A 57671-nucleotide genomic window follows, 5' to 3' on the forward strand; every position below is an offset into this window, starting at 1 on the left:
ATGGTCATGATTCGGGTTCTGCAAGTGTCTCCGTGGCTCATAAGACCGTTGTGATGACCTATTCCTGCTTTCCTGCTCAACGGCTTGCTCCCTTTCCCCATCCTGATCCCATGCTCCCTTGATTCTGCACCTGGACCTATTTATCCCGCCGGTATCAGTCCTGAGTGAGGTTAAACTCTCTTTTGCCCCTGCTTTGTGATGACTCGGTACTGACCACGCCGATGAGGCGTCGCGCGAAGAGTCTGGCGTGAAACGCGAAAGGGCTGCCATGCGGTGGATAAGCCTGCTGATGTCCGCCACCATTCAGACCCAACCCAACCCAACCTCAGACCCAGACGCGGCTACGCCGCGCCCGGTCAGGTCTGCGCTACGTTTTATAATGCTGGCCTGTAAGGTATCTACCGTTGATGCTTGCCGGGGTGATGAGATCGCGGGAGCAAGCCACCGATCGCTAATCACGCTGCCTTCATTCCTGTACATTATGTCTCCCGTGGCCTCTGCGATCCCTGACTTCATCGTTCACACACAAGCTCAAGTTCTTCCCGCCGATCTCTGGTGCCTCCACAGATCGGTAGTGGCCGGTCACTCGATAACTGAGGGACAGCGCATCAGGTGTTTTGGTTCATGGTCACGGATACGGTGATGTGCCATCACTCCCCTTCATCTACCGGTGTGGTATTAACAGGATTATGCGTCTGCTTTATCCACAGAGAATTCAAGGCTATCCACTAGATGAAACCAGACTTCGCTCGCTGGGCGTATGACAAAAAGCGGTTCACATCGCGAGTAGAGACAAGGAATCAACGTGGTGATTGAGCGGAGATTGCATGATCGATAAAACGAGGCTCATGCGCTGAATGAGCCTCCGTAAGAGACTTAATGCAGAATCTGCGCCAGGAAAGCCTGCGTACGTTCTGAGCGGGGATTGGAGAAGAAGATATCCGGTGGCGCCTGTTCGACGATCTCCCCCTGATCCATAAAGATCACTCGGTTGGCCACTGTACGAGCAAATCCCATCTCATGAGTAACGCACAGCATGGTCATACCGTCTTCGGCTAAACCCAGCATGGTATCCAGCACCTCTTTAACCATTTCGGGATCTAACGCCGAAGTCGGCTCATCAAACAGCATGATCTTAGGTCTCATACACAGCGAACGCGCGATGGCGACACGCTGCTGCTGACCTCCGGACAATTGCCCCGGATATTTATGCGCATGGGCCGCAATGCGAACGCGTTCCAGATAATGCATCGCCAGTGCATCGGCCTCTTTCTTCGGCATGCGATGCACCCAGCTAGGCGCCAGCGTACAGTTCTGCAAAACCGTGAGATGCGGAAAAAGATTGAAATGTTGAAACACCATGCCGACTTCCGTTCTGATTTTCTCAATGTTGCGGCTGTCGCTGTTCAGCTCGATGCCATCGACAACAATACGTCCTTTCTGATGTTCTTCCAGATGGTTGATACAGCGGATCGTCGTTGATTTTCCTGAGCCCGATGGGCCACAGAGGACAATACGCTCACCTTGTTTTACCTGAAGGTTAATGTCTTTCAGTACGTGAAACTGACCGTACCACTTATTCACGTTTTCCAGCGTGATCATGTTGTCAGCGGATTGTGTTAACGCATTCTGATTCATGGATGACCTCAATGAGACTGATGTCCGGTATCAAACCGTCTTTCTAAATGTTGGCTATAACGCGACATGCTGAAACAGAAGATCCAGTAGATCAGCGCGGCGAAGACGTAGCCTTCGGTAGACATTCCCAGCCAGGCGGGATCGACCGTGGCTTGCTGGATGCTGCTGAACAGATCGAACAGCCCAATGATGATCACCAGACTGGTATCTTTAAATAGCGAGATAATGGTGTTGACCAGTCCGGGGATAACCATTTTTAGCGCCTGAGGCAGGATGACCAGACACTGCATCCGCCAATAGCCCAACGCCAGCGACTGCGAGGCTTCATACTGCCCTTTCGGCAATGCTTGAAGGCCGCCGCGCACCACTTCCGCGACGTAGGCTGACTGGAACAGAATGACCCCTACCAAGGCGCGCAACAGTTTGTCTATGTTGGTTCCTTCCGTCAGGAACAGCGGCAGCATCACGGATGACATGAATAGAACGGTGATCAGCGGTACGCCGCGCCAGAATTCGATAAATCCAATGCATAGCATACGGACGACGGGCATTTCCGATCGCCGACCAAGTGCCAGTAAGATCCCGAGCGGCAAAGCGCCCGCAATTCCCACGGCGGCGATAATCAGGGTGAGCGTGAGCCCGCCCCATTGGCGCGTTTCTACGTGGGGCATACCGCCAAATCCCCCGGACAGCAGGCCCCAGGCGATGAACGGATACACCACGCACCATCCCGTGATATAACGACCGCGATGCGGCATCGCTTTCCAGAACATGGGGAAAATGCTCAACAGCGCCAGCACCAGCGCGAAATTGATGCGCCAAATCTCTTCGGTGGGGTAGAGGCCATACATAAAGTGGCCGAAGCGAGCGTGGATAAACACCCAGCAGGCGCCTTCACGCGTACAGTCATTACGGGTCGCGCCTAACCAGTTGGCGTCGAAGATCGCCCAGTTCAACAGCGGGGGAAGCCCTTTCCACAGCAGCCACAGACAGAGCAGGGTCAGCAGGCTGTTGGGAAGGCTGGAAAACAAATTACGTCGAGTCCAAGCGATAGCGCTGCTCATCGGCGTTGGGCGATTTGGCGTATGTGAAATCATGGGCACCCAGCTCCTCTAGCGCTCAATTAAGGCGATTTTACGGTTATAGATATTCATCAGCAGCGAAATCAGCAGGCTGATAATCAGGTAGACCGACATCGTCATGGCGATGGTCTCAATCGCCTGACCCGTCTGATTTAAAACCGTACCGGCAAATAGCGACACCATATCCGGATAGCCAATCGCGGCGGCGAGGGACGAGTTCTTCACAATGTTCAGGTACTGGCTGGTCAGGGGAGGGATGATGACGCGCATTGCCTGCGGCAGAATGACTTTGCGCAGGGTGATCGCTTTTGGCAGCCCTAGCGAAAGCGCCGCTTCATGCTGGCCGTGCGCAACCGATTGAATACCGGAACGGATGATTTCGGCGATGAAGGATGAGGTATAGACCGAAAGCGCCAGCGCCAGTGCGGCGAGTTCGGGGATCATGACCAGACCGCCGTTGAAGTTGAACCCACTTAATACCGGAAGTTCCCAGCTCAATGCACGACCGAAGGTGATGTGCGCCAAACCCAGTAGTAACGTAAGGACCAACACTGGCCACGGCCAGTTTCGGCGATAGATGCCGGTTTCACGGTGATGGCGCAAGTTTCTGCGGACGATGATGACGGTCACGATTACCGTAACAACCACAGCGAGAAAGGCCGGGAGGGCGCCGGGGCCGAAATCCGCCGCCGGAATATATAATCCACGGTTACTCAAAAACACCGCATCCAGGGCGCTCACCGCCTGGCGTGGTCCCGGCAGATTGCGCAGTACCGCAAAGTACCAAAAGAAGATCTGCAGCAGCGGCGGAATATTGCGGAACGTTTCAATATAGAAGGTTGATAGCTTGCGCAGCAGCCAGTTGTCAGACAGTCGGGCCAGGCCGACCATAAATCCTAACAGGGAGGCGCAGATAATACAGATGGCTGACACCAACAACGTATTCAGCAAGCCGACGATGAAAACGCGCGCGTAAGTGTCGCCCTGCTGATAGTCGATGAGATGCTGGACAATACCGAACCCAGCGGCGTTATCCAGAAAAGCAAAGCCGGAAGTAATTCCGCGCTGCGCCAGATTGGTGATGGTGTTGTGTAATAGATAGGCGGCGAAAGCCAGTACAGCGACGACCGCGATGATTTGGTAAAGCCAGGCGCGCACCGCAGGATTCGTCAGTGATAAATCACCTTTTACGGTTGGGCGTTGCAGCATGATGAAGCCTCGATAGCGTCAAACGAGAGCACGGCGGTAAAGCCGTGCCCGGTTTACTGGGAAGATTAACGAACGACCGGCGCGTATTGGATACCGCCTTTGGTCCACAATTCATTCAGCCCGCGTTTGATTTTCAACTCGCTGCCCATACCCACGTTGCGTTCAAAGACTTCGCCGTAGTTACCGACCTGCTTAATGATTTTATAAGCCCAATCGGCGGGTAATTTGAGATCTTTGCCGTAATTTCCCTCTTTACCGAGCAGGTGCGCCATATCCGGCGTTGTCGGTTTAGCCTGCATCTGATCGACGTTCTGAGAGGTGATGCCCATCTCTTCCGCATTCAGCATAGCGAACAGGCTCCAGCGTACGATGGAGAACCACTCTTCGTCGCCACGGCGAACGACCGGTCCCAGCGGCTCCTTGGAGATGACTTCAGGCAGCACGATGTATTCGTTGGGATTGGCTAATTTGATGCGCAGCGCGTACAGCTGTGACTGGTCGGAAGAGAGCGTATCGCAGCGGCCGGACTCCAGCGCTTTGGCGCTTTCATCAGAGCGATCGAAGGTCACCGGCGTGTACTTCATGCCGTGAGTTTTGAAGTAGTCTGCGACGTTGAGTTCGGTATCGGTGCCTGCCTGAATACAGACGGTAGCGCCATCCAGCTCTGTCGCGCTTTTCAGCCCGGCTTTGTTGTGAGTCAGGAACCCGATGCCGTCGTAGTAGGCGACGCCAGTGAACAGCATGCCCATACCCGCGTCACGCGAAGAGGTCCATGTCGTATTACGAGACAGCACATCCACTTCGCCTGACTGCAGCGCTGTGAAACGTTCTTTGGCGGTCAGCGGGGTAAATTTCACCTTATTGGCATCGCCGAAGACGGCCGCCGCGACGCCTCTGCAAACATCCACATCAATACCGGCATATTTTCCGCTGCCATCGGCATAGGAAAAACCCGGCAAACCATCGCTGATACCGCATTGGACGAAGCCTTTTTTCTGGATGGCATCCAGCGTAGCGCCAGCATGGGCCTGTTGAATCGCCGCCAAGAGAGAAGCGCCCGCGACCAGCGTAGACATGATCAATTTTTTTATCATCTTATGTGCCTAATGAGTTATGTGCTGTGGTAATGGACGCAGCGTTGCATCCGCCCTGTCTGCCGGCGCCGTCATAGGACATTGTGCCGTGGCGTGATTAAGCAAAACTAATGCCAATCCGTGACAGTCTCTTTCGGGCATAGCGGCGGGATGTTTTGTGAGGCAGCACACAAAATTTAAACTGCATTGCACCAATATAATCACGGTAATAAAAAGTTTGCCTGCTTTTGGTGCGAGACGCCGTGATCGGCGGATTCTGCTGAGTCTCGCGATCTTAATCAGTGCATGGATAGCGGGTTTGTTGTCTTTTTTAGTGCAACTTGTTATTGAATTGCTAGAGGATTTGGCGGAGTGAGGGGAGAAAGACGGTCACGTATAAGGTGGAAAGAAGACTTAAAGATTAAGGGAATGAATGCGTTATTTGGCCCACCGCATCGCGGAAGGCCGGGCGTTAAACGAGCAACTATCGAACGTTATGCCGTTGATAGAAGCTTTCCAGCCGTGTCTGAACTTTGCTCAAAATGGTACAGAACAGCAGGTAAATCATCGCGGCTTCAACGTACATGATGAGCGGTTCATAGGTGACTGAGACGATGCGCTGAGCGGCGAGAAACATCTCCGGCACGGTGATGACGGCCGCCAACGACGTATCTTTGATCAGCGAGATAAAGGTATTCGAGAGCGGGGGCAAGGACACAAATACAGATTGTGGAAAAATGACCCACCGAATGGCCTGAGTGCCTTTCATTCCCAGCGAATAGGCCGCGTTCCACTGCCCCTGAGGTACGGACAGTATGGCTCCGCGGACGATCTCCGAGCTATAGGCCCCGACATTGAGGGTAAAACCGATCAGCGCGGCAGGAAACGCATCCAGGGTGATACCGGCGCTGGGCAGCCCGTAAAAAATCAGAAACAGTTGCACCAGCAGTGGCGTGCCGCGAATTACCCAGACATAAAAATCGGCAATCCATTTCAGCGGACGCGGGCCATACAGCCGGATCAAGGCAACGATAATCCCGACGGCAAGTCCAAGAATGAAAGAGATAATAGCCAGAGGAACGGTGAACTTCAGTCCAGCAGAAAGCAGACTCCAGAAGGAGTCTGCCATGAGTTGTAGCCAGGGTGGCATCTAAAAAACTCCGATATCTTTGCAGTTACTGGGAAACATCTTCCCCGAAGTATCGCACAGAAATCGTTTTATACGTGCCATCCGCTTTGATCTGGTCCAGCGCGTGGTTGATGGCCTCGACCAGCGGGGCTTGTCCCTTACGCACCAGAATGGCGGAAGGATCGCCGCTTTCCGCGGTGGCGGCGACTTTCACTTTGGCATCCGGCTTCTGTTTTTTGAAGTCGAGGAACGACAGATTATCGTTCAGCGTCGCATCGGCGCGGCCGCTCAGCACGAGATCCAGCGACTGGTTAAACCCGTCGGTAGGCACGATGTCGGCGCCATAACGCGTCGCCAGCTTCGAGTAATTGCTGGTCAGGCTCTGTGCGGATTTGTGGCCTTTAAGATCGGCAAACGTCTTGATGGTGGTGTTGTCGTTGCGGACAACCAGCACAGACTTAGCATCGATATAGGGTTTGGAGAAATCGAATTTCACCTGGCGTTCGGGAGTGATGCCGACCTGGTTAACGACGGCATCATAGCGGCCTGCGCTTAGCCCGGCGATCAATCCATCCCAACGTCCTTCAACAAACTCGGCCTTAACGCCGATTTTTTCGGCTACCGCTCGGCCAATTTCCACATCAAAACCGACCAATTTTCCCGATTTATCGTGATAGGTGTAAGGCGCATAGGTCCCTTCCGTGCCGAATTTGATGACGCCCGCAGCCTTGATGGTGCTGAGATCGTCCTGCGCCTGTACCAGAGCACTGGTGACAAGTAACGCGCCAGTCAGTAATGCAACGCTGATTTTTTTCATCGTGGTTCCTACAAAAACGGGGGAGACAACAACCTACATGTTGATGAGGCCGAGCGGCGAGAATCTACGTGATATCACCACGCATTGCTAATCACATAAGGTGATGGTTTATAGCAACAAAGCATAAATATAGTGTGCTGTGGCGGTTTTTTCCACAATGGGGGGCGGTGTCGGTGCGTAGAGCGGGGAAACAAAGAAAAAGGGACGGACAACTCCGTCCCTGTGATCTGGGTGTGATGGCGATGACTGCCCGTTAACCCCAGACGGCGTCAGCGATCTCTTTGACCAACGCGATTTTCGCCCACTGCTGTGCTTCGGTGATCTCGTTGCCTTCTTCTGTTGAGGCGAAACCGCACTGAGTGCTGAGACACAGGCGCTCCAGCGGTAAGAATTGGGCGGCTTCCTTGATGCGATCAATCACCGCCTGCTTGTCTTCCAGTTCGCCGAACTTGGAGGAGATCAGTCCCAGAACAACCTGCTTATCGCCTGATACCTGAGCCAGCGGAGAGAAGTCACCGGCGCGTTCGGTATCAAACTCCAGATAGTAAGCAGCGACATTTTCACGGCCGAACAGCACGCTTGCGACTGGCTGGTAACCACCGCTGGCGGCCCACGAAGAGGCATAGTTGCCACGGCATACGTGCGTCGTCAGCACCAGGTCTTCCGGCGCGCCTTCCACGCTTGCGTTATTGACCTTCAAATACAGCTCGGCCAGCGTGTGGACTTTGCTGCCTTCAACCGGTTCTGCGTGATGACCACAGCCGCAGCCCGTAGAGTTTGGCGTATCGGCACCGCCGCCGCCCGCAAATTTCGGGTCGACCAGCATGCCCCAGGTGCAGTCATCCAACTGTAGATTGCGACAACCTGCGGCATACAGCTCTTTGATAAAGGTCTGGTAGGCGTTAGCGATATCCTGCACCAGCGCCTCTTCAGTCGGGTAAAACTCCAGCGTCTTGGCTTTGTTGTCGGGACGCTGCAGCTCGGCCAGGAACTGTGCGGCGGACGGAACGGTCAGTCGCGGGGTGATACCGGGTTCTGCGAATTGAAGCAGGAATTTGAAATGTTCGATGAACGGATGGTTCTCACCGGAGATCTTCCCGGAAAGGCGCGCCGTTTCCGGACGGGTTTCTTTGTCCGCAAACGCGTAGCCCTTGGCGATGATGGTTTTTTCCACGCCGTTCAGGCCCCACATGAAGTCGAGGTGCCACCAGCTGCGACGAAACTCACCGTCGGTAATCACCTGCAAACCGGCCGCTTTCTGTTTTTCGACCAGTTCTGTGATGGCTTTGTCTTCAACGGCCTGCAGCTCTTCGGCGGAAAGGTTACCCTGGGTAAATTGTGCTCTGGCATCATGCAGATACTGAGGACGAAGATAGCTCCCTACTACGTCGGCACGGAATGGGGCGCGTTGCGTCTGAATGGTTGTCATGAATATAAAATCCCTTCTTAATTATTCTAGTCGACAGAGATTATCATGGAACTAATCCTCCTATTAGATGAAATTCCCTCAACATAATTGAGGGAATTTCATGTTAGCCAACGGGCGGATCTCGCACGAAATCTTCATCGACTACACTGTCTGTATGAACTTTGAGCGGTAAGAAAGGGCGAAAATGACGCGTGGATGTACTGATGTGTTAAGAATTCGCTAAACAGGGTAAAACTAGTTAAGAAAGCACGAATTAAGACATTTCGTTATTCAAGACTGCCGTAGTGTGGACGATAGTGCTGTGTAATCTGCTTACTATAAGGCAGGACCATTCGAGGAAGTCAGTTATGAAAAAAATTACGTTGGCAATGGTAATGACGGTATTTACCGCAAGTAGCCTGCTCTCATCCGTCTCTTTTGCAGCAGGTCCGGATCATCAGGACGGGAAGCAATGGCAGCAGGGGCCGGGAAGCCAACAGCATGGCGGACGCGATGATCATGCTGGCGGTCAGCCTAACCGTGGCGGCCACGGCGAACCGGGTCGGCAGCAGGCTCACGTACAACGTGGCGGCGACCGTGACCACTTCGTTTCCAATGGTCACGATTTCAGAAGGGGCAAACCGGCTCCGAGTCGTTACCGCGGCAACGACTATCGTGTCAACGACTGGCGTGCTCGCGGTTTGAGACAGCCGCCGTCAGGCCAGCATTGGGCCTATATCGATGGCAACTACGTGCTGATTGCAGCCGCTACAGGCGTAATTACCTCGATTATTCTCAACAGCGCCTGCAGCATTAATGCTGACGCGTGCCGGAGAGCATCTCCGGCACGCCTTACCCCGCCTGGTTTCTTCCCGCGTATCGTGAATCTAACTCACTCGGTGCTGATGCTCAGTCGAACCAATCGGCGAGTTTATCGCGTGCCTGCTGTTTGACCTCATCGTTGATATACAGGCTGACGGTGCCTAGCGCGCCGGCTAAAACACCCAGATCGTCGGTAAATCCCACCACCGGCAGCGCATCCGGAATGGCGTCTACAGGCAGCACGAAATACGCCAAAGCAGCGTAGATGGTGGTTTTGGCCCAAACGGGCGTATCAGGCCGTTGCGCTGCGAAGTAGAGCCATAGCGCTTTCTCAATGACCTCGCTCCCGGCTTTTTTGGCGTAGCCGACGATCTTGGTCCAAAAGCGCGTTTCGTTAAAGTCGCCTGCCTGAGTGAACTTGTTTTCCATCGGTATGTCGCTCCCGGTCAGTTGGTTGCCTTGTTCATAGCATGTTGTGGCATCTCATCTTCAACCTGTCGGTCAACGTTTAGCGCCACGCAGATGACGTCATTATGGCAAAGCGCAGGGCAGTCCGGCGGAAAACAGACACAAAAAAGGCGTTGATGATCGCTCATCAACGCCTTGTGAAACACGGATGCTGAACGTAATCAGTTCATGCCGTATTTTTTCAGTTTCTTACGCAAAGTGCCGCGGTTGATACCCATCATCAGTGCTGCACGGGTCTGGTTACCGCGAGTGTATTGCATCACCATGTCCAACAGTGGTTGCTCAACTTCAGCTAGTACCAGCTCATACAAGTCATTCACATCCTGACCGTTCAGTTGAGCAAAATAGTTCTTCAGTGCCTGTTTAACCGAGTCGCGCAGGGGTTTTTGGGTTACCTGAGCCTGAGAGTTTACGGTGGAAACGGTCAGTACGTCAGAATTCACGCGTTGTTCGAACATAGTTCTGTCAGCTCTTTTTCTGTTTACGCAAGATTTTCAAAATATGCCTCCAACGCCTCCAGCTGTTCGCTGGCATCCTCAATGGCGTTGAATGTGCGCCTAAACTGGTCGTCCGGGGCATGTTCCTGGAGATACCAGGAAACGTGCTTACGAGCGATACGGAATCCCTTGCCTTGACCATAAAAGTCATGCAATTCCCGTATGTGCCCGATCAGCAAGCGCTTAACCTCTGCCAGTGGCAAGGGTGGCAGCAGCTCCCCTGTGTCCAGATAATGCTGGATTTCCCGAAAGATCCAGGGTCTTCCCTGAGCGGCCCGTCCTATCATCAGGCATCGGCCCCGGTGTAATCAAGAACCGCTCTGGCTTTATGCGGGTCAGTAATGTCGCCATTCGCAATGATGGGAATGCCGACGGCCTGCTTAACTGTCCGAATGCTGTCGTACTCGGCTTCGCCATTGAACAAGCACGTACGTGTTCGTCCATGGATGGTGAGAGCTGGATACCACAATCTTCAGCCAATCTGGCAATTTGTACACAGTTGCGGTGCTCTGGAGACCAGCCCGTACGAATTTTCAGTGTCACCGGTACGTCTACCGCTTCCACTACCGCCGTCAGGATCTGTTTCACCAGATCAGGATGCTGCAGTAATGCAGACCCCGCCATCTTGCGGTTCACTTTCTTGGCTGGACATCCCATATTGATGTCGATGATCTGCGCGCCGAACTCAGCATTGATGCTGGCGGCCGCGGCCATCTCCCCCGGATCGCTGCCGGCAATCTGCACGGCTCTGATACCAGGTTCATCGCTATGCACCATGCGCAAGCGGGACTTATCCGAACGCCACACTTCCGGATTGGAAGAGAGCATTTCGGACACCGTCATTCCAGCGCCCATCATGTGACAGAGTGCTCTGAATGGGCGATCGCTAATACCAGCCATCGGGGCGGCTATCAAACGATTGGGAAGCTGAAATTGTCCAATGTGCATAGACAAAGAGTGACCATACTGTGTCTGCAAGGGCGCGTATATTACGCATTTTTCACGCGATAGGAAAGGCCAAACTTTGAGCAATTACGCGTAACAGATCAATAAAATGATATTTCGTCAAAAGAATATTTCATTTTACCTATACATATCATGTTGTTATGTCATTTCGTTACCGGTGGACCACACTGTCGACAAAGGTCGATTAGAAGTGAAAAGAACGCGATAGGGCGATGTCAGGGAGCGATTCGTGGGGTAATGAAGGCAATTGGTAGTGAAAAATGCACCATATTCAGCCTAAAGAGGAGCAATCTATCGGTCTGACGACGGCAATAGCGTGCTCCTGATTTCTGTCATCGCAGTAGCGGCTGGTTCCTATTCTTGGTCGGTTTCGTCTATCGCCGCGTCAATTTCCCGGCTGATATGTTCGATGTCAGCGGGGGAAAATTCGATGTGCGGCCGCACCCCGGTATCGTGCAGAATTTTTTGGGCAATGAGACGCGTGACCGGCAGGATGATAGAAAAGTGGTCGCCGCGCGGCACGCTATAGGCATGAAAGGGAACGCCCGCGTTTTGCGCATCCTTCTCCATCTGGGGCAATGAATATTCCCAGTAATTATCGCTGCCTTCGAAATAGTAAGTTGGCGATTTGAGGTGCGTGATAAAAGTGCGAGGCGAGCGCAGGTAAAACTCTCGCGGGTTTTGGGTGTTGAAGGAAGGGCCGACGGCGGTGGGGCCGCGACTCAATCTCAATGCTAAATCAGGCACGCCCCCAAGTGAAAACGCTGCGCGGAAACCATGTTGATACTCGTTTCCCAAAAGCGTCATCGTCCCGCCAGTGCTGTGGCCGACGAGATAGATGCGGTTGGGATCAACGTAAGGAAGTTTAGCCAGATAGTCTCTCGCGGCATGTAAATCGTCAATCTCGCCGTAAAACATCTCGAACTTGCCGGGATTGTCATTTTCCCCGCGCCAGCTTGGCATCATCGTAACGATGCCGGCCTCTGGGAATGCGCGCCCACTTTGATCGTTGTCGGCGTCCTGAGGTTCCCAAAGGAAGCTTCCTATACCGCCATAACCCCCGTGGGCCCACACCACGGCCGGATGCCGCTTGCCATCTTTGGGGTCGGGCGTCAGATAGGCGACCAGTTCGCCCACGGGCGACGGATAATGTATGGTCTTAAACAGCTCCACTGGCGGCGTCTCAGCCTCGCCGTCGCGTTCCAGCGTATCTTTGACGAGCTCGGTCTGAAAACCGGCTCGTGCCTGAGAGAGATCGATATCGCTCAATGGATAGTGCGCGCTAACGGCGAATGTCCCGGCGGCGAAAAGCCCCGCCGCCAGCAGAATGGGTTTCAAGTTGCGATGAATCACTGCAATATTCCTTTTGTCATCAAATAGCCTGACTAACGCTGCGTCATGCGGCGTGTGGTTAAACGGTGGGGAGAGAGGGGTGATAAAGAGGCGGAACGCACGGAATGGCGCCCCGCCAAGGATTCAGGCGCGTTTAGTGCGCCTTTCTGATACCAGTGATCCGGCACCACTCCTCTTTTTCCGCCACAGGATCAAGCTCGAACTTCTCCTGATAGGCTTCAGATACATTGGCGGCCTGTGTCGCCAGCACGCCGGAGAGTCCAAGATGACCACCCGCTTTGGGTAAGTCGCCGATCAGGGGCGCTAATTCTCGCAGAGGACCTGCCAGAATGTTGGCGACGACCACGTCGGCGGATAGCGCTTCCGGCTGGTCTTTCGGCAGATACAGTTCCAGACGCTCAGACACGCCGTTGCGCTGGGCATTATCGCGGCTGGCCTGAATGGCCTGCGGGTCGATATCAATGCCGATAGCGCGGGCGGCGCCCAGCTTCAGCGCGGCGATAGCCAGAATGCCGGAGCCACAGCCGAAGTCGATGACGGTTTTACCTTGCAGGTCGAGACCGTCCAGCCACTGCAAGCACAGCGCGGTAGTGGGGTGGGTGCCGGTGCCGAAGGCCAGACCGGGGTCCAACATCACGTTGACCGCATCCGGATCGGGGATATCGCGCCAGCTGGGGCAAATCCACAACCGTTCGCCGAACTGCATGGGATGGAAGTTATCCATCCATTCACGCTCCCAGTCTTTATCTTCCAACTGCTCGATTTTGTGTTTGAAACCCGTGCCCAGCAGCGGTTCCTGTTCCAGGATCGCGACGACGACCTTCATGTCGGTCTCGGCATCGTACAGGCCGATCACGTCCGTATCGCCCCACAGGCGGGTTTCGCCCGGCAGCGGCTCAAACACTGGCGTATCGTGGGTGTCCTGAAACGTGACAGATACCGCGCCGCTTTCGACCAGCGCGTCTCCCAGGGGTTCGGCATGTGCGCCGGAAGTATTAATTTTGAGTTGAATCCACGGCATAACGGCCTCTTACTTAACGTCGGATGAAGTAACGGCGGCGGGCGCAGCGTGCCCGAACCGGTTACCAATAATAAATGCCAGCAGGCTTAACGCCAGAGCGGGGACGATCGGATGGAATCCGCCCGATTGAATTTTGAAACTGGCCAGCAGGGTATAACAGATCGCGCCCCCTAGCATGGCGCTGAGCGCGCCCGTCGCGTTGGCGCGCTCCCAATACAGTCCGAGCACCAGTGGCCACAGGAATACGGCCTCCAGCCCGCCGAACGCCAGCAGATTAAGCCAGATGATCATTTCAGGCGGACGCCAGGAGGCCAGTACGACCAACAGTCCCAGCACCAGCGTGGTCAGGCTGGACAGGTGTTTAATGTACCTTTCGTCGGCGGCCCGCTGGGGGCGAACGCTGAGATATAAATCTTTTACGATGGTTGCAGACGCCTGTAGCAGATGCGCATTGATGTTGGACATAATCGCCGCCATCGGCGCCGCCAGAAAAATACCGGCGGCCAGCGGAGGCAGCACGGCGATCATCAGCTCAGGCAAAACCTGGTCGGGGATAGTGAGGTTGGGCAGAATCGCTCTCCCCAGCGCTCCGGCCAGATGCATGCCGAGCATCAGCAGGGTAATGACGATGGTGCCGATGATGATGCCGCGGTGCAGCGCTTTGCTATCCCGATAGGAGATACAGCGCACCGCCGTGTTCGGCAGACCGATGACGCCGAAGCACACCAGTAGCCAGAACGAGGTCATGAACGGCCCGGAAAGCACATCGCCGGGACCGTGCGGGGAGACCAGCGCCGGATCGATGTGGCGCAGTTTTTCCACGGCAACGGGCAGGCCGCCCGCGGTATAAATCACGCCGACCACTAACAGTAACGTGCCTACCAGCATCACGATGCCCTGCATGGCGTCGTTGAGTACGCTGGCCCGAAAGCCGCCAAAGGCGGTATACAGCGCGATGGTCACGCCGAAAATCAGCAGTCCGGTGTCGTAGGGAATACCGACCGCCGTTTCGAGCAGACGGCTCCGCCGATAAACTGCACGGCCATGGCGCCGATGAACGCGACCAGCAGACTGAGGCTGGCGAACCAAACTAGCAGCCGGCTGCCGTAACGGGCGTACAACATGTCGTTGAGCGTGATCGCGTTATAACGTCGCGCCAAAATCGCGAACTTTTTCCCCAGAATACTGAGTGAAAGCAGCATGGTCGGCACTTGAATCATCGCCAGCAGCACCCAGCCCAGACCATATTTATACGCGGCGCCGGGACCGCCGATGAAAGAGCTGGCGCTCACATAGGTGCCAATCAAGGTCATGGCCAGAACGAAGCCGCCCATAGACCGGTTGCCGAGAAAATATTCGCGCAGGAAATTGCCCTGCTGGCGGCGGGTATAGGCGTAAACGGACAGCCCGAACACCAGCAGCAGGTAGGCGATGAGGGGAATGACGATCTGGCTATGCATCCTCATCCTCCAGCGAAATATCGCGGAACAGATGGCGGACCATCAGCCAGCAGAGAATGATAAAGACCAGCGGCAGCAGCAGGCACGACATCTCGAACCAGTGCGGCAGTCCCGTGATGCCGGCGTCGTTACCCGGCAGATACGCGGCGGCAATCCACAGCAGTAGGTAACCCAGCGTCAGGCTCAGCGCCCAGCGCGCTTCCCGGTGTGCCTGAAGAAAACGTTTATCCATCTTGTTATACAACCCAATCGGTATTCATCAGTATGGCGTGTGCAAAACAGGGGATTTTACGGGATGTGAGCGCATTGCCTAGCAGGAATTCGCGTCTACGTATGCATGGTGGGGGATAAACAGGCGCGTTTCTGAGTAGAGGAATAGGGAATACGGAGCAGTAATTAGCTGAATAATCGTTATTTTTCTGTTGGCTCGGTGAACTAAAGAACGAGGCCGATCGACTGCCTGAAAGCGGTCGATCGGCCTTTTCTCTCGTCTGCGGGGAATTACTGCAGGCCGAGTTTTTTCTCCAGATAGTGGATGTTAGTGCCACCATGCTGGAAGTTTTCGTCGTTCAGGATCTTCAACTGCAGTTCGATGTTCGTCTTGATGCCGTCGATGATCAGTTCCGCCAGCGCATTACGCATACGGGAGATCGCCACGTCGCGGCTTTCGCCATAGGTAATCAGCTTGCCGATCATGGAATCGTAATACGGCGGCACGGTATAGCCCGCGTAGATGTGCGATTCCCAACGAACGCCAAAGCCGCCCGGCGCGTGGAAACGCGTGATTTTACCCGGGCTAGGCAGGAAGGTGTTTGGATCTTCCGCATTAATACGACACTCGATCGCATGGCCGCGGACATGAACTTCTTCCTGTTTGATCGACAGCGGCAGACCGGCGGCGACGCGCAGCTGCTCTTTGATCAGGTCTACGCCAGTGACCATTTCGGTGACCGGATGTTCTACCTGAATACGGGTGTTCATTTCGATGAAATAGAACTCGCCGTTTTCATACAGGAATTCGAACGTACCGGCACCGCGGTAGTTGATGTCCACGCAGGCCTTCGCGCAGCGTTCGCCGATGTAACGACGCAGTTCGCTGGTGATGCCCGGCGCTGGCGCTTCTTCCAGCACTTTCTGGTGACGGCGCTGCATAGAGCAGTCACGTTCAGCCAGATAGATCGCCTGGCCCTGACCGTCCGCCAGTACCTGGATTTCCACGTGGCGTGGGTTTTCCAGGTATTTTTCCATGTAGACCATATCGTTGTTAAACGCGGCCTTGGCTTCCGCCTTGGTCATGGAAATGGACTGTTCCAGCTCTTTATCGCTGCGTACGACGCGCATACCGCGTCCGCCGCCGCCGCCGGAGGCTTTGATAATCACCGGGTAACCGATGCGTTTAGCAAAGGCGCGGTTCTTTTCCATATCATCGCCCAGAGGACCGTCGGAACCTGGGACGCAAGGAACCCCCGCTTTTTTCATCGCGCTGATCGCGGACACTTTGTCGCCCATCAGGCGAATGGTGTCGGCGCGCGGGCCGATGAAAATAAAGCCGGAACGCTCAACCTGTTCGGCGAAGTCGGCGTTTTCGGACAAGAAGCCGTAACCGGGGTGGATAGCCACCGCGCCGGTGATTTCAGCGGCTGAGATCAGCGCGGGAATGTTCAGATAACTTTTGGTGGACGGCGCAGGGCCGATACACACGGTTTCGTCAGCCAACAATACGTGTTTCAGGTCACGATCCGCCGTGGAGTGCACGGCTACGGTTTTGATGCCCAGCTCTTTGCAGGCACGCAAAATACGCAGCGCGATCTCACCACGGTTAGCGATAACAATTTTATCTAGCATGGTACGCCCCGTTATTCGATGACAACCAGCGGCTCGTCAAATTCAACCGGTTGACCGCTTTCCAACAGAATGGCTTTCACCACGCCTGCTTTATCTGCTTCGATTTGGTTCATCATTTTCATGGCTTCGACGATGCACAGCGTATCGCCGACGTTAACCTGCTGGCCGACTTCCACAAAAGCTTTCGCTTCCGGGCTTGGCGTACGGTAGAAGGTTCCTACCATTGGCGAACGTACGATATGACCGCTGACAGCGGCAGGTGCTGCGGCGACTTCGGCTACCGGCGCTTCGGCCACGGTAGCGGTCAGTGCAGGCTGAGGCTGCATCGGCGCATAGGCCTGTTGCATCATCGGGTAAGCCGGTGCGGCAGGGGAACGGCTGATACGTACTGACTCTTCACCTTCGGAAATTTCCAGTTCGGCGATGCCGGATTCTTCAACCAGTTCAATCAGTTTCTTGATTTTACGAATATCCATGAATGGGGTTCCGTACTCTTGTTAATTGGAGATTGACAGGCGTTTCACCGCCGTCTGTAAAGCGTAGCTATAACCATCTGCCCCCAGGCCACAAATGACCCCGACTGCCACATCGGACAGATAGGAGTGGTGGCGGAAGGGTTCACGTGCGTGCACGTTGGACAGATGAATTTCGATAAAGGGGATGGCGACCGCCAGCAGCGCATCCCGCAGCGCAACGCTGGTATGGGTGTACGCCGCTGGGTTGATCAGAATGAAGTCGGTGTTGCCTCTGGCCTGATGAATGCGGTCGATCAGCGTGTGCTCCGCGTTGGACTGCAGATGCGACAGCTGAACGTTCAGCGCCAGCGCTTCTTGTTCCAATCCGTTAACGATTTCCGTCAACGTGGTATGGCCATACTTCTCAGGCTCGCGGGTGCCCAGAAGATTCAGGTTCGGACCGTTCAAAAGCAAAATGTTGAATTTATCGACCATTATGCTGCTATCTCCCGCGATTCGCTTCGTGCTGCACAAAATAGCGCGAAGCTATTCGTTTGTCACCTTTCTCGGTGCAAATTGTCCGATGCCTAAAAACAAAGTCGGGCATTATAACCATTTCGTTGCAATTAGCAGCCAAATAGTGGCCTTATCTGCGGAGATGATCATCGCGGCTCCGGCGGCGCCTGTACCGGCGCTTTTATCACGCCGTGGTGCCACGTGGCTTCAGCGCCACCACTGGCGAAATTTTTTATAACGCATCAGTAACAAAATGAGGGCCAGAAGAGTATAGAAAATAGGTTGCGGAGACAACGTTTTAACCGACCAAATGTAGTGGATGGGGGCTAGAATAGCGACCAGATAAAGCGCGTTGTGTAATTTTTGCCAGCGGGATCCCAACTTACGCATCATCGCTTGCGTAGACGTCAGCGCCAGTGCCAGCAGGATGATCCAGCTGACGATGCCGAGTGTGAGGTAGGGCCGGGAGAACAGCTCGCTGACCAGCAGCGAAAGATGACTCAGTCCTAATTCCAGCAGCGCATAGCTTGTCAGATGCAGCGTTGCCCAGGCGAAGCACCACAGGCCGACGGGGCGTCGGCAGCGCATCAGCAGCGGCTGTTTGCCGTAGCGGGCCAGCGGCGCTATCGCCAGTGTGGCCAAGAGCCATTTCAGCGCGGTTCTGCCGGTAAAATGCTGGATATCCTTCGCCGGATCGGCGCTCAGCCATCCCTGACTTACGGTCAGAAACAGCCACAGTAACGGCAAAATTCCCGCCAGATGAATCAGCACTTTGATCCAAAACAGATGTTGGGGTTTCAAACGCATTCGACGCTGACTCCACGTGTTGGGCACGATCGTGCTCGTATCATTCAGAAGTTCGCCCGCAAATCCAGACCTCGGTACAGCGAGGCCACCTGGTCGGCATATCCATTGAATAGCAGGGTCGGTTGCCGCTGTACATCGAGAATACCGCCCGCGCCGATCACACGTTCCGTCGCCTGTGACCAGCGCGGGTGGTCGACGTGCGGATTCACGTTAGCGTAAAAACCGTACTCGTTCGGCGCCGATAAGTTCCAGGTGGAGGGGGGACGATCGTGAGTAAAACGGATTTTCACAATGGATTTGATGTTTTTGAAGCCGTACTTCCACGGCGCCATCAGCCTCAGCGGCGCGCCGTTCTGCGGCGGCAGCGTTTTGCCGTAAACGCCGACGGCGATCAACGTCAGCGGATTCATCGCCTCATCCATCCGCAGCCCTTCGACGTAGGGGTAGTTCAACCCCCCGCCGATAAAGCTGTCCTTCTGCCCTGGCATCTGTTCGGGATCGTAGAGCGTCTGAAAAGCGACATAGCGTGCGTTGCCGGTCGGATTGGCGAAGGCGATCAGTTGGGAGAGAGGGAAACCAATCCACGGGACGACCATCGACCAGGCTTCGACGCAGCGGAAGCGATAAATGCGCTCTTCCAGCGTGAAGCGCCTGAGAATATCATCCATATCCAGCGTGATGGGTTTGGCGACTTCGCCGTCGATCTCGATTTTCCAACCTTCTGTTTTCAGGCCGCCCGCGTTGGCCGCCGGGTCCGCTTTATCCAGTCCGAACTCGTAAAAGTTGTTGTATCCGGTGACTTTGTCTTCCGGCGTCAACGGCAGATTCAAGCGCCAGTCCGGCGGCTGATTGAAGGTGAGCGGCTTGCCGGGAGACGCCTTGGGCCGTTGGTCACCTTTGATCCAGGACAGCAGGTCTGCCTGCGCGGACATCGGCAACGAGAGGCTTGCGGTCGTGATGCCCAGAAATTTCAGTAGCCGGCGGCGCTGGTGGAATAGGGTTTCCGGTGTGACATCAGCTTCGGTCGGCGTGCGATTTTTTTTCATGGTCTTCCGCCTTTATGCCAGTGTAGTGACTTGACGCGCGGCGCACAGAACGTGTGCCGCATGATGACTGAGATCCATCTCCGCGGGTGTTGGAACGTCGTGTGTGAGTAAAACGAGGCGAGCGCCGTGAGTAAACGGGTCCTCCCCAATGTTTCTAAGCCGTTTCCCACGGCTCCGCGTCACAAGGATAGGTCGCACGCTCCCAATAACGCGGTTCTTAATGTATAGATGATTCTGCCGCGCAGAGATTCGGCGTTAACAAGAAAATTTTTTCGGGGTCTGCGCGCTATAAGCAAAGACCACCCGGGATAGGGTGGTCTGCAGAGAAGGGGCTTCGGGCGAATTTAACGCAGTTTCACCAGTGTCCGACCGGTTACGCGGTTAGCGATGAGATCGGCCGCGGCGGCGGGAACCTCTGCCAATGAGATCTCTTTGGCGATCTGTTCATAGAATGACGCGGGCAGCAGTTCGGCCAACCGTTTCCAGGCTTCTTGACGGCGCGGCGGCGGCGCCATGACAGAGTCCACCCCCTGTAACCGTACGTTGCGCAGAATGAACGGCATGACGGTGGTTGGCAGCGCGATACCGCCAGCCAGACCGCAGGCGGCGACCGTCGCGCCGTAATTCATCTGCGCGAGCAGCGTCGCCAGCACGTTATCGCCCACGGTATCGATAGCGCCGGCCCAACGCTGCTTCTCCAGCGGACGCGGCGCGGCGGTGAATTCCTGTCGGTCAAGCACCTGCTCTGCGCCCAACTGCCGCAGATAATCGGCGTTTTCCGCTCGACCGCTCAGTGCGGACACCTGATACCCCAGCGCGTGGAGCAGGGCTATCGCGGTGCTGCCCACGCCGCCGCTGGCGCCGGTGACGATAATCTCGCCGTCCGCAGGCGTGACGCCGCCATCTTCCAATGCCATGACGCACAGCATGGCGGTAAATCCTGCGGTGCCTATGATCATGGCCTGACGTGCCGAAAGTCCTTCGGGCAGCGCAACCAGCCAGTCGCTATTCACTCGAGCCGACTGCGCCAGTCCGCCCCAATGATTTTCGCCAACGCCCCAGCCGGTCAGAATGACAGGCTGACCGACGGCGAAGGCGGCATCGTCGCTGTTGAGCACGGTGCCCGCGAAGTCAATGCCGGGCACCATCGGAAACTGGCGGATGATTTTGCCTTGGCCTGTGATAGCCAGTGCATCTTTATAGTTGATGCTCGACCAGGATACATCGACAGTCACGTTCCCTTCCGGCAGTTGCGTCGGGTCGATGGTACGGACTTCAGACACCGTTTTACCCTGGTGCTGTTCGAGAATCAGAGCCTGCATAGCATTACCTCCTTTTGGGGAGCGAACAAATAGGTAGAGGGAAATCAGGTAATGACTATATTGGTAATAGACATGACATGCACTGATAAACCGCAAGGGACAGGCGCCTGTCCCGGTGCCGCATTAATCCGGTTATAGCCGTAGGAGTGAAAGACCCAAGGATGAGATTGACCACCAAACTTTCGATGCTGATGACGACGCTGACCCTATTGGCCATCGTACTGATGTTCGTCAGCAGCATCTCCAGCTTCGTTTACTACGGTCAGAAACGCATGGAGCATCAACTTAAAGCGGTGGCGACCAGCGTCGATCAGGCGCTGCTGTTGAACTCGCCCAGCGAGATCATCGCATGGCTGCCGCCGGTGATGAGGAGCCTGGGGATTGTCGAGCTGGAAATCCAGCAGGGGTTGGACAGCAGCGATGTCGTCAGCCTGCCGGAAGACAAGCCCGATGACCGGACGATTATGTATCGCCGGGCGCAAATGTCGCTCATGCAGCATCCCAATATCTCGCTGAAAATAATCTACGTCGATCCGCTGATGGGCTCCCCGCGTTATCTGTTCTCGTTTCTGTCCGTTATGGTGGTGATGCTGGTGATGTCGGTCGCCATCTTTTATGCCGTGCGCTGGCTGCGGCGGCAGATGGCAGGGCAGGAGCGGCTTGAAGAGCGCGCGCAGCGTATTCTCTACGGCGACAGCGAAGTGGTGCCGCACGGCTCCGGCCGCGAATGGCCGGTCAGCGCCAGCGGCGCGCTCGACAAGTTGTTGGGCGATTTAATGGAGGCCCGGGAAGCCAAGGGACGGGTGGATACGCTAATCCGCGCCTTTGCCGCACAGGACGCGGAGACCGGTTTGAATAACCGGTTTTTCTTCGATAATCAACTGGCGACGCAGCTGGAGGATCCGGAGTCCGTCGGCACGCACGGCGTGGTGATGATGGTCCGACTGCCGGATTTCGAGACCCTGCAAGGCACTCACGGTTATGACAGTTCGCTGGCGGAGTACTGCGCGGCGCTGATTAATCAGCTCGCGTTGTTCGTTCGGCGCTATCCGGCCGCACTGTTGGCCCGCTATCACCAGAGCGACCTCGCCGTGCTGCTGCCGCATCGTACGTTAAAAGAAGCGGACGGCATCGCCGCACAGATGGTGCGGGACGCTGAACGCCTGCCCGCGCCGTCTTGCATCGATAAAGACGATATTTTACATATCGGCATCTGTGCCTACCGTAGCGGTCAGCGAGTGGATCAGGTTATCGAAAACGTGGAGGACGCCACTCGCCATGCGGTATTGCAAGGCGGCAGCGGCTGGTGCGTCTTCGATCGTCGAGTGCCGGAAAAAGGGCGAGGGAGCGTAAAGTGGCGGACGCTACTGGAAGAGACGCTGTCCCGCGGCGGCCCGCGTCTCTACCAAAAACCGGCGATAACCTGCGAAGGTTGGGTGCATCACTACGAGCTCAGCAGCCGTATCGATGACGGCACGCAGGAACTGCTGGAGGCGGAATATATGCCGCTGGTGCGTCAGCTCGGCCTCACCGCCAGCTATGAACGGCTGTTGGTCACCCGTACGCTGGCGCTGCTAGCGGATGATGCCGACGTCACGCTGGCGATCCCCATCACCGTGGATTCCTTGTTGCAACCTTCATTCTTGCGCTGGCTGTGCGAAACGCTGCAACAGAATACTCCGGAGCAGCGTCGCCGTTTGCTGCTGGAACTGGCTGAGGCCGACGTCTGTCAGTACCTCGGACGTCTTCGCCCGGTGATTGCCGAGCTGACCGGATTGGGTTGTCGACTGGTGGTGGCGCAGGCCGGTCTGACGCTGGTGAGCAGCGCCTATATCAAGTCGCTCCCAGTCGAAGTGATTAAGCTGCATCCGGGACTGGTGCGCGGCGTCGATCAGCATCCAGAGAATCAACTTTTTATCCACAGTCTGACCGAAGCCTGTGTGGGGACAAAGACGCGCGTTTGCGCCGTCAGTGTTCGTACTCGGGAAGAGTGGCTGACGTTATTGGATAAGGGCGTTCGTGGCGGTCAGGGCGCATTGTTTGCCAACTCGGCACCCGCTGGGAATACGCTGAAAAAATATTCACAGCAGTTCCACGTTTAATGTGAATGTCCGGCCCGATTTAGCGTAGAATGAGCGCGCCGTGGAGAGCATGTCGTTACTGCTGATATCACCGCGAAAATGTTAGATTTTATGTCCGTTGTCGGCGCAAATTTTCGGGATTGTGCGCGGCCAGTCTAGATGCCGCCTGAGGGTACCCCCCTCCATGAGTGACATGCCTAACCCAAATTTGTGCGACATACGTCTTTTTCACCGTAGCAGAGCCTGTTCGCGCCTTGTCGCTGCTGCGTGTGGTTGGTAAAGTAGGCGGATTTTATTTATTTCCGCCCCCAGCTTGCAGGATTATCCTTTAGTTATGTTTAAGAAATTTCGTGGCATGTTTTCCAACGACTTGTCCATCGACCTGGGTACCGCCAATACCCTGATTTATGTAAAAGGACAGGGCATTGTACTGAACGAACCTTCCGTGGTGGCGATTCGCCAGGACCGCGCCGGTTCTCCGAAAAGTGTTGCCGCAGTAGGCCATGACGCCAAACAGATGTTGGGTCGTACGCCGGGCAATATCGCGGCTATCCGTCCGATGAAGGATGGGGTGATTGCCGATTTCTTCGTGACTGAGAAAATGCTGCAGCACTTCATCAAACAGGTGCATAGCAACAGCTTCATGCGCCCCAGCCCGCGCGTGTTGGTCTGCGTTCCCGTCGGAGCGACCCAGGTTGAGCGTCGCGCCATCCGTGAATCCGCACAGGGTGCGGGCGCGCGCGAAGTGTTCCTGATCGAAGAGCCTATGGCGGCGGCTATCGGCGCGGGACTGCCGGTGTCTGAAGCCACCGGCTCCATGGTGGTGGATATCGGCGGCGGTACAACGGAAGTGGCGGTGATCTCCCTGAATGGCGTGGTCTACTCCTCTTCAGTCCGCATCGGCGGCGACCGCTTCGACGAAGCAATTATTAATTACGTTCGCCGCAACTACGGCTCGCTGATCGGCGAAGCGACGGCGGAACGCATCAAGCACGAAATCGGCTCCGCCTACCCGGGCGATGAAGTCCGTGAAATCGAAGTGCGTGGTCGTAATCTGGCTGAAGGCGTGCCGCGTGGTTTCACGCTGAACTCTAACGAAATCCTTGAAGCTCTGCAGGAGCCGCTGACCGGTATCGTCAGTGCGGTCATGGTCGCGCTGGAACAGTGTCCGCCAGAGTTGGCGTCCGACATTTCTGAACGCGGCATGGTGCTGACCGGCGGTGGCGCACTGCTGCGCAACCTGGATCGTCTGCTGATGGAAGAAACCGGCATTCCTGTGGTTGTCGCTGAAGATCCGCTGACCTGCGTTGCGCGTGGCGGTGGTAAAGCGTTGGAAATGATCGACATGCATGGCGGCGATTTGTTCAGCGAAGAATAATCCGGCCTGCCAGAAATAAAGAAGGGGGAAACCGTATGGATGAAGGTTTTTTGAGTTCATCCCGTCTGGTGGCCCCCTTTTTCTTTGTCGAGGAATACGCCATTTTATGAAGCCGATTTTTAGCAGGGGACCCTCCCTGCAACTGCGACTTTTTCTTACCGTCATCACCGCGATTGTCATCATTGTTGCTGACAGCCGGCTCGGTACGTTTGTCAAAATCCGCACCTATATGGATACCGCCGTCAGCCCGTTCTATTTTCTGGCGAACGGCCCGCGCGCGGCGTTGGACAACGTGTCGGCCAAGCTGACCTCCCGGGAGCAGCTGGAGCGCGAGAATACGGCGCTGCGTCAGGAACTGCTGTTGAAGAACAGCGACCTGTTGCTGCAAGGACAGCTCAAGCAGGAGAACGCGCGGCTGCGCGAACTGCTGGGCTCCCCGCTGCGTCAGGACGAACACAAGATGGTGACGCAGGTTCTTTCCGCCGGGATTGACCCCTATAGCGATCAGGTGGTGATCGACAAAGGCGCCGTCAACGGCGTGTATGAAGGCCAGCCGGTCATCAGCGATAAAGGCGTCGTCGGACAGGTGATCGCCGTTGGGCAACTGACCAGCCGCGTACTGCTGATTTGCGATGCCTCGCATGCGCTGCCGATTCAGGTGCTGCGTAACGACATCCGCGTGATTGCCGCAGGTAACGGTTGCACGGAAGATTTGCAGCTGGAGCACTTGCCGAACAATACCGATATTCGCGTCGGAGATGTGCTGGTCACGTCTGGTCTGGGGGGACGCTTCCCCGAAGGCTATCCCGTGGGCGTCATTTCTTCGGTAAAAGTCGACACTCAGCGTGCCTATACTGTCATTCAGGCGCATCCCACGGCGGGACTGCAGCGTTTGCGCTATCTTCTCCTATTGTGGGGAGGGGATAACGACGCCCACGCGGCAATCTCACCTCAGGAAGTGCAACGGGTGGCGAACGAGCGCCTGATGCAGATGATGCCGCATGTGCTGCCGTCGCCTGACTCGATGGGACCGCCAGCGCCCCCGGCAAATGCCGCTCCTTCGACGGACAGCGCCCCCGCGGGCGGTCGTGCGCCGGGAGGCGAGCAATGAACCGTTATCGTCGCAACGGCAACTGGATTATCTGGCTGTCGTTCCTGATAGCGCTGGTGCTGCAAATTATGCCGTGGCCGGATGAGATCTATATGTTCCGTCCCTCCTGGCTGACGTTGCTGCTGATTTACTGGGTGATGGCGCTGCCGCACCGGGTGAATGTAGGAACCGGCTTCATTCTGGGGATCATCACCGATTTGATTCTCGGCGCGACGCTGGGCGTGCGCGCACTGGGGCTAAGCATCGTGGCCTATCTGGTGGCGTTTCGCTTCCAGCTCTTCCGCAATATGGCGCTGTGGCAGCAGGCGCTAATCGTGATGCTGCTGTCGCTGTTGCTGGATCTGTTGATCTTCTGGGCCGAGTTTCTGGTTCACGATGTGGCGTTCCGCCCGGAAGTGCTGTGGAACTGCGTGGTTGATGGCGCGCTGTGGCCGTGGCTGTTTCTACTGATGCGGAAAATCCGTCGTCAGTTCACCGTACAATAGAGGTCGTGCATGACAGCACTGTATTTGGCGTCAACGTCTCCCCGGCGTAAGACCCTTCTGGGGATGCTGGAGATCCCGTTCGTGACGCTGACGGCTGAAGTGGAAGAGCAGAGACGGCCTGACGAAACGCCGGAGCATTACGTGAGCCGTCTGGCGCAGGATAAAGCGGCGGCCGGTGTGGCCGTGGCGCCGGAAGATCTTCCTGTGCTCGGTGCGGACACCATCGTGGTGCTGGAAGGCGACGTGCTGGAAAAACCGCGCGATGAGGCGCATGCCGCCGAGATGCTGCGGGCGTTGTCCGGCCGTCGGCATCAGGTGATGACGGCCATCGCACTGGCCGATAAAGAGAAAACATTAAGTCAACGTGTGGTCACCGAAGTGGTTTTTCGGCGGCTCTCAGAACAGGATATCGTTAGCTATATTGCCAGCGGTGAACCCATGGATAAAGCCGGCGCCTATGGTATCCAGGGCAAAGGCGGGTGCTTCGTGAAATCCATCGCCGGGAGTTACCACGCCGTTGTGGGACTGCCGCTGGTGGAAACCCTTGACTTGTTCAGCCGATTTGCCGAACTGCGTACAGCAAGAGGAACCCATGACAGCTGAGTTACTGGTAAACATTACACCGTCAGAAACGCGCGTCGCTTACATTGATAACGGCACGATGCAGGAAATTCACATCGAGCGTGAAGCCAAGCGCGGCATCGTCGGCAACATCTATAAAGGGCGGGTCAGCCGCGTGCTGCCCGGCATGCAGGCGGCGTTTGTCGATATTGGTCTGGATAAGGCCGCTTTTCTGCACGCTTCCGATATCATGCCGCACACCGAATGCGTGGCGGGCGATGAACAGAAAAATTTCCACGTTCGCGACATCGCTGAGCTGGTGCGTCAGGGGCAGGATCTCATGGTGCAGGTGGTCAAAGACCCCTTGGGCACCAAAGGCGCGCGCCTGACGACGGATATCACGCTGCCTTCGCGCTATCTGGTATTTATGCCGGGCGCCTCGCATGTCGGTGTCTCCCAGCGTATCGAAAGCGAAACCGAGCGCGAGCGACTCAAGCATATCGTGTCCGCCTACTGCGATGAACAGGGCGGCTTCATTATTCGTACCGCCGCTGAAGGCGTGGGCGAACAGGAGCTGACGGAAGATGCGGCGTTCCTGAAGCGCCTGTGGGGCAAGGTGATGGAGCGTAAGAAACGCAATAAAACCCGCTGCCAGCTGTATGGCGAACTGGCGTTGGCCCAGCGTATCCTGAGGGATTTCGCCGGCGCGGAGCTGGATCGCATTCGCGTCGACTCCAAGCTGACCTTTGATTCGCTGGTAGAATTCACCTCGGAATACATTCCCGAGATGGCCAGCAAACTGGAGCTTCATGCGGGTAAACAGCCGATTTTCGATCTGTACGACGTGGAAAACGAAATACAGCGCGCGCTGGATCGCAAGGTGGAACTGAAGTCGGGCGGCTATCTGATCATCGATCAGACCGAGGCGATGACCACGATTGATATCAACACCGGCGCTTTCGTCGGGCATCGCAATCTGGACGAAACCATCTTCAATACCAATATCGAAGCGACGCAGGCGATTGCCCGCCAGCTGCGACTGCGTAATCTGGGCGGCATCATCATCATCGACTTCATCGATATGAGCAACGAAGACCACCGTCGGCGCGTGCTGCATTCGCTGGAGCAGGCGCTCAGTAAAGATCGGGTAAAAACCAGTATTAGCGGCTTCTCTCAACTAGGATTAGTGGAGATGACCCGTAAACGTACCCGTGAGAGTATTGAGCACGTATTGTGCAGCGGCTGTCCTACCTGCCATGGTCGCGGTACGGTGAAAACGGTTGAGACCGTCTGCTACGAAATCCTGCGCGAAATTGTGCGCGTTCATCACGCCTACGATTCAGACCGCTTCCTGGTTTATGCCTCGCCGCGCGTCGGCGAAGCGCTGAAAGGCGAAGAGTCCCATGCGCTGGCCGAGGTGGAAGTGTTTGTCGCAAAACAGGTCAAAGTCCAGATCGAACCCCTGTACAGTCAGGAGCAGTTCGACGTGGTGATGATGTAATACAGACGGCGTGTGGATGCCGGCGGCAAGCGATAGTAGAAAACGGATAGTCGATGTGATGTGGATATGGCGCTTCCGCCCGCTCTGCAGCCGGTGACAAAAAACAAGGAGACATGCGTGAGGCGACTGCCCGGAATAGTACTTGCGACGGGAGCCACCCTTATTGTACTGGTTGCGCTGGCGGTCAGTGGGCTGAGGCTCGTCATGCCGCATCTGGACGAATTCAGGCCACGCTTGGTGGCCTGGGCGCAGTCTGTTTCCGGGATTCCGATAGAGGTTGCCGGCCTTAACGGCACTTGGGAGCCGTTCGGCCCTACGCTGGAAATTAACCACATCCGCATTCAGCATCCGGATGCCGACTGGCAGTCGGAACGCGTCACGCTGGCGCTGGATGTATGGCAATCGTTGCTTCACCTGCGCTGGCAGTTCCGCGATCTCACCTTCTATCAGATGCGGCTGGACATCAAACATCCCCTGCAATTTTCGCAAAAAAACAACGACAGCGGTTGGCAGGCGAACCAGGTGACCGACCTGTTTCTGCGTCAGCTCGACCACTTTGATCTGCGCGACAGCCACATTACCTTTCTGACGCCCTCCGGCCCGCGCGCCGAACTGTTTATTCCCCAACTGACCTGGCTGAACGGCCACAACCGCCATCGCGCCGAAGGCCAAATCAGCTTGTCGAGTTTTAACGGACAGCACGGCGTCGTGCAAATGCGCATGGACTTGCAGGATGATCAGGGATGGCTGAATGACGGCACCCTCTATCTGCAAGCCGATGATATCGATATGAAGCCCTGGCTGAGCCGCTGGTTGCGCAACAACACCGGTCTGGAGAACGCGGACTTCAGTCTGGCGACCTGGCTGCATGTGCGTAACGGCGAGATCGCCGGGGGCGATATTCTGCTCAATGAAGGCACGGCGGGCTGGCGCGATGGCAAAGAGACCCACCGCATCAGCGTCGACAACATGATGTTGCAGGCCAACCGGCAGGATAACGGCTGGCAGCTGACTATCCCGGCGTTGAAGGTCGCGACGGACGGGCAGGCCTGGCCACAGGCGGCGATCTCTGCGCTGTGGTTGCCGGCCGATAAGCCGGTTGAGGGCGAAGCGTTACAGGGCGAACTGCGCGTGCGCAGCGGCAATCTGGCGCTGGAGCGCTTTACGCCGCTGCTGCCCTTGCTCTCTTCCGCCATGCCTGAGCTGAAAACACGCTGGCAGGCGTTGCAGCCGAAGGGCCAGTTGACGACGCTGGCGCTGGATATTCCGCTGGCGACGCCGCAGGACAGCCGCTTTCAGGTCGGTTGGCAGGATGTCAGCTGGCAGCCCTGGCAGATGCTGCCGGGCGTTGACCACTTTTCCGGCACGGTCAGCGGGAGCGTGGGAAGCGGTGAGGTGCATCTTCAGTTGCATCAGAGCACGTTGCCCTATCCGGGCATGTTCCGCGCGCCGCTGGAAATGGAGAAAGTGGAAGGGAACCTGCACTGGCGAAGCGACGATCAAGGCTGGTCGCTGTGGTCGAAAGGCTTGGACGTGCAGGCCAAATCGCTGTGGGTCAACGGCGATTTTGACTACCACCATCCCGCCAAGGGCGAGCCGCAGTTAAATATTCTCGCCGGGCTGCGTTTAAGCGATGGCGCGGAGGCATGGCGCTACTATCCCGAACACTTTATGGGAAAAAGTCTGGTCAATTACCTCAGCCAGGCGGTGCAGGGGGGCTCGGTAGACAACGGCACCCTGATTTTTGCGGGGAACCCCTCGAACTTCCCCTTTACGCATCATGACGGACAATTTCAGGTATGGGTGCCGCTGAAAAACGCCAAATTCGGTTTCCAACCCGGCTGGCCTGCGCTAAACAGTGACAATATCACTCTGAACTTCCTGAATAACGGTCTGTGGATGAATGCGCCGCTGGCGCGGCTCGGCAACGTCGAAGGCCGCAACATAAACGCCGCGATCCCCAACTATCAGCAGGAGCTGTTGCTCATCGACGGCGACCTGAGCGGCAGCGGCAAAGATGTGAGTGATTACTTCATGCAGACGCCGCTGAAATCCACATTGGGGACCGCGCTCCAGCAGTTACAGGTCGGCGGCAACGTGGCCAGCACACTGCATCTGTCCATCCCGCTGAACGGTAAGCTGGTACGGGCGAGCGGCGAGGTGACGATGAACAACAACAGCCTGCTCATCAAACCGCTGGGCGCCACGCTGCGCCAGCTCACCGGCCGCTTTAGCTACGACAATGGCAATTTGAAGAGTGAACCGTTGCAGGCCACCGTGTTCGGGCAACCGCTGACCGCCAGTTTCACCACGGAAGAGCAGGCAAACGCATTCAAGATTAACGTGGACCTGCATGGGAACGTACAGCCGGCTCGGCTACCCGGTTTGCCTGCTGACGTCGTGAGCGCGCTGGGCGGCAACGCGTCCTGGAAAACCCAGGTGGGCGTCACGTTGCCGCACAAGGGCGGCGCAACCTATGACGTGAGCGCACAGGCCGACCTAAAAGAAGTAAGCAGTCACTTACCTTCACCGCTTAACAAGGCGGCGGGCAAGGCGCTGCCGGTACAGCTGAACGCCAAAGGCGACCTGCGCGGCTTTACCGTTCAGGCGTGCTCGCCAAAAGTCAGCGATTCAACAGTCGCTGGTTGCTGAAAAGACACTCGGTGGTCCTGGCTCAGGCGGTCTGGCAGGACGGCGGTAAGAATGCCCCTGCGTTGACCGGCGAAGACGGCGTCACGCTACATCTGCCAGCGCTTGACGGCGAACGCTGGCTGGGCCTGCTGTCCGGTGCGAAGTCCGCGATGGGATCGGGGGGGAGTGGATTCTCGTTGCCAGAGCGTATCACCGTGACGACGCCGCAGTTGACGCTGGCGGGCCAGCAGTGGCGCGATCTGGCGTTGAGCGCGTATCCCACGGCGGGCGGCACAGCGGTGACGGCGCGCGGCCGCGAGATCGACGGACGCCTGGAGATCCCGCGTACCGGCGTATGGCGAAGCGACATTCGCTATCTTTACTACAATCCTCAATGGTCCGGGAGCGCGTCTCCTTCGACGTCGGGCAAAGCCGCAGCGCCCTTTACCCTCACCAATGAAACCTTTGCCGGATGGCCGACGTTACAGGTGAACTGCAACGAATGTTGGGCGATGGGACAGAATCTGGGCCGGATTCAGGCGTTAGTCGTACCGGAGAGAAACAAGATTTCGATTCGTGGCGGGCTGGTGGATGACGGCAAGGCGCGTTTGACCCTCAACGGCACCTGGCAACAGGCTGAGGGCGGAAGCCGCACCTCGCTGAAAGGCGTGCTGTCGGGCGATAGCCTGACGGAAAGCGCCGAGTGGCTGGGTATTTCCACGCCGCTGCGGGGTGAGTCCTTCAACATCGATTATGACCTCTACTGGCGTGGCGAACCGTGGTCTCCGGACCTGCCCACGCTGAGCGGCATTTTGCAGACCCGCCTGGGCAAAGGGGAAATCACCAGCGCGAGCAGCGGGTCGGCCGGGCAGCTGCTGCGCTTGATCAGCTTCGATGCGCTGCTGCGCAAATTGCAGTTCGATTTCAGCGATACCTTTAACAAAGGCTTCTACTTCGACAGTATCCGCAGCTCGGCCTGGATTAAGTCCGGCGTGCTGCATACGGACAATCTGCTGGTCGATGGACTGGAGGCGGACATCGCCATGAGCGGCGATGTCGATCTGGTGAAACGGCAGATCAACATGGAAGCCACGATCGCGCCGGAGCTTTCCGGTACGGTCGGGGTGGCGGCGGCTTTTGTGGTGAATCCGGTCGTTGGCGCGGCGGTGTTCGCCGCCAGCAAAGTGTTGGCGCCGTTGTGGAATAAATTTTCCCTGATTCGTTACCACATTTCCGGTAGTGTGGATCAACCGAAGATTCAGGAAGTTCTGCGCGAAAAGCAGAAAGCCCGCGCGGCGACATCCGGCCAGTAAGGGCGGCATGTTTATCTGATTACCTTGACATGAAGAGTGACATTCTATGAGTCTGACGTTAGTCAGTGAGCAATTACTCACAGCCAACAAGCTGAGCCTGAACGATTTAAATACGATTCTGGAGACGCTGAATGAGCGTCGTCTGGACTATGCCGATCTCTATTTCCAATCCAGCTACCATGAGTCCTGGGTATTGGAAGATCGTATCATCAAAGACGGTTCCTACCACATCGATCAGGGCGTCGGGATCCGGGCCGTTAGCGGCGAGAAAACCGGTTTCGCCTATGCCGACCAAATCACGTTGAATGCGTTGCAACAGAGCGCGCAGGCGGCCCGCAGCATCGTAAGAGAGCAGGGTAACGGCGCTGTGCATGCATTGGGCGAGTCGGCGCATCGCGCGCTGTATCCAAGCCAAAATCCTTTGGATAGCCTGACTCGGGAAGAGAAAATCGCTCTGTTGCAGCGTGTGGATGCGACGGCCCGCGCGGAAGATGTCCGCGTGCAGGAAGTCAGCGCCAGCCTGACCGGCGTGTATGAGCTGGTGCTGGTGGCGGCCACGGATGGCACGCTGGCCGCGGATATTCGCCCGCTGGTGCGTTTGTCCGTCAGCGTGCTGGTGGAACAGGACGGCAAGCGTGAACGTGGCTCAAGCGGCGGCGGCGCGCGTACCGGTTACGACTACTTCTGGCAGTTGGTGGAAGGCGAAGCGCGAGCGGAAGCTTGGGCGAAAGAAGCCGTTCGTATGGCGCTGATTAATATCTCCGCGGTGGCGGCGCCCGCGGGTTCAATGCCTGTCGTGCTGGGTGCCGGCTGGCCGGGCGTGCTGCTGCACGAAGCGGTCGGTCACGGTCTGGAAGGCGACTTCAACCGTCGAGGAACCTCCGTGTTCAGCGGTCAGGTCGGCAATCTGGTGGCCTCAGAGCTGTGTACTGTGGTGGACGATGGGACGATGGAAGGTCGTCGCGGCTCACTGGCGATGGACGATGAAGGCGTACCGGGTCAGTACAACGTGCTGATCGAGAACGGCGTGTTAAAGGGTTACATGCAGGACAAGCTCAACGCGCGCCTGATGGGCGTCGCGCCGACCGGCAACGGTCGCCGTGAGTCCTATGCGCATCTGCCGATGCCGCGTATGACCAATACCTACATGCTGGACGGGAAGTCGACGCCGGAAGAGATCATCGCCAGCGTCGACTACGGCCTGTATGCGCCGAACTTCGGCGGCGGTCAGGTGGATATCACCTCCGGCAAATTTGTGTTCTCCACGTCGGAAGCCTATCTGATCGAAAAAGGCCGCATCACCAAGCCGGTCAAAGGCGCGACGCTGATTGGCTCAGGTATTGAAGCCATGCAGCAAATCTCGATGGTGGGCAACGATCTGTCGCTGGATATGGGCGTCGGGGTCTGCGGTAAAGAAGGCCAGAGTCTGCCGGTCGGCGTCGGTCAGCCCACGTTGAAACTGGACAGCCTGACGGTGGGCGGTACGGCTTAATTCCCACCGATCTTCTCCGTCGTCGTGACGTGCTATCAGGCGCCGACGGCGGAGGATTCTCCTGGCGATACCCTTGATAGGTCAGCGCCACCTTTTTGAAGTACTCCATCAGATAATTAATGCACACCTGCACCTTTAGCGGCAGATGGTCTTTGCGCGTATATAAGGCATAGACCGGACGCGGATCGGAATGGTAGTGGGCAAACAGAATTTCAACTTCACCGCGCTTAATCTCCTCAAAGACCCACATTAGCGGCACATATGAAATCCCCGCGCCGTGCTTGAGCCAGCGGATCAGCGTCTGGGAATCATTGGTGGCGAACCGCCCCTGCGGCTTCAGCCGCGTCGTTAATCCCTCCGGCGAGATCAGGTCAAATTCGCTATCAGGCCGCACGCTGTATTCCAACCAGGAAAAGTTATCGATGTCGGACAGTTTCTCCGGCGCGCCGTTCTGCGACAGGTAGCTTTTGGCGGCGCAAACCACCATCGGCATCGACCCCAGACGGGTGGAAAACAGGCTCGAGTCCTGCAGCGCTCCCACGCGAATCACGATATCCAGACCGTCGGCGATCAGGTCCGGCGCGGGGATGCCGCTGACCAGATTGACGGACAGCCCCGGATACTCTTTCAACATTTCCGCCGTCATCGTCGCCAGTACGTTCTGAGCCATGGTGGAGGTGCTGCCGATACGCAGCGTGCCGATCGGCGTGTTGGTAAACGCATACAGCTGATCGTGGACTTCATGCGCTTCGACCAACATGCGACGGCAGCCGTGGTAATAGATTTTTCCGGCCTCGGTCAGCCCGATGCTGCGCGTACTGCGGTTTAGCAGCTTCACCTGCAACGCATTTTCCAGCTTGGTCACCGTTTGACTGACGGCGGAGACGCTCATTTTCAGCTGCCGCGCGGCGGAGGTAAATGAACCGAACTCCACCACTTTGGCGAAGATGGTCATGCTTTTTAGTCGTTCCATTATTAAGCCTGGCTTAAAAGTGATTTAGATCACACTGGGTAGATAAGGTCATAATAAACATCCATAATGAAGTGTGTCTAAACAGGAAGCGCGGTGTTCCCCTCGCAGTGCTTCTGTCTTTGTTACCTCTATGAATGAAAAAGTAAGCGCTTCATCATACCGATCATTCGTTACGTATGTTCTTCATTATTGTTATCAGTCTTGCTGTGTCTTCCCCCGCTTGCAGTCAATGACTGCGGGCGGAGGTTTTTTTGGGTTATTTGCTATGCTGCTTACAGGGTGTATTGCGCATTAGAGTGAGAGAGATAAGAAAAAGATGAATTCGCTTCCGGTCATGGTCCTGTTCGGCCTCTCGTTCCCGCCGGTATTTTTTGTCCTGCTGGTATCGCTGGCGCTGTTTTATATCTGTATCCGTCTGCTACAGCCGACCGGGATCTATGATGTTGTTTGGCATCCCGCGCTGTTCAACACCGCGCTGTTCTGCTGTCTGTTTTATCTGCTGTTCCGTTTCGGTCTTTGAGGTCGTTGTGAATACATCCGCGCTGACAATTTATCTGAAAAAATTTGCTCGTATCGCGATCACGCTCGCCCTGGTCTTATTGGCACTGGTGGCGATCGTGCGCGTATGGGCTTTCTACACCGAATCGCCCTGGACCCGAGACGCGCGATTCACCGCCGATATCGTCGCTATCGCGCCCGATGTCAGCGGACTGCTGACCGCCGTCAACGTCCACGATAACCAACAGGTGAATAAGGGCGACATCCTGTTTGAAGTCGACAGGCCTCGCTATCAGCAGGCGCTGGCTGAAGCGCAGGCGAATGTCGACTACTACCAATCGCTGGTGGTTGAGAAAAAACGGGAAGCGGGCCGCCGTCAGAAGCTCGGGACGCAGGCGCTGTCGCGGGAAGAGATCGAACAGTACGGCAATACCCTGGAGACAACGCAGCATCAGCTGGCGCAGGCGCAGGCCGCGCTCGAACTGGCCCGGCTCGATCTGGATCGCACTGTGGTCCGCGCGCCGTCGGATGGCTGGGTGACCAACCTGAATTTGCAGGTCGGTGAATTCATCACGCGCGGCGCGACCGTGGTCGCGCTCGTGAAAAAAGATTCCTATTACCTGTGGGCGTACATGGAAGAGACTAAGCTCGGCGGCGTTCGTCCTGGCTTGCGGGTGGAAATCACGCCGCTCGGCAGCAACCGAATTTTGTACGGCACGGTGGATAGCGTGGCGTCGGCGGTCACCAACAGCAATATCACCACTGACAGCAGCGGTTTGGCGACGGTCGACTCCAATCTGGAGTGGGTCCGGTTGGCGCAGCGGGTGCCGGTAAAAATTCGGCTGGACCAGCAAATGGGTAATCTTTACCCGGCAGGCACCACCGCGACGGTCGTGGTCACAGGGGAAAAAACGGAGCATACGAAATCAATGTCGCCGATGTTGAAACTGATGCACCGGCTGCGCGAGTTCGGGTAAGGCACCGTCATGTTCAATTTTCCCGGATTCATCCGGCTACGATTTGCCTTCAAGCTGAGTTTTGCGATCCTGCTCTCGCTCATGCTCGGTTTCTATATGCAACTGGAAACCCCGCGCTGGGCGGTGCTGACCGCCGCGATCGTGGCCGCCGGGCCCGCTTTCGCCGCTGGCGGGGAGCCGTTTTCGGGCGCCATTCGCTATCGTGGGCTGCTGCGTATTCTGGGAACGTTTATCGGTTGTATTGGGGCGCTGGTCATTATTGTCAGTACGGCGCGGGCGCCGGTCGTGATGCTGATGCTGAGCTGCCTGTGGGCGGGCGCCTGCGTGTGGATTTCCTCGCTGGTGCGGGTGGAAAACTCCTACGCTTTTGGGCTGGCGGGCTACACCGCGCTGATTATCGTCGTGACGACGCAGAGCACGCCGCTTCAGGCGCCGCAGTTCGCCGTCGAACGGTGCAGCGAGATCGTGCTCGGCATCATGTGCGCCATCCTGGCGGATCTGCTGTTCTCTCCGCGATCTATTAAACAAGATATCGATCGAGCGATGAAAGCGCTGCTGTTGGATCAGTTCCAGCTGTTGCAACGTTGCGTGTCCGGCGCATCGAAAGAGGATCTGGATGCTCACTGGCACGCGCTGGTGCGTAACACCCAATCGCTGAATGGCATGCGCAGCCAGCTGCGCGTCGAGTCGTCCCGCTGGCAGCCCAGCAATCTGCGTCTCAAAAGCATGGTGACCCAGTCCTGGCTGATGATCACCCAAGCCTGCGAAACCTATCTGATTCTGCAAGACAGCGAAGCGCCGATCAACGGCGCGCTGTCTGTGCTGCTGGAGCAGCCTGTCACGACGCCGGAAGAAGGTCGTCAGCGGTTACGGCAGCTGCGTTATCTGGTAGCCGTCAACGGCGCCAGTCTGCCGCCGTCGCTTGTCGGCTGGGTCGTGACGGCGACGCGTTACCATCTCCTGATGCGGGGCGTACAGAACAACGGCCGCATCAACCGTATTGAGGCGGATGCGCTGACGGCGGATGTGGCGGTGAAAGCCACGTCCGCAGAGACTCATCACGCGATGATCAACGGGGTGCGTACTTGGGCGGCCACGACGCTGGGGTGCCTGTTCTGGCTGGCGACGGGATGGAACTCCGGCAGCGTCTGTATGGTGATGCTCGCCGTCGTGACCGCGCTGGCGATGCGTCTGCCCAATCCGAAAATGATGGCAAAGGATTTTCTGGTCGGGACGCTGTTCGCGCTGCCGCTGGGATCGTTCATGTTTATGCTGGTGCTGCCCGCCACTCAGCAGAGTCAGCTGCTGCTGTGTCTGAGCCTCGGCCTCATGGCCTTTTTTATTGGTATCGAAGTGCAGAAACGACGGCTGGGATCGCTGGCGTCGTTAGCCACCACCATCAATATTCTGGTGCTGGATAATCCGATGACCTTCGATCTCGCGCAGTTTCTGGATAGCGCCATCGGACAAATCATCGGCTGCTTCCTGGCTTATCTCGTTATTCTGCTGATTCGGGACAACTCCCTGGCCTGGACAGGACGGACGCTGATGAACCGCTTCGTTTTCGGTGCGGTATCGGCGTTGAACACGTGTCAGGAGCGGCGGCAAGACAACTATCTGCCCGCGCTTTATCAATACCTGTTTCTGCTGCTGAACCGCTTTCCAGGCGATATCGCCAAGTATCGTCTGGCGTTGTCGCTGATCATCGCGCATCAGGGGCTACGGCAACTGGATATCCCCGTCAGCGAAACGCTGGTGGCTCATCACCGGCAGTTGCGGGCGACGGCGGGACGGGTAATCAAGGCGAAGCAGGATACGGTGCGCAGCCGCTACTTCACGCAGTTGCTGGAGGAAATGGACGCGTATCAGCAGGCTTTGCTGGACCATCGGGTCGCGGAAAAAACGATCGCCTCGGTCAGCCGCTTGATCGCCTTACTGCGGCGAAATCAGAATGCGTTTATCGGCTAACGACGCTGCCGAAGCGGCTTCTCGCCGTCCCGCTATCTCTGTTTGGGCGGACGGTGTAGTATTTCTCCACCCCTTTTTTTGACTTCATTCACCGTAACGTGCGTGGCGACACGCGCAGCTGACGTACAGGTAACGACGTATTATGACTTTGCACCTTTGGTTAGTTTACACCGGCGTGATCGTGGCGCTGATCGCCATTCCCGGCCCGTCTGCGCTCATCAGCATGACGCATGGTCTGCGTTATGGACAACGACGTGCTATTGCCACTATCGCAGGCGGGGCGTGTGCCGCGTTGCTGCTGATGACCGGCTCTGCGCTCGGACTGGGGGCGATCCTCGCGGCGTCGACGACGGCGTTTATGCTGCTGAAGGTGGTGGGCGCGGCTTATCTTATCTGGCTGGGGATTTCGGCGTGGCGAGCAAAAACCGGCCCGGTGACGGAAACCGAAAGCGTCGCGCTGCCGGTCGATGAACCCGGCGCATTCACGCTGTTCAGACGCGGTTTCACGGTGGGCATCAGCAATCCCAAAGATCTGCTGTTCTTCGCGGCGTTGTTTCCTAACTTCATCGACACCAGCGTACCGCAGGCAAGTCAGTTTGCACTGCTGGCGCTGACCTGGACGGTGTTGGATTGCAGCATCATGTTCTGTTACGCCTGCATGGGAAAACGCGTGTCTTCCCTGTTTGCGCACCCGAAACGTCTGCGGTTGTTCAACCGCGCGTCCGGTTCACTGTTTATTTTTGCGGGCACTGCGCTGGCGGCATCAGCCAAGTAGCGATAGGGCGGACCGGCGGCGAGGAGTACGCCAGCTGCCGGTCAGGACTTTCACGCTTGGGCTTCGGCCAGCTCGCGCAGATATTGATACAGCTGGCGAGATGATTTCGGGGGTTTGTTGGCTGCTTTCTCTTTCTGAGCGTTACGCAGCAATGAGCGCAGCTGTTGGCGATCGGCCTGAGGATAAAGCGTCAGTACGTCGCTCATGGCGTCGTCGCCTTCCTCCAGCAGACGGTCACGCAGTTGCTCCAGCTTATGGAACAGCGCGACCTGTTGGTTATGACGGTTCTTCAACTTATCCAGCGCCAGCTGAATCGGTTCCGGATCGCGTGCGCGCAGCATTTTGCCGATCAGCTGCAGCTGACGTCGGCGACCTTCTTTCTTGATGCGCTGAGCCAGCTCGACGGCGGCCAGCAGCTCTTCATCCAGTGGGATGCGTTCGAGGGCATTTTTCCCCAGGGCGACCAGTTCCGCTCCAAGATCTTTCAGGGCTTCAGCATCGCGTTTGATTTCGCTCTTGCTGACCCAGATAATTTCGTCGTCGTCTTCTTCCTGGCTGGTAGGCGGGACGTCGTCCTGCCAGTCTTCGGGGTGTTTATTCATGCGTGGTTTCCTCAAAAAGAGGCCGATCCTATCAGGTTATGGCTTGCTGCGAAATTGTCGGCAGATCCTGTTAGACTCAAGGATATCACGCTACCTCTTTATTACGCAGAGGTATGGCACGAATCGCGTGCAGACGCGCCTCGTGACCGCCTACATTATCAGGATGTTTTCTTACTCATGATGGCGAATCAATGACAATTATCACTCAGGTTGCAGAGCAGCGAAAAACGCTGGAACAGGCAGTGGCGCAGGCGCTGGAGTTGGCCCGCGCCGGTTCGGATGCCGCGGAAGTCGCGGTGACCAAGACCACGGGGATCGGCGTCAGCACCCGCTATGGCGAGGTGGAAAACGTTGAATTCAATAGCGACGGCGCGTTAGGCATTACCGTCTACCATCAGCAGCGCAAAGGCAGTGCGTCCTCGACGGACCTCAGTCCGGAGGCGATTGCCCGTACCGTGCAGGCCGCGCTGGATATCGCGCGATACACCTCGGTTGATCCCTTCGCCGGTCCGGCGGATGAAGCCCTGCTGGCGTTTGATGCGCCGGATCTGGATCTGTTTCATCCTGCCGAGTTGGATGCGGAGCGCGGCATCGAGCTGGCGGCCCGCGCGGAGCAGAGCGCGTTGCAGGCGGATGACCGCATCACCAATACGGAAGGCGGCAGCTTCAACAGCTACTACGGCGTGAAGGTCTTCGGCAATAGCACGGCATGTTGCAAAGCTACTGCTCCAGCCGCCACTCCATGTCCAGCTGTGTGATCGCCGGCGAAGGCGGCAACATGCAGCGCGATTACGCCTATACCATCGGACGCGCGCTGGACGATCTGAAAACGCCGGAGTGGGTCGGTCAGGAGTGCGCACGCCGGACGCTGTCCCGACTGGCGCCGCGTAAGCTGTCCACCATGCAGGCGCCGGTGATGTTCGGCGCGGAGGTCGCGACCGGCCTGTTCGGTCATCTGGTGGGTGCCATCAGCGGCAGCAGCGTTTATCGCAAATCCACCTTCCTGCTGGATCAGCTGGGCCAGCAGATCCTGCCCGAGTGGCTGACGATTAGCGAGTTGCCGCATTTGCGCAAAGGGCTGGCGTCCACGCCGTTCGACAGCGAAGGGGTTCGCACGCAGGAGCGCGATATTGTGAAAGACGGCGTGCTCCAAACCTGGCTGATGACCTCTTATGCAGCGCGCAAACTGGGGATGCAGAGCACCGGTCATGCGGGCGGCATTCACAACTGGCGTATTGCCGGACGCGGTCTGGACTTCGACGGCATGCTGCGTGAAATGGGAACCGGGCTGCTGGTGACCGAACTGATGGGACAGGGCGTTAGCGGCGTGACGGGCGACTATTCGCGCGGCGCGGCCGGTTTCTGGGTGGAGAACGGTCAGATCCAGTACCCCGTCAGCGAAATCACCATCGCGGGCAATCTGAAAGACATGCTGCGTAATATCGTCACCGTAGGCGACGATATTGAAACCCGCAGTAACATCCAATGTGGTTCGGTCCTGCTGCCGGCCATGAAGATCGCCGGGGCGTAATCCCCGAAGCACGCGGCGCTGTTTGCGTCGCGTGTTCCCCCCTACCTCTACAGTTTCAGCCTCAGCCCGTCGTACGCCGCATGCACATGCTTTGGCAGCGGGTGCTTCCGCAGCCAGCGATCCAGTGAATGACCGATATGCGTCAGGTACATTTTTCCCGGTTTTAACCGTTCGAAGATGCTCAACGCGAGGGTCAAATCGTTATGATTTCTGGGAGGCGTGGGCTGCGGTGGCTCGCTGCAGTCGAGTACCAGATAATCCACCGGCCGTCCGGCCAGAAAACGCTCGGTGTCCTCCGGCAGCCCCACGGTATCCGTGAGGTAGGCCAGCGAGGCGTATTGCGTCTGAAACAGGTAGCCATAGGTGATTCTGGAGTGGCGCAGCGGCAGCGGCGTGGTCGCCACACGGCCGAACAGTCTCGTGTCGAAGGGCGTCAGCGGAGGCTGGAATTGCAGCATGCCGGGGTGCTGGTACAGATCGTCGCAGCCATCGGGATCGGGCGGCCCGAACACCGGTATCGCTTCGCCGCAGCCCCAGCGCAGCGGGAATAGTCCCTGAACGTGGTCCATGTGGTAATGGGTGAGCAGAAAGCGCTGAATCTCCCCGGCGCTAAAGCGGTTGTCCAGATCGGGCAAGCCCGCGTCGATCAGCGTCATTTCCCCGTGGTCGATCAGCGCGGCGCAGCAGGCGCGCCGTCGCCGTTGCGGAGACGAGCGTGCGCTCTGGCACACCACGCAATCACAGCCGAAGGCCGGAACCTGCTGCGCGCCGCCGGTGCCCAGAAAATGAAATATCGACGTGTGACGCGTCTCATCCGACATTCTCTTTTCTCTCCGTTTGTGACAGCAACTGCCAGAATCGCGCCAGCGTCTGGGGCAACGGACCGTCGTTATGCAGTAAGGCGCAGTCTGACGGCAAATTGCGCTGCTGTTCCTGCGCCCGCAATAGTCGCGCTTCGATCTGACTCGTATTTTCCCGTCCGCGCGTCAGCAGCCGTTGACGCAGGATCGGGGGCGATACCGCCAGACAAAGTGGAAACAGCCGCGCGCCGTAACGCTGTTGCGCCTGTTTCAGGTAAGCCCGTGAGCCGTTGACGACCACATCCAGATCGCGTTCCAGCCACAGATCGATCTCGATGCCGATGGCGTAGTGGTTATGATGCGCCTGCCAGTGCAGCGCGAACAGGCCGTGACGACACCGTTGGCCAAACTCGTTGTCCGTGAGCGAAACGTGGTTTTCTCCGGGCAGACCGGCAGGCCGGGTGATGTAGCGGTGTGCGACCAGCAGGCGTTGCGGCGAGCTGGCGCGTATCGCATCCAGCAGACTGTCCTTTCCCGCGCCCGAAGGCCCTATCAAATAGATCAGTCTGCTCATATCAGAATACCTGCTCGCCTTGCCGCCATACCCGTTGCAGCGTGATCTGCGGGCCATGACGATGGACCAGAACCAGATCGGCGCGCTTCCCTTCGGCGATCACCCCCCGATCGTTCAGCCGCAGCGCCTGCGCCGGATTGCGGCTAACCAATGCGATAGCCTGAGGCAAGTCGTACTCGTTGCGCTCGTCTTCTGCTATCAGAAACGCGGCTTCCAGCAGGCTGGCCGGATAGTAGTCCGAAGAGAGGATATCCAGCAAACCGGCTTCCGCCAGCTGATGCGCGGCCACGTTGCCGGAGTGTGAGCCGCCGCAGATGATGTTCGGCGCCCCCATCAGCACATGCATACCGACCTGATGGGCTGCTTGGGCGGCGATCTCCGTCGTGGGAAATTCGGCGATCGCCACGCCGTGACGATAGGCGTCCATCACGTGTTCTTCCGCCGCATCATCGTGGCTGGCCATCGTGATCCCTTTGGCCCGGCATAGACTGACGATGTCTTCACGGTTGGACAGGGACCAGCGCTGCGAGCCTTCAATCTGTTCCGCTTCAAACTGCGCCATTTGCTCATCGTTGAGGTGGTATTTGCCTTTGTAATACTCGTGGTACTTCTCCCGCGAGGCGAACTGCCGCTGCCCCGGCGAGTGATCCATCAATGACGCCAGCGCGACCGGCGGCAGATCGCACAGTTGTTCAAACAGCGGCAGCGTCTCCTTATGCGGCAGTTCGCAGCGCAGATGCAGCAAATGCTCCGCCCGGTTGAGGCCCGCTTTCTGCGTCTCGACCACCGTATCGGTCATCTTGCGCAGGTTGTCGAGCCGGTGGCCGCCGTCCCGGACATCGCCGACGGCGAGCGCGTCTAATACTGTGGTGATCCCGCTGGAGATTATCGCGGCGTCGTGCGCGCGCATGGCGGACGTCGGCGGCCAGCTGACGCCGGGACGCGGGGTGAAAAATTTGTCGAGGTTGTCGGTATGTAGCTCAATCAGTCCGGGGATCAGCCACGCGCCGCCGCCGTCCACAGCTCCGGGTAAACGGCTCGGCGCATTGCTGATGTGCTGAATCACACCCTGATGAACCGATAACGATCCGTTGATGACCTCGTCCGATAACACCATTCGTACATTATTGATGATCATAGGATCCCTCCTCATGAGGCGCGGTGACGGGCATGGCATAGATGCGGTCAGACACGCGCGCGCGAACCTCTTCGTCATGGAAAATACCGACAATGGCCGCGCCTCTCGCTTTGGCCTGAATGATGGACTCCGTGACGGCATCGCGATTGACCGCATCCAGCGAGGCGGTCGGCTCATCCAGCAGCAGAATGGGATAGTCGCCGATAAGCCCGCGGGCGATATTCACGCGCTGCTGTTCGCCGCCGGAGAACGTCGCTGGCGCCAGCGACCACAGTCGCTCGGGCACATTCAACCGAGTCAGTAACTCACCGGCGCGGATTTCGCTTTCCTGACGCGAAATACCCCGTTCCAGCAGCGGTTGGATGACGGCGCTTAGGGTGCTGATGCGCGGAATGACCCGCAAGAACTGGCTGACCCAGCCGATCGTGTGTCGACGCACATCGAGGATGTAGCGCGCGTCGGCCGACACCATATCCACCCAGCCATCCTGGTGGCGCGCGTAGATGTGGCCGCTATCCGGCTGATAGTTGCCGTAGAGTGAACGCAGCAGCGTAGATTTTCCGCTGCCGGAATGGCCGTGGAGGGCGATGCACTCACCGCTTCTCACCTCCAGATTGATGTCTCTGAAAACCGGCAGACGAGCGCCCTGCTGGTTATGCAGTACGAAAGTTTTACTCACATGTTCGATGCGTAGGCGAATATCCATTAAAGGCGCCTCCTGGGGGGTTGGTCTGCTAGAGGATGGATGACACCAGCAGTTGGGTATAAGGATGATGAGGATCGTCCAGCACGCGGTCGGTCAATCCCTGTTCGACGACCTGTCCTTGTTTCATGACCAACAGCCGATGGGATAGTAGGCGCGCTACGCCCAGATCGTGGGTAACGATGACGACGGCCAGCTGCATGTCCGTCACCAGCGTACGCAGCAGGTCCAGCAGGCGAGCCTGCACCGAAACATCCAGTCCGCCGGTCGGCTCATCCATAAAAATGAGACGCGGCGAGGTCACCAGATTGCGGGCGATTTGCAGACGCTGCTGCATCCCGCCGGAGAAGGTGGTCGGCAGATCGTCCATGCGTTCTGCAGGCAACTCGACGTTGTTCATCCAGCGCGCGGCCGTCTCGCGAATGTGGCCGTAATGGCGCTCGCCGATGGCCATCAGGCGTTCGCCGATATTGCCGCCGGCGGAGACCGCTGGCCGCAGCCCCAGCAGCGGATGCTGCCAGACCACGCCCCATTCTGTACGTATCAGCGCCCGACGCCGACGCTCGCTGATGTCATAAATCGACAACGCCTGTTGCTGGCGATCCCGGTAGGTGACGCAGCCTTGTTGCGGCGCCAGACGGGCGGAAATCGCGTTCAGCAGGGTGGTTTTTCCTGAACCAGACTCTCCGACGATCCCCAGAACCTCACCCGGCCAGAGCTGGAATGAGACGTTCTGGAATCCTTTGCCCGGCGCATACAGATGGGTGAGGGTATCGACTGACAACAGCGGACCGTCGTCCTTACGGTAGTTATTGCGTGTTTTCATGCGCTTTCTCCTGATGGTCCCGTTGCTGCTGGCAATAGTCGGTGTCCGAGCAGACAAACATGCGGCTGCCCGCATCATCGATGACGACTTCGTCCAAAAAGCTGTCATGAGAGCCGCAGATAGCGCAGGGCTCGTCCCACTGCTGCACGGTGAAGGGATGATCGTCGAAGTCGAGGCTTTCGACTGGGGTATAAGGGGGAACCGCATAAATGCGTTTTTCGCGTCCGGCGCCGAACAGTTGCAGGGCCGGCATCATGTGCATTTTGGGATTATCGAATTTGGGGATAGGAGAAGGGTCCATCACGTAGCGCTGATTGACCTTGACCGGATAGGCGTACGTGGTGGCGATGTGTCCGTAGCGCGCGATGTCCTCATACAACTTGACCTGCATGACACCGTACTCTTCCAGCGCATGCATTTTTTGGGTCTCCGTCTCCCTCGGCTCGATAAATCGGAGCGGCTCTGGAATCGGTACCTGGTAGACGATGATCTGGTCTTCCTTCAGCGGCGTCTCCGGTATTCGATGGCGGGTCTGAACGATGGTCGCCTCCGCCGTCTTTTCCGTTGTTTCAACGCTGGCAACATTGCGGAAGAAGTGGCGGATAGAGACGGCGTTGGTCGTATCGTCGGCCCCCTGGTCGATGACTTTGAGAACGTCGTCCGGCCCGATGATGCTGGCGGTAATCTGAATACCGCCGGTCCCCCATCCGTAAGGCATTGGCATCTCCCGGCTGCCGAAGGGCACCTGATGGCCGGGAATGGCGATAGCTTTAAGGATGGCGCGACGGATCATGCCTTTGGTGCCTTCATCCAGATAGGCGAAATTATAGGCGGTTTGTTCTGCATCTTCAGAAGCGTTAGTCGTCATGATGTTGGTCTTCCTGCGTGGATGAATACTCCTGTCGCAGACGCTTGAGGAGTTCCAGTTCTGATTGAAAATCGACGTAATGGGGAAGTTTCAGGTGAGAGACAAAACCGGCCGCTTCGACATTGTCGACATGAGACAGAACAAACTCTTCATCCTGCGCCGGGCCCTGAATTTCTTCGTGACAGTCGGCGGCCTGTAGCGCACGGTCCGCAAGGGCGACGGTAATCGCTTTGCGTTCGGCTCGCCCAAAGGTCAGCCCATAGCCGCGGGTGAAGTGCGGGGCCTGTTCCGTGGGTTTAATGAAACCATTGACGGTCTCGCACTCCGTCACCAGGATGTCGCCGATTTCCACCGCCATATCCACTTCCTGAATGAACATCACGACCGTGACCAGGCCTGTGCGGATTTCGCCAACAAAAGGGTGATTGCGGCCATAGCCGCGCTGGGTGGAGTACCCCAGCGACAGCAAAAAACCCTCATCGCCGCGGATCAGTTGCTGTAGTCGCGCCGAACGCGAACACGGATAGTTTGGCGGATTAAGGGTGATATCCTCCGGCTCTTCGTCGCGTTCGTCCACCGGCGGCACCAGCCCCTGCTGTGTCAGGAAGTGAAACGCATGAGGAACGGTGTCTTCGGCAGGCTCCTCATCCTGTGTTTCCGGCGCTGTCGGGGCGGTTGGCGGTTGGCCCTCCGCCAACAGCGTGAAGTCCAGCAGCCGATGGGTATAGTCGTAAGTCGGCCCCAAGAGTTGCCCGCCTGGAAGATCTTTAAAGATCGCGGAAATGCGCCTTTCCAGACGCATGGATGCCGTAGCCAGCGGTTCGCTCACCCCCCAGCGAGGCAGGGTGGAACGGTAGGCGCGCAGCAGAAAAATCGCTTCGACGAGATCGCCGCTAGCCTGCTTGATCGACAGCGCAGCCAGCTCGCGATCGTAGATATTGCCTTCGGTCATGACGCGGTCGACCGCCAGGCCGAGCTGCTGTTCTATCTGTTCACAGCTCAGCTCCGGGATCGTCGGCTGACCGCGTCGACGACAGGCTTGAAGTTGGTGTGCGGCTTCAATGGCTTTTTCACCGCCCTTCACTGCAACATACATCAGCACTCCTCCACTCGAGTGGTTCTGGGTATAGCGAGCAGCTTCTTGCCGGAGGTGAACAGAAAATCGAGACCCATCGGGAAAGGATGTGGCCGCTCGCAGAGATAGCGCCGTATCGCGCTGGGAAGATGCGGGGAGATGATTTTGACGTTATTTACGCCCGGGCCGCTTAGCTTGAGCAATCTCCCGTTGTTCAGTCCATCCACTTCCAGAATGATGGTGGCTGATTTCTCCGGCTCGACTTCGTTTCCGCACGGGAAACACATCAAATCGTGTTGGATAGGTCGACTATCGAACGTGTTGGTTTTCCCGTTCAACAGAACGAAATACGCTTCTGCGGCATTGGAAGTGATCGGCACATTGGTGTGTAAACACAGCGTTCTCAGCAGGAGTGGATTACTGATATTCCGGTCGATGAACAGCGGCGTTTTGTGGCTGCTCAGCGTCAACAGCACGGCGATGGTCGATGAAGAAATATTGTTCAGTCCCTCAATCCCGGGAACGGTCACAGTCACCCCGGGTTCGCTCATCGCTTTGACGATTTTTCTGAAGCAGGCCTGAGTCCCGAATACCGGATTGGCGAATCCATTCAACATGTCCATGATTACTCTCCTCTGACCAACGTAAAGAAGTTGACTCGACTGGCGGCGACTTCCCGTCGCTGCCGGTCATGTTCAGCTTGCTGTTGCTTGGCGAGAGGAGAGACCACGTTCTTCCACAACTGGTTAAAGGCGGACTGGGTTTGTAATAAAGCATCAATCAAGGCACAGCGCTCGGCATGAGTCTTGTCTCTGCCGAGGATATAGCTGTAGCCGCAAATGCCGTCCTTAATTTGCAGAGCCGCGCGGGTGACGGTCATATCGCCCACCATAAAACGCTGCCCTGTGGATTCCATGCGCCCTTGCAGCTGGATCAGACCGATTTCCGTCGGTCTCAGTATTTGATAGTCCGCGACAATATTGAGAGGTTGCCAAAAGGACAGCAGTGCTTCGGCACGGCTGCGTGACAGCACGGACATCCAGTAAGCGCGTTGCTCTTTTTTCACCACCATTTTTCTGCCTCCGGCTCTTGCTGTTGTGACTGCTGCGACAAATAGGCAAAACATGCGGTCTGATCCTGGGGCGGCCTGAGGGCTTCGGCGGTATTCAGATAGATGCGCTGAACACGGTCAAAAAAGGCGCTATGGATCGCTCGTTCCTGAAACAGGGCGTGTGCCAGATCCAGGTCCTTGATGCGGATAGCTAACGGGACGGAAACCTGATCAGTGGGGTGAAGATAGCGATTCAGCATCACCTCCATATAGGTGGAGCGACCTCGCCCTAGCGGTAGCGCTTTCTGCAAGGCGGCCTGGCTGATGCCGGACTTCTCCGCCAGCAGAATGGACTCTGCGGCAACCAGCAGGTGGACGGCTTCGCAGTAGTTGTTGATCACTTTCATGGCCTGTGCGGCCTGGTTGCTGTCCATGACGGCATAGCCGTTGCTCAGGAAGGAGAGCAACGGGGGCAAGACGTCGGCAAAGGCCCGCGGGATGGGGCCTACCCAGCAAGCCAGTTTGCCGGTGCGCGCGCCTTCGGGGCCCCCGGAAACGGGGCTTCGACGTAGTGAGCGCCGTGTCGTTGGAAAAACGCCTCCATGTGCTGGCTATCTTGGGGGCCGATAGTGCTGATGTTGACAATAAGAGGCTGACATTCCTCGAGTTTATTTTTTATTTCAGGGGTACAAAAAAGCGTTTTCGTGGCCTGCGCATCGGTCAGGCAAATCAGGATGATCGGTGCTTTACGCGTCAATAATTGGCTGAGTGAACTCACCGCGTGTACGCCGCTCCCGGTGAGTGCTTCAGCTTTACTTGCCGTACGATTGTAAAGGCTGAGGGTGTATTGGCACTGGCGTAGCCTGAGCGCAATTGCCTTTCCTAAGACGCCGACGCCAACCAGGGAAATGTGTTTTGTCATATTGAGCATCCTTTCAACGCCACCGATACGGGGAAGGGTGGTAGGGGGTTATCAGCGGGAGTGAGCTGGCTGCGACAGGAAGTGCATAAAACAGGTTCGATTCTGAGAAGGCGATGTTGTGGGCCGTCCCAGATTGTCGCGATGCCCAATGCGGCATTTCACCTCGATAAATTGACTTCCCTGACTCGTCAGAGCCTGACGAAGCACGGCTTGCAGGGCTTCTCGGCTTCCTACTGTCGAAACCTGTCGATAGCCGCAGGCGGTAGCGATGGGGGCTAAGGGCAGTCGCGACGCCGCCGTTCGCTGACCGCCGACGGAGTCATGGGCGCCGTTATTGATAACGATATGGATAAGCGTGGGGGAAAGGGCGCTATTGGTCAGCCCGCCCATGTGCATCAACGTCGCGCCGTCACCGTCCAGACAGACAACTTTTTTACCCGGTCGACCTTCGCTGATACCCAGCGCTATCTGGCTGGCGAGGCCCATGCCGCCTACGGTCAGAAAGTCACGGTCGTGCTCTTCGCCGCGCTGTTCACGTAGCTCGAACAGCTCGCGCGATAGCATACCGGTGGTGCTGACAATGGGGATGTCGGCCGGTAGTACGGACAGAACTTCCGCAACGATCTCTTCGCGCAGCAGCGTGGCTGACGTTCGCGACGGCTGCCTGGCTTGCTGGCAGGGAGAGAATGTATTTTTACGTACGATTAAAGCGACAGGACGTTTATCGCGTTTTGCCTGTTCCAGGAGCTGTTCTATCTGCGGGAAGTCGATATCAGGCTCGCCTTCCAATATATGGTAGGGAATAGTGAGTATCTCTAACTGCGGTAGCGTGACCCGACCTTGCATAACATGCTGCGGTTCGTCATTCAGTTGCGTTCCGTCTGGTTTTGTTTCGCCACGCCAGCCGATAATAAATAGCATCGGGATACTGTAAACGTCTGTCGTCGCCAATGAACAAATTGGATTAACGATATTTCCCAGCCCGGAGTTTTGTAAATAAACCACAGGTACTAAGCCTGTTGCCAACTGATAGCCAATAGCCATTCCTGCTGCAGCGCCTTCATTGCAAGCTAACTGATGACGCATATCTTCTTTTGATCCGTCGATAGCCAGACAGAATTCTTTTAATAAAGAATCAGGGACGCCACTATAGAATCGAATACCTTTCTGGTGTAAAAAAACCAAAAAATCATCAGGGCTAATCATGATAATTTCCTTCTTTTTAATGATTGGTTGTATTGCTAAATTGTGAGTCACCCAGTGATTATTTCGTGCCCGGAATTAAATTGAGGATCTCCTTTATAGAAATACATTTGTCTTCTATTTCTTGCGTACGGCCATTTTTGAGAATGTGGGGAAGAATTTCACGCATGGCCGGATAAGATGCGCGCAACATATGGTTGGCATAGATAATGATGTTAAAACCACTATCGACCAGGTGTTCAAAGGTAATGTCGTTAAAACTGGTCGGCACGCATACCAAAGGGATCTGCGGATAATGACTGCGAAAGATTTTTGCAAATTCGAGAATTTCATCCGGAGTTTTAAGCCGGCTGTGGATCATAATACCATCAGCGCCCGCCTCGACGTAACGCAGCGCGCGGTCAATGGCATCGTCCATACCGGCCTCCAATATCAGGCTTTCAATGCGCGCAATCAACATGAATTCCGGCGTCAACTGAGCCTGTTTGGCCGCTTTGATTTTGGCGCAGAAGTCGTCCACGCTAGCCTGGGTTTGTTTTACATCGTTACCAAATAGTGAGTTTTTCTTCAGGCCGGTTTTATCCTCGATAATAATGGCGGAAATCCCCAGATTTTCGGCCTCGCGGATATGGTACACAAGATGTTCTATCTGGCCGCCGGTATCACCGTCAAAAATTAATGGGCTGTTCGTGACATTGAAAATATCCGCGATGGAATTAAACCGGCGGCTGTAATTGACTAATTCTGTATCGGGTTGACCGCGTAAAGTAGAATCGGTCAGAGAGCTTGACCAAAAAGCGTCAAATTTATGACTCACTCCTTCTCTTATATATTCTGCTTCTTCAATGAGCATGGCGGATAATGGACTGTGAGCTTCCATTACGCGAATCGCTTTTTTACTATTCAGTAGTTCCCTCAGTGCGCCACGACGAGAATCTGGTGTTTGGCCTTTATTGGCTATACTTTTAGACATCGTGATATCCTCATCAACGTATTTCTATTCCTACTACTTATCTTGTAGTCACTTAACCCTGCCAAAATGACAAGATATTACTTTGGCTCACTAATTAGCCATTTTGGTAGATTGTGTTTTCGTATTTTTATTAATAATTTTTTTAATTTCAAATCAGATAATATTTTTTGTTTTTTTACAGGTTTTTATATCTGCATGAAGTTAAAAGGGAAAATGGCATTCTTGGTAAAAACGAATAGAATAAACTTCTTATTAATCTCGCGAATAAATATGATCGCATATTGTTTAAGGCACTTTCCAGATTTTGGGCCTAATGGAAATTTAAGGTTTCTTTATAAAAATGAAGATAAGAAAATAATTTCATGTTATTTATCCGGTTAAGTTGTGAACTTTGGTTTTTTTGAAATTAACAAAACAATTGAGAACCTTTATAGGAACACAGGTTTTTATTTACACACTTCGAACGTTATGAGCTCAAAAATAGTTCAGGTGTAGGGAAGATTGGGAGATGACAAGGAGAGGGGGAGATGGACGGTTTGAAGTGGAAAAGCGAGCGGAAACCTCGTTATTCTTCGTCAAAGCCGGCGTCGAATAGTTTAACGACGGCCGCAAGGGCTTCGTTTTCGTCTGGACCCGTCGCCTCGATTTCGATGCGCCGGCCCTTGGCGGAGTCCAGCATTAACATGGCGATCACGCTGCTGGCTTCCGCCTGCGTGCCGCTCTCATTGCGCAGAATGACTTCGGCATCGAAATTTTGTACCAGTTCGAATAGCTTCATCGCCGGTCGGGCGTGCATACCCAGACGGTTTTTGACTTCAACGGTATGTCTTACGGTCATGATTTACGTTTTTCCAGCGTACGGTGGCGCAGTTGCACGTTTTTGCCTCTGGAGTGGAAGTAATCGGCCAACTGCTCGGCGATATATACCGAACGGTGTTTACCACCAGTGCAACCAATAGCGACGGTCAGGTAGCTGCGATTGTTGGTTTCCAGCATCGGCAGCCACAGCTCAAGATAGCTGCGCGTTTGATAGATGAAGTTATGCACTTCGGTATGGCGATCCAAAAACGCCGCGACAGGTTTGTCCAGCCCGGTCATGGGTCGCAGCTTCGGATCCCAGTGCGGGTTCGGCAGGAAGCGAACGTCAAACACATAGTCGGCGTCAATCGGGATACCGTGCTTGTAGCCGAACGATTCAAACACCATCGTCAGCTCGCGTTCGCGCTTGCCCAACAGGCGGGCGCGCAGCATCTCGGCCAGTTCATGTACTGACATCTCGGAAGTGTCGATGATCAAGTCGGCGCGGGAGCGCAGCGGCTCCAGCAGATTATTCTCTTCGTCGATGGCGTTTTCGAGCGACAGGTTCTGGCTGGATAGCGGATGCAGGCGACGGGTATCGCTGTAGCGACGGATCAGCGTATTGCGGTCGGCGTCCAGGAACAGCAGCTGCGGCGAGAAACTGCTCGGCAGTCGGGTCAGCGCCTGTTCCAGCACTTCCGGCGTTTCCGGCATGTTGCGCACGTCAATGCTGACCGCCGCCGAGATATTCCGCGCCGCCAGGGCATTGGCCAGATCCGGCAGCAGAATTACAGGCAGGTTATCCACGCAGTAGAAACCCATGTCTTCCAGTGCGCGCAGGGCAACGGATTTGCCCGAGCTGAACGACCACTGACAATCATCAGCACCATCTGACGACTCCCCCAGGCAGCGGAATGGTGAGGGTCTCGCTGCCACCGTTAGCTTATGTTAGTCATCCGGCTTTCGCCGGAATTTTTACCGGACGCAGACGCTGTCTGCATGGCGTCCGGTACTGTCATATTCTTTGTCTGGATACGCTTCGCCCTGAGGTTCAGGGTTGTTCGGCGCTATCCGCTTCGGTCATGATCTGATACAGCTCTTCGTCGCTCTGCGCACTCCGTAAACGGCGGCACAGCGCTTTGTCCGACAGCTGTCTGGCGACCAGCGCCAGCGTATTCAAATGGGTTTTACATTGTTCGGCGGGAACCAGCAAGGCAAACAGCAGGTCCACGGGCTGGTTATCAATGGCATCGAAGGCGACGGGTTGATCCAGATGGATAAACACGCCTACGGCGCTCAACGAGTCATCGTTCTCGAGCTTGCCGTGAGGAATGGCGATACCGTTGCCGATACCGGTGCTGCCCATACGTTCCCGCCCCAAAATGGCTTCAAAGATAATCTGTGAGGGCAGATTGAGCTGTGCCGCAGCGAGTTCGCTGATAATTTCCAGAGCGCGCTTTTTACTCTGGCAGCTTACGGCGTTGCGGGTGCACTCCTGACGAAGTACGGCGCTGAGTTGCATAATGGAATCGTTATTCATTTTATATTCACCTGACAACACTAGGGCCTCCAGCTACCGAAACGGCGGCTCTTACCGAGCGGGCCGTTCCGGTCCCTGCGCCTGGAGGCGGGGCAATAATCAGTGCTGCTTCAGTTTATCCTTATGTTTGTTTAACTGTCGCGCCAGCTTGTCGATGAGAAGATCGATGGCGGCATACATCTCGCCCGCTTCTGATGTGGCATGCAGCTCACCGCCGTTAACGTGGATCGTGGCTTCAGCAATTTGCTGAATTTTTTCCACTTTCAGCACCACGTACACCTGATTAATGCGATCAAAATACTGTTCCAGCTTCGCGAATTTGGTGTTTAAAAATTCGCGCAGGGCATCGGTAATGTCGACATGGTGTCCGGTAATGTTCAGCTGCATAGCGTCTTCCTTCTCAGTTCAAGGTCAAACCAGTTGTTTACGCTGGTTGGACGGTGGGATAGATAAAGACTCGCGATATTTGGCAACGGTGCGTCGAGCGACGATGATCCCCTGCTCGGAAAGCAGGGTGGTCAGCTTGCTGTCGCTGAGCGGTTTGGCGGGATTTTCCGCAGCGATTAATTTCTTGACCAACGCTCGGATAGCGGTGGACGACGCTTCTCCGCCGCTGTCGGTATTGACGTGGCTGGAGAAGAAATATTTCAGTTCGAAGATGCCGCGCGGGCTGTGCAAAAACTTCTGCGTCGTGACGCGGGAAATGGTGGACTCATGCATTTCCACCGCCTGGGCGATATCCGCCAGCACCATGGGCTTCATGTACTCTTCGCCGTGGTCGAAGAAAGCCTGCTGCTGCTCGACGATACAGCGGGTGACCTTCAGCAGCGTGTCGTTGCGGCTCTCCAGACTTTTGATAAGCCAGCGGGCTTCCTGAAGATGACTGCGGATAAACTGGCCGTCGCTGTCGCTGCGCGTGCTGTTGCCGAGCGCAGCATACTGCTGGTTGATTTGCAGTCGCGGCACGCTGTCGGTATTGAGTTCGACGGACCAGCGATCCTGCACTTTACGCACCAGGACGTCGGGGATCACGTATTCCGATTCGCCGGTGTTGATGGACTGTCCCGGACGTGGGTCGAGCGACTGAATCAGCGCCAGAGCTTCTTTTAGCACGTCTTCTTTGAGACGGCTGGCGCGAATGAGCGTACGGAAATCGTGATTCGCCAGCAGAGCGAGATACTCGCTGACGATCAGCGTGGCTTCTTCCCAGCGCGGCATTTTATTGTCGAACTGAGACAGCTGAACCAGCAGACATTCGCGCAGATCGCGCGAAGCCACGCCCACCGGATCGAAGCGTTGCACCCGTTTCAGGACCGCTTCCACTTCTTCCATCGTCAGCTCTTCGTTACCGACGCTGTCGCGAATTTCTTCCAGTGAGACGGTGAGATAACCGGTGGGGTCGACGGCGTCGACGATGGAGGTCGCGATGGCGGCATCGGTGTCGGAGAACGGCGTCAGCTCCACCTGCCACATCAGATAGTCTTGGAGCGATTGTGTCGTTTCGCCCTGATAGACCGGCAGCTCATCATCGCGGTAGTCGGTGCTGGTCCCGGAGGGCGTGCCCGCCGTGTAGATTTCATCCCAGGCGGCATCCAGCGGCAGCTCGTCGGGCATATCTTTCTGCTCCAGCGCTTCGCGGGTATCCAGCGCCTCGCTACTGCTGCTTTCTTGCGTCTCGACCTCTTCGTGGGGATCGGTTTGTTCCAGCAAGGGGTTGCTTTCCAGCGCCTGTTGAATTTCTTGCTGGAGTTCAAGCGTGGACAGCTGCAACAGGCGGATTGCCTGCTGTAACTGTGGCGTCATTGCCAGTTGCTGGCTAAGCCTGAGTTGCAAACCTTGCTTCATAAATAGCGCTAACTTCCCTTGGATAATACGAACGAAAATATGACGTCAGAGTCGGAAGCCTTCGCCCAGATAGACACGTTTGACCTGTTCATTGGCCAATATATCCGCCGGTGATCCGTGGGCGATGAGATGGCCCTGGCTGACGATATAGGCACGTTCACAGACGTCCAGCGTTTCGCGGACGTTATGGTCGGTGATGAGGACACCCAGACCGCTGTCGCGGAGGTGTTCAATAATTTTCTTAATATCTATCACCGAAATTGGGTCCACCCCGGCGAAAGGTTCATCCAGAAGAATGAACTTGGGATTGGCTGCGAGCGCTCGGGCGATTTCCACTCGACGACGCTCACCACCGGAGAGAGATTGTCCCAGACTATCGCGTAAATGAGCAATATGAAACTCTTCCATCAGCTCATTGGCGCGGTCCGCCTGCTGTTCCTGCGTCAGATCCTTACGAATTTGCAGCACGGCCATCAGGTTATCGTAAACGCTCAACCGCCGAAAAATTGACGCTTCCTGCGGCAGGTAGCCAATGCCGCGACGTGCGCGGTCGTGCAACGGCAGCAGACTGATGTCGTCGTTGTCGATAATGATGCGGCCTTCATCGCGCTGCACGATGCCGACGACCATATAGAACGTGGTGGTCTTGCCCGCGCCGTTCGGGCCCAACAGGCCGACGATTTCGCCGGAGTTAACCTTGAGGCTGACGTTTTCCACGACCTTACGGCCTTTGTACGCCTTAGCCAGATTTTCTGCGATTAATGTAGCCATGAGTTATTGCGTCGCTCGCTGTTGCGGTTTGGGGGACTTGGCCGGTGCGGTGCGCTGGCCGTTTTTGTCCTGCAACTGGGACGGAACCAGAACCGTTGTCACACGCTTGCCTTTATCGCTGAATGCTTGCATCTGCTGCTGCTTGACCAGATAGGTGATGCGATCGCCTTTGACGTTACTGTCCAGCTGTTCCAGATAGCGTCGCCGGTCAGGATGACGTTGTCTTTATCCAGCTCATAGCGCATTTTCTGTGAGTGGCCTTTGACCGGTTTGCCGTTGTCCTGCATCTGGTAGAACGTCGCCGGATTCCCGAATCCTTCGATGACTTCGCGACCTTGCTGGCCCTGAGGACGGGTGACGACGACTTTGTCCGCCTGGACCTTGATCGATCCCTGCGTGACGATGACATTGCCGGTAAACGTAACGACGTTGCCCTGCATGTCTAAAGACTGCTGGTCGGAGTCGATGTGAATCGGCTGATCGGTATCGCCTGTCAGCGCCAATACCGGCATGCTGGCGGAAAACAGCGAGCTGGCGATCAGCGCGTGGCGCAGTGCTTTATTGATTTTTTGGAATTTCATAGGAGGTTTTTACCTTTTCGATCAACTCTGCTGTCTTGTTGCGCAGATTTCCACGCATTTTTAAACCCTTGGAGGTAAAGCTGGCACCGTATAACGTCACTTCATCATCGGATGAGACGTCCTGAGTGATCAGGTTTACCTGGGCATTATCTGTTTTGACCCGTTCCAGCTGGGAATCCGTCGTCAAGCTGTTCATCTCGACATGGCCGTACAGATACAGCATGCGGTCCTTAGTCAGTTTGGCTCGATCGGAGCGGACTGACCAGGTCGCGACGCCTAATTCGTTGTACATGGTGGCGACCGGCTGGGTGAACCAGGTCAGCTGGTCATTTTCGTAATATTCGGCTTTTTCAGTCACCAGCTTGTAGGCCAGTTTCCCCGTAGGGTCATACACCACCGTAAGGTTTTGCTGAGTGGTGTAGGTCGGCGCGTTGTTCTCCGATACCGCGGGCGTCGCGTCATCGCGGGTAGACGTCAGATTCAAGCCGATGAGCACCAGCGCGATCAGTGCCAGCAGGGCGGTCAGCCAGCGCTTTGTTTTATTCATATCGACAACCCTTTAGCCAACTCCAGCTTGTCCTGCGCCTGTAAAATCAGGTCGCAAATCTCGCGTACGGCGCCGCGCCCGCCAGCGGTGCGCGTCACATAATCCGAACGGGGCAACAGCAGCGGATGGGCATCCGCCACGGCGACGCTCAGTCCGACTTCCGCCATGACCGGCCAGTCAATCAAATCGTCGCCGATATAGGCGACCTGATGGGCCTCAAGCGCCAGTTTATCCAACAGCTCGCGGAAGGCCAAAAGCTTATCAGACTGTCCCTGATAAAGGTGAGAAATCCCCAGGGTCTTGCAACGGTCTTCCAGAAGCTTGGCTGAACGGCCGGTAATGATGGCGACGTCGATATCGGACGTCAGCAGGCAGCGGATGCCGTAGCCGTCCCGGACGTTAAATGTTTTCAGCTCTTCGCCCTGATTGCCCATGTAGATCAGACCATCGGACAGCACGCCGTCCACATCGCAGATGAGCAGACGGATATCTCGGGCCTTGCCCATCACTGCGTCGGCGACGGGGCCGTAGCAGGTCTCGGTGTTCGGCGGGGTTTTACTCATTTCACGCTTGTCCTTGGTTTACAGCCGGGTTGAAGTCGTTGGGTCAACGCCAGGTGACGCGGTGGCTGGATTAAACCACACC

Annotated in this window: 50 protein-coding genes and 10 pseudogenes (1 of these 60 running past the window's edge); 14 read left to right on the forward strand and 46 right to left on the reverse strand. The window is 56.4% G+C overall.

Going from position 1 to position 57671, the window contains the following annotated elements; translation table 11 throughout:
* Positions 1–876: 876 nt before the first annotated feature.
* The 8 genes and pseudogenes from AU509_RS08305 to AU509_RS08335 form a co-directional block, all read right to left on the reverse strand.
* The gene (locus AU509_RS08305; protein ID WP_094118118.1) at positions 877–1638 is read right to left on the reverse strand and encodes an amino acid ABC transporter ATP-binding protein; all 762 of its coding nucleotides are present in this window, start codon (positions 1636–1638) and stop codon (positions 877–879) included.
* A gap of 8 nt (positions 1639–1646) precedes the next feature.
* Positions 1647–2735 (reverse strand): amino acid ABC transporter permease, encoded by a 1089-nt coding sequence (locus AU509_RS08310; RefSeq protein WP_094118119.1) that lies wholly within the window; start codon positions 2733–2735, stop codon positions 1647–1649.
* A gap of 15 nt (positions 2736–2750) precedes the next feature.
* Positions 2751–3305, reverse strand: a pseudogene (locus tag AU509_RS19060) (ABC transporter permease subunit); the annotation flags it as partial.
* 71 nt (positions 3306–3376) lie between these two features.
* Positions 3377–3929 (reverse strand): annotated as a pseudogene (locus tag AU509_RS19065) (ABC transporter permease subunit); the annotation flags it as partial.
* 65 nt (positions 3930–3994) lie between these two features.
* Positions 3995–5005 (reverse strand): amino acid ABC transporter substrate-binding protein, encoded by a 1011-nt coding sequence (locus AU509_RS08320; RefSeq protein ID WP_409359757.1) that lies wholly within the window; start codon positions 5003–5005, stop codon positions 3995–3997.
* A gap of 481 nt (positions 5006–5486) precedes the next feature.
* Entirely contained in the window at positions 5487–6152 is a 666-nt protein-coding gene (locus tag AU509_RS08325) for an amino acid ABC transporter permease (protein WP_085652977.1), read from the reverse strand.
* 25 nt (positions 6153–6177) lie between these two features.
* A complete protein-coding gene (locus AU509_RS08330) occupies positions 6178–6948 on the reverse strand; it encodes an amino acid ABC transporter substrate-binding protein (RefSeq protein ID WP_085652978.1) in 771 nt (256 codons plus the stop codon).
* Positions 6949–7201: 253 nt separating this feature from the next.
* A complete protein-coding gene (locus tag AU509_RS08335) occupies positions 7202–8377 on the reverse strand; it encodes a uroporphyrinogen decarboxylase/cobalamine-independent methonine synthase family protein (protein WP_085652979.1) in 1176 nt (391 codons plus the stop codon).
* Between the two features lie 347 nt (positions 8378–8724).
* On the opposite strand from AU509_RS08335, the pseudogene AU509_RS08340 reads away from it, so the two are divergent.
* Positions 8725–9162, forward strand: a pseudogene (locus tag AU509_RS08340) (RcnB family protein); the annotation flags it as partial.
* A 103-nt stretch (positions 9163–9265) separates the two neighbouring features.
* Here the strand turns inward: AU509_RS08340 and AU509_RS08345 are convergent.
* The 13 genes and pseudogenes from AU509_RS08345 to acuI form a co-directional block, all read right to left on the reverse strand.
* Positions 9266–9607, reverse strand: coding sequence for a YkvA family protein (locus AU509_RS08345; RefSeq protein WP_085652981.1), 342 nt, complete (start codon positions 9605–9607; stop codon positions 9266–9268).
* 200 nt (positions 9608–9807) lie between these two features.
* Positions 9808–10104 carry a DNA-binding transcriptional regulator Fis gene (fis, locus tag AU509_RS08350; RefSeq protein WP_012883002.1) on the reverse strand — a complete coding sequence of 99 codons (297 nt, stop codon included), beginning with the start codon at positions 10102–10104 and terminating at the stop codon, positions 9808–9810.
* A 23-nt stretch (positions 10105–10127) separates the two neighbouring features.
* Positions 10128–11091 (reverse strand): annotated as a pseudogene (gene dusB / locus AU509_RS08355) (tRNA dihydrouridine synthase DusB).
* A 372-nt stretch (positions 11092–11463) separates the two neighbouring features.
* Positions 11464–12462 (reverse strand): alpha/beta hydrolase family protein, encoded by a 999-nt coding sequence (locus AU509_RS08360; protein WP_244201003.1) that lies wholly within the window; start codon positions 12460–12462, stop codon positions 11464–11466.
* Between the two features lie 133 nt (positions 12463–12595).
* Positions 12596–13483, reverse strand: coding sequence for a 50S ribosomal protein L11 methyltransferase (prmA, locus tag AU509_RS08365; RefSeq protein ID WP_094118122.1), 888 nt, complete (start codon positions 13481–13483; stop codon positions 12596–12598).
* 9 nt (positions 13484–13492) lie between these two features.
* A pseudogene (gene panF / locus AU509_RS08370) lies at positions 13493–14943 on the reverse strand (sodium/pantothenate symporter).
* Complete coding sequence (locus tag AU509_RS08375) at positions 14936–15175, reverse strand: YhdT family protein (protein WP_085652985.1); 240 nt, start codon at positions 15173–15175, stop codon at positions 14936–14938. Before AU509_RS08375 ends, panF begins: the two are co-directional and overlap by 8 nt.
* Before the next feature lie 269 nt (positions 15176–15444).
* Positions 15445–16788 carry an acetyl-CoA carboxylase biotin carboxylase subunit gene (accC, locus tag AU509_RS08380; RefSeq protein ID WP_085652986.1) on the reverse strand — a complete coding sequence of 448 codons (1344 nt, stop codon included), beginning with the start codon at positions 16786–16788 and terminating at the stop codon, positions 15445–15447.
* An 11-nt stretch (positions 16789–16799) separates the two neighbouring features.
* On the reverse strand, positions 16800–17264 hold the full coding sequence (accB, locus tag AU509_RS08385) for an acetyl-CoA carboxylase biotin carboxyl carrier protein (RefSeq protein ID WP_094118123.1): 465 nt from the start codon (positions 17262–17264) through the stop codon (positions 16800–16802).
* 21 nt (positions 17265–17285) lie between these two features.
* Positions 17286–17738 (reverse strand): type II 3-dehydroquinate dehydratase, encoded by a 453-nt coding sequence (gene aroQ, locus AU509_RS08390; RefSeq protein WP_085652988.1) that lies wholly within the window; start codon positions 17736–17738, stop codon positions 17286–17288.
* 228 nt (positions 17739–17966) lie between these two features.
* Positions 17967–18566, reverse strand: a complete 600-nt coding sequence (msrQ, locus tag AU509_RS08395) for a protein-methionine-sulfoxide reductase heme-binding subunit MsrQ (protein WP_094118124.1) — start codon at positions 18564–18566, stop codon at positions 17967–17969.
* Between the two features lie 44 nt (positions 18567–18610).
* Complete coding sequence (gene msrP, locus AU509_RS08400) at positions 18611–19612, reverse strand: protein-methionine-sulfoxide reductase catalytic subunit MsrP (protein ID WP_085652990.1); 1002 nt, start codon at positions 19610–19612, stop codon at positions 18611–18613.
* A gap of 344 nt (positions 19613–19956) precedes the next feature.
* Positions 19957–20934 carry an acrylyl-CoA reductase (NADPH) gene (gene acuI, locus AU509_RS08405; RefSeq protein ID WP_085652991.1) on the reverse strand — a complete coding sequence of 326 codons (978 nt, stop codon included), beginning with the start codon at positions 20932–20934 and terminating at the stop codon, positions 19957–19959.
* 161 nt (positions 20935–21095) lie between these two features.
* Between acuI and csrD the strand changes: the two genes are divergently transcribed.
* The 8 genes and pseudogenes from csrD (at position 21096) to tldD (ending at position 33487) form a co-directional block, all read left to right on the forward strand.
* The gene (gene csrD / locus AU509_RS08410; RefSeq protein WP_094118125.1) at positions 21096–23036 is read left to right on the forward strand and encodes an RNase E specificity factor CsrD; all 1941 of its coding nucleotides are present in this window, start codon (positions 21096–21098) and stop codon (positions 23034–23036) included.
* 313 nt (positions 23037–23349) lie between these two features.
* Positions 23350–24393: a rod shape-determining protein MreB gene (gene mreB, locus AU509_RS08415; RefSeq protein ID WP_003855260.1), complete on the forward strand. Its 1044-nt coding sequence runs from the start codon at positions 23350–23352 to the stop codon at positions 24391–24393.
* Between the two features lie 106 nt (positions 24394–24499).
* Positions 24500–25504: a rod shape-determining protein MreC gene (gene mreC / locus AU509_RS08420; RefSeq protein ID WP_094118126.1), complete on the forward strand. Its 1005-nt coding sequence runs from the start codon at positions 24500–24502 to the stop codon at positions 25502–25504.
* On the forward strand, positions 25501–25989 hold the full coding sequence (gene mreD / locus AU509_RS08425) for a rod shape-determining protein MreD (protein ID WP_085652994.1): 489 nt from the start codon (positions 25501–25503) through the stop codon (positions 25987–25989). The genes mreC and mreD overlap by 4 nt, the downstream gene beginning before the upstream one ends.
* Positions 25990–25998: 9 nt before the next feature.
* Positions 25999–26592, forward strand: a complete 594-nt coding sequence (locus AU509_RS08430) for a Maf family protein (RefSeq protein WP_094118127.1) — start codon at positions 25999–26001, stop codon at positions 26590–26592.
* Positions 26582–28051: a ribonuclease G gene (gene rng / locus AU509_RS08435; RefSeq protein WP_085652996.1), complete on the forward strand. Its 1470-nt coding sequence runs from the start codon at positions 26582–26584 to the stop codon at positions 28049–28051. The genes AU509_RS08430 and rng overlap by 11 nt, the downstream gene beginning before the upstream one ends.
* 117 nt (positions 28052–28168) lie before the next feature.
* A pseudogene (gene yhdP, locus AU509_RS08440) lies at positions 28169–31995 on the forward strand (AsmA2 domain-containing protein YhdP).
* A 46-nt stretch (positions 31996–32041) separates the two neighbouring features.
* Entirely contained in the window at positions 32042–33487 is a 1446-nt protein-coding gene (gene tldD / locus AU509_RS08445) for a metalloprotease TldD (protein WP_094118128.1), read from the forward strand.
* Positions 33488–33551: 64 nt separating this feature from the next.
* Here the strand turns inward: tldD and aaeR are convergent.
* A pseudogene (gene aaeR / locus AU509_RS08450) lies at positions 33552–34460 on the reverse strand (HTH-type transcriptional activator AaeR); the annotation flags it as partial.
* Between the two features lie 316 nt (positions 34461–34776).
* Here aaeR and aaeX point away from each other — a divergent pair.
* The 4 genes from aaeX (at position 34777) to AU509_RS08470 (ending at position 38678) form a co-directional block, all read left to right on the forward strand.
* Positions 34777–34980: a p-hydroxybenzoic acid efflux pump operon protein AaeX gene (gene aaeX / locus AU509_RS08455; RefSeq protein WP_085651086.1), complete on the forward strand. Its 204-nt coding sequence runs from the start codon at positions 34777–34779 to the stop codon at positions 34978–34980.
* A 7-nt stretch (positions 34981–34987) separates the two neighbouring features.
* Positions 34988–35935: a p-hydroxybenzoic acid efflux pump subunit AaeA gene (gene aaeA / locus AU509_RS08460; RefSeq protein ID WP_244201004.1), complete on the forward strand. Its 948-nt coding sequence runs from the start codon at positions 34988–34990 to the stop codon at positions 35933–35935.
* A 9-nt stretch (positions 35936–35944) separates the two neighbouring features.
* Entirely contained in the window at positions 35945–37903 is a 1959-nt protein-coding gene (gene aaeB, locus AU509_RS08465; RefSeq protein ID WP_094118130.1) for a p-hydroxybenzoic acid efflux pump subunit AaeB, read from the forward strand.
* A 142-nt stretch (positions 37904–38045) separates the two neighbouring features.
* A complete protein-coding gene (locus AU509_RS08470; RefSeq protein ID WP_085651083.1) occupies positions 38046–38678 on the forward strand; it encodes a LysE family translocator in 633 nt (210 codons plus the stop codon).
* 50 nt (positions 38679–38728) lie between these two features.
* Here the strand turns inward: AU509_RS08470 and yjgA are convergent, their stop codons facing one another.
* Complete coding sequence (gene yjgA / locus AU509_RS08475) at positions 38729–39280, reverse strand: ribosome biogenesis factor YjgA (protein WP_085651082.1); 552 nt, start codon at positions 39278–39280, stop codon at positions 38729–38731.
* Between the two features lie 191 nt (positions 39281–39471).
* Between yjgA and pmbA the strand changes: the two are divergent.
* Positions 39472–40811, forward strand: a pseudogene (gene pmbA / locus AU509_RS08480) (metalloprotease PmbA).
* A 47-nt stretch (positions 40812–40858) separates the two neighbouring features.
* Here the strand turns inward: pmbA and phnP are convergent.
* The 23 genes and pseudogenes from phnP to kdsD all read right to left on the reverse strand — a co-directional run.
* Positions 40859–41632, reverse strand: coding sequence for a phosphonate metabolism protein PhnP (phnP, locus tag AU509_RS08485; protein WP_094118131.1), 774 nt, complete (start codon positions 41630–41632; stop codon positions 40859–40861).
* Entirely contained in the window at positions 41622–42185 is a 564-nt protein-coding gene (gene phnN / locus AU509_RS08490) for a ribose 1,5-bisphosphokinase (RefSeq protein ID WP_094118132.1), read from the reverse strand. Before phnN ends, phnP begins: the two co-directional genes overlap by 11 nt.
* A 1-nt stretch (position 42186) precedes the next feature.
* Positions 42187–43323, reverse strand: a complete 1137-nt coding sequence (phnM, locus tag AU509_RS08495; RefSeq protein ID WP_094118133.1) for an alpha-D-ribose 1-methylphosphonate 5-triphosphate diphosphatase — start codon at positions 43321–43323, stop codon at positions 42187–42189.
* A complete protein-coding gene (gene phnL, locus AU509_RS08500; protein ID WP_094118134.1) occupies positions 43310–44029 on the reverse strand; it encodes a phosphonate C-P lyase system protein PhnL in 720 nt (239 codons plus the stop codon). Before phnL ends, phnM begins: the two co-directional genes overlap by 14 nt.
* A gap of 28 nt (positions 44030–44057) precedes the next feature.
* On the reverse strand, positions 44058–44852 hold the full coding sequence (gene phnK / locus AU509_RS08505; protein ID WP_094118135.1) for a phosphonate C-P lyase system protein PhnK: 795 nt from the start codon (positions 44850–44852) through the stop codon (positions 44058–44060).
* A complete protein-coding gene (locus tag AU509_RS08510) occupies positions 44836–45720 on the reverse strand; it encodes an alpha-D-ribose 1-methylphosphonate 5-phosphate C-P-lyase PhnJ (RefSeq protein WP_094118136.1) in 885 nt (294 codons plus the stop codon). Before AU509_RS08510 ends, phnK begins: the two co-directional genes overlap by 17 nt.
* Positions 45710–46816, reverse strand: coding sequence for a carbon-phosphorus lyase complex subunit PhnI (locus tag AU509_RS08515; protein WP_094118137.1), 1107 nt, complete (start codon positions 46814–46816; stop codon positions 45710–45712). Before AU509_RS08515 ends, AU509_RS08510 begins: the two co-directional genes overlap by 11 nt.
* The gene (gene phnH / locus AU509_RS08520; protein ID WP_094118138.1) at positions 46816–47418 is read right to left on the reverse strand and encodes a phosphonate C-P lyase system protein PhnH; all 603 of its coding nucleotides are present in this window, start codon (positions 47416–47418) and stop codon (positions 46816–46818) included. Before phnH ends, AU509_RS08515 begins: the two co-directional genes overlap by 1 nt.
* Positions 47419–47420: 2 nt before the next feature.
* The gene (gene phnG / locus AU509_RS08525; protein WP_409359758.1) at positions 47421–47864 is read right to left on the reverse strand and encodes a phosphonate C-P lyase system protein PhnG; all 444 of its coding nucleotides are present in this window, start codon (positions 47862–47864) and stop codon (positions 47421–47423) included.
* The gene (locus AU509_RS18605) at positions 47858–48322 is read right to left on the reverse strand and encodes an NAD-binding protein (protein WP_254901545.1); all 465 of its coding nucleotides are present in this window, start codon (positions 48320–48322) and stop codon (positions 47858–47860) included. The genes phnG and AU509_RS18605 overlap by 7 nt, the downstream gene beginning before the upstream one ends.
* Positions 48323–48351: 29 nt before the next feature.
* The gene (locus tag AU509_RS18610) at positions 48352–48768 is read right to left on the reverse strand and encodes an NAD(P)-binding domain-containing protein (protein ID WP_254901546.1); all 417 of its coding nucleotides are present in this window, start codon (positions 48766–48768) and stop codon (positions 48352–48354) included.
* 51 nt (positions 48769–48819) lie between these two features.
* Positions 48820–49974 (reverse strand): phosphonopyruvate decarboxylase, encoded by a 1155-nt coding sequence (aepY, locus tag AU509_RS08535; protein WP_094118140.1) that lies wholly within the window; start codon positions 49972–49974, stop codon positions 48820–48822.
* A 58-nt stretch (positions 49975–50032) separates the two neighbouring features.
* A complete protein-coding gene (aepX, locus tag AU509_RS08540) occupies positions 50033–50944 on the reverse strand; it encodes a phosphoenolpyruvate mutase (protein ID WP_094118141.1) in 912 nt (303 codons plus the stop codon).
* Positions 50945–51509: 565 nt separating this feature from the next.
* A complete protein-coding gene (npr, locus tag AU509_RS08545) occupies positions 51510–51782 on the reverse strand; it encodes a PTS phosphocarrier protein NPr (RefSeq protein WP_026740687.1) in 273 nt (90 codons plus the stop codon).
* Positions 51779–52632, reverse strand: a pseudogene (gene rapZ, locus AU509_RS08550) (RNase adapter RapZ). Before rapZ ends, npr begins: the two are co-directional and overlap by 4 nt.
* A 161-nt stretch (positions 52633–52793) precedes the next feature.
* Positions 52794–53282 carry a PTS IIA-like nitrogen regulatory protein PtsN gene (ptsN, locus tag AU509_RS08555; RefSeq protein WP_094118142.1) on the reverse strand — a complete coding sequence of 163 codons (489 nt, stop codon included), beginning with the start codon at positions 53280–53282 and terminating at the stop codon, positions 52794–52796.
* 99 nt (positions 53283–53381) lie between these two features.
* Entirely contained in the window at positions 53382–53669 is a 288-nt protein-coding gene (gene hpf, locus AU509_RS08560) for a ribosome hibernation promoting factor (protein ID WP_085651065.1), read from the reverse strand.
* A 24-nt stretch (positions 53670–53693) separates the two neighbouring features.
* Entirely contained in the window at positions 53694–55127 is a 1434-nt protein-coding gene (rpoN, locus tag AU509_RS08565; RefSeq protein WP_085651064.1) for an RNA polymerase factor sigma-54, read from the reverse strand.
* Positions 55128–55172: 45 nt separating this feature from the next.
* A complete protein-coding gene (lptB, locus tag AU509_RS08570) occupies positions 55173–55898 on the reverse strand; it encodes an LPS export ABC transporter ATP-binding protein (RefSeq protein ID WP_085651063.1) in 726 nt (241 codons plus the stop codon).
* 3 nt (positions 55899–55901) lie between these two features.
* Positions 55902–56479, reverse strand: a pseudogene (gene lptA / locus AU509_RS08575) (lipopolysaccharide ABC transporter substrate-binding protein LptA).
* On the reverse strand, positions 56457–57026 hold the full coding sequence (lptC, locus tag AU509_RS08580) for an LPS export ABC transporter periplasmic protein LptC (RefSeq protein ID WP_094118143.1): 570 nt from the start codon (positions 57024–57026) through the stop codon (positions 56457–56459). The pseudogene lptA and the gene lptC overlap by 23 nt, the downstream one beginning before the upstream one ends.
* A complete protein-coding gene (gene kdsC / locus AU509_RS08585; protein ID WP_094118144.1) occupies positions 57023–57589 on the reverse strand; it encodes a 3-deoxy-manno-octulosonate-8-phosphatase KdsC in 567 nt (188 codons plus the stop codon). The genes lptC and kdsC overlap by 4 nt, the downstream gene beginning before the upstream one ends.
* 70 nt (positions 57590–57659) lie before the next feature.
* Positions 57660–57671, reverse strand: the 3' end of a protein-coding gene (gene kdsD / locus AU509_RS08590) for an arabinose-5-phosphate isomerase KdsD (protein ID WP_085651059.1). It continues 975 nt past the right edge of the window; the window shows 12 of its 987 coding nt (coding positions 976–987); its start codon lies beyond the right edge, outside the window; its stop codon occupies positions 57660–57662.

Origin of the sequence: Lonsdalea britannica (assembly GCF_002111595.1) — a bacterium.
Lineage (GTDB): Bacteria > Pseudomonadota > Gammaproteobacteria > Enterobacterales > Enterobacteriaceae > Lonsdalea > Lonsdalea britannica.

What these genes read in the sequence shown, in the direction of transcription:
- AU509_RS08305 (WP_094118118.1), bottom strand. Translation starts at nt 1,638, where the DNA reads ATGAATCAGAATGCGTTAACACAATCCGCTGACAACATGATCACGCTG.
- AU509_RS08310 (WP_094118119.1), bottom strand. Translation starts at nt 2,735, where the DNA reads ATGATTTCACATACGCCAAATCGCCCAACGCCGATGAGCAGCGCTATC.
- AU509_RS08320 (WP_409359757.1), bottom strand. Translation starts at nt 5,005, where the DNA reads ATGTCTACGCTGGTCGCGGGCGCTTCTCTCTTGGCGGCGATTCAACAG.
- AU509_RS08325 (WP_085652977.1), bottom strand. Translation starts at nt 6,152, where the DNA reads ATGCCACCCTGGCTACAACTCATGGCAGACTCCTTCTGGAGTCTGCTT.
- AU509_RS08330 (WP_085652978.1), bottom strand. Translation starts at nt 6,948, where the DNA reads ATGAAAAAAATCAGCGTTGCATTACTGACTGGCGCGTTACTTGTCACC.
- AU509_RS08335 (WP_085652979.1), bottom strand. Translation starts at nt 8,377, where the DNA reads ATGACAACCATTCAGACGCAACGCGCCCCATTCCGTGCCGACGTAGTA.
- AU509_RS08345 (WP_085652981.1), bottom strand. Translation starts at nt 9,607, where the DNA reads ATGGAAAACAAGTTCACTCAGGCAGGCGACTTTAACGAAACGCGCTTT.
- fis (WP_012883002.1), bottom strand. Translation starts at nt 10,104, where the DNA reads ATGTTCGAACAACGCGTGAATTCTGACGTACTGACCGTTTCCACCGTA.
- prmA (WP_094118122.1), bottom strand. Translation starts at nt 13,483, where the DNA reads ATGCCGTGGATTCAACTCAAAATTAATACTTCCGGCGCACATGCCGAA.
- AU509_RS08375 (WP_085652985.1), bottom strand. Translation starts at nt 15,175, where the DNA reads ATGGATAAACGTTTTCTTCAGGCACACCGGGAAGCGCGCTGGGCGCTG.
- accC (WP_085652986.1), bottom strand. Translation starts at nt 16,788, where the DNA reads ATGCTAGATAAAATTGTTATCGCTAACCGTGGTGAGATCGCGCTGCGT.
- accB (WP_094118123.1), bottom strand. Translation starts at nt 17,264, where the DNA reads ATGGATATTCGTAAAATCAAGAAACTGATTGAACTGGTTGAAGAATCC.
- aroQ (WP_085652988.1), bottom strand. Translation starts at nt 17,738, where the DNA reads ATGGTCGATAAATTCAACATTTTGCTTTTGAACGGTCCGAACCTGAAT.
- msrQ (WP_094118124.1), bottom strand. Translation starts at nt 18,566, where the DNA reads ATGCGTTTGAAACCCCAACATCTGTTTTGGATCAAAGTGCTGATTCAT.
- msrP (WP_085652990.1), bottom strand. Translation starts at nt 19,612, where the DNA reads ATGAAAAAAAATCGCACGCCGACCGAAGCTGATGTCACACCGGAAACC.
- acuI (WP_085652991.1), bottom strand. Translation starts at nt 20,934, where the DNA reads ATGCAGGCTCTGATTCTCGAACAGCACCAGGGTAAAACGGTGTCTGAA.
- csrD (WP_094118125.1), top strand. Translation starts at nt 21,096, where the DNA reads ATGAGATTGACCACCAAACTTTCGATGCTGATGACGACGCTGACCCTA.
- mreB (WP_003855260.1), top strand. Translation starts at nt 23,350, where the DNA reads ATGTTTAAGAAATTTCGTGGCATGTTTTCCAACGACTTGTCCATCGAC.
- mreC (WP_094118126.1), top strand. Translation starts at nt 24,500, where the DNA reads ATGAAGCCGATTTTTAGCAGGGGACCCTCCCTGCAACTGCGACTTTTT.
- mreD (WP_085652994.1), top strand. Translation starts at nt 25,501, where the DNA reads ATGAACCGTTATCGTCGCAACGGCAACTGGATTATCTGGCTGTCGTTC.
- AU509_RS08430 (WP_094118127.1), top strand. Translation starts at nt 25,999, where the DNA reads ATGACAGCACTGTATTTGGCGTCAACGTCTCCCCGGCGTAAGACCCTT.
- rng (WP_085652996.1), top strand. Translation starts at nt 26,582, where the DNA reads ATGACAGCTGAGTTACTGGTAAACATTACACCGTCAGAAACGCGCGTC.
- tldD (WP_094118128.1), top strand. Translation starts at nt 32,042, where the DNA reads ATGAGTCTGACGTTAGTCAGTGAGCAATTACTCACAGCCAACAAGCTG.
- aaeX (WP_085651086.1), top strand. Translation starts at nt 34,777, where the DNA reads ATGAATTCGCTTCCGGTCATGGTCCTGTTCGGCCTCTCGTTCCCGCCG.
- aaeB (WP_094118130.1), top strand. Translation starts at nt 35,945, where the DNA reads ATGTTCAATTTTCCCGGATTCATCCGGCTACGATTTGCCTTCAAGCTG.
- AU509_RS08470 (WP_085651083.1), top strand. Translation starts at nt 38,046, where the DNA reads ATGACTTTGCACCTTTGGTTAGTTTACACCGGCGTGATCGTGGCGCTG.
- yjgA (WP_085651082.1), bottom strand. Translation starts at nt 39,280, where the DNA reads ATGAATAAACACCCCGAAGACTGGCAGGACGACGTCCCGCCTACCAGC.
- phnP (WP_094118131.1), bottom strand. Translation starts at nt 41,632, where the DNA reads ATGTCGGATGAGACGCGTCACACGTCGATATTTCATTTTCTGGGCACC.
- phnN (WP_094118132.1), bottom strand. Translation starts at nt 42,185, where the DNA reads ATGAGCAGACTGATCTATTTGATAGGGCCTTCGGGCGCGGGAAAGGAC.
- phnM (WP_094118133.1), bottom strand. Translation starts at nt 43,323, where the DNA reads ATGATCATCAATAATGTACGAATGGTGTTATCGGACGAGGTCATCAAC.
- phnL (WP_094118134.1), bottom strand. Translation starts at nt 44,029, where the DNA reads ATGGATATTCGCCTACGCATCGAACATGTGAGTAAAACTTTCGTACTG.
- phnK (WP_094118135.1), bottom strand. Translation starts at nt 44,852, where the DNA reads ATGAAAACACGCAATAACTACCGTAAGGACGACGGTCCGCTGTTGTCA.
- AU509_RS08510 (WP_094118136.1), bottom strand. Translation starts at nt 45,720, where the DNA reads ATGACGACTAACGCTTCTGAAGATGCAGAACAAACCGCCTATAATTTC.
- AU509_RS08515 (WP_094118137.1), bottom strand. Translation starts at nt 46,816, where the DNA reads ATGTATGTTGCAGTGAAGGGCGGTGAAAAAGCCATTGAAGCCGCACAC.
- phnH (WP_094118138.1), bottom strand. Translation starts at nt 47,418, where the DNA reads ATGGACATGTTGAATGGATTCGCCAATCCGGTATTCGGGACTCAGGCC.
- AU509_RS18610 (WP_254901546.1), bottom strand. Translation starts at nt 48,768, where the DNA reads ATGACAAAACACATTTCCCTGGTTGGCGTCGGCGTCTTAGGAAAGGCA.
- aepY (WP_094118140.1), bottom strand. Translation starts at nt 49,974, where the DNA reads ATGATTAGCCCTGATGATTTTTTGGTTTTTTTACACCAGAAAGGTATT.
- aepX (WP_094118141.1), bottom strand. Translation starts at nt 50,944, where the DNA reads ATGTCTAAAAGTATAGCCAATAAAGGCCAAACACCAGATTCTCGTCGT.
- npr (WP_026740687.1), bottom strand. Translation starts at nt 51,782, where the DNA reads ATGACCGTAAGACATACCGTTGAAGTCAAAAACCGTCTGGGTATGCAC.
- ptsN (WP_094118142.1), bottom strand. Translation starts at nt 53,282, where the DNA reads ATGAATAACGATTCCATTATGCAACTCAGCGCCGTACTTCGTCAGGAG.
- hpf (WP_085651065.1), bottom strand. Translation starts at nt 53,669, where the DNA reads ATGCAGCTGAACATTACCGGACACCATGTCGACATTACCGATGCCCTG.
- rpoN (WP_085651064.1), bottom strand. Translation starts at nt 55,127, where the DNA reads ATGAAGCAAGGTTTGCAACTCAGGCTTAGCCAGCAACTGGCAATGACG.
- lptB (WP_085651063.1), bottom strand. Translation starts at nt 55,898, where the DNA reads ATGGCTACATTAATCGCAGAAAATCTGGCTAAGGCGTACAAAGGCCGT.
- lptC (WP_094118143.1), bottom strand. Translation starts at nt 57,026, where the DNA reads ATGAATAAAACAAAGCGCTGGCTGACCGCCCTGCTGGCACTGATCGCG.
- kdsC (WP_094118144.1), bottom strand. Translation starts at nt 57,589, where the DNA reads ATGAGTAAAACCCCGCCGAACACCGAGACCTGCTACGGCCCCGTCGCC.